The organism is Stenotrophomonas sp. BIO128-Bstrain (assembly GCF_030128875.1).
In the GTDB taxonomy this organism is placed as follows: Bacteria; Pseudomonadota; Gammaproteobacteria; order Xanthomonadales; family Xanthomonadaceae; genus Stenotrophomonas; species Stenotrophomonas bentonitica_A.
The window spans coordinates 2,290,530-2,347,392 of sequence record NZ_CP124620.1 but is presented as its reverse complement, the minus strand read 5'-3'; the positions used below and the strand labels follow the sequence as shown (position 1 = coordinate 2,347,392).

Annotated in this window: 50 protein-coding genes (1 of these 50 running past the window's edge); 25 read left to right on the top strand and 25 right to left on the bottom strand. The window is 67.0% G+C overall.

Annotation, left to right across the window (positions count from 1 at the left end):
• A protein-coding gene (rlmKL, locus tag POS15_RS10545) for a bifunctional 23S rRNA (guanine(2069)-N(7))-methyltransferase RlmK/23S rRNA (guanine(2445)-N(2))-methyltransferase RlmL (protein WP_026070194.1) crosses the window boundary here: on the top strand, positions 1 to 1,773 show its 3' portion. 372 nt of this gene lie to the left of the window's left edge; only the last 1,773 of its 2,145 coding nucleotides appear in the window; its start codon lies beyond the left edge, outside the window; the stop codon is at positions 1,771 to 1,773.
• Between the two features lie 15 nt (positions 1,774 to 1,788).
• A complete protein-coding gene (locus tag POS15_RS10540; RefSeq protein WP_284128128.1) occupies positions 1,789 to 2,325 on the top strand; it encodes a GNAT family N-acetyltransferase in 537 nt (178 codons plus the stop codon).
• A gap of 95 nt (positions 2,326 to 2,420) precedes the next feature.
• On the opposite strand, the gene POS15_RS10535 is transcribed toward POS15_RS10540, so the two are convergent.
• From POS15_RS10535 to POS15_RS10520, 4 genes are all read right to left on the bottom strand, one after another.
• Positions 2,421 to 2,756, bottom strand: coding sequence for a DUF3325 domain-containing protein (locus POS15_RS10535; protein WP_088433050.1), 336 nt, complete (start codon positions 2,754 to 2,756; stop codon positions 2,421 to 2,423).
• Positions 2,753 to 4,369, bottom strand: coding sequence for a PepSY-associated TM helix domain-containing protein (locus tag POS15_RS10530; RefSeq protein ID WP_284128127.1), 1,617 nt, complete (start codon positions 4,367 to 4,369; stop codon positions 2,753 to 2,755). Before POS15_RS10530 ends, POS15_RS10535 begins: the two co-directional genes overlap by 4 nt.
• Complete coding sequence (locus POS15_RS10525) at positions 4,366 to 4,725, bottom strand: DUF3649 domain-containing protein (RefSeq protein ID WP_235318833.1); 360 nt, start codon at positions 4,723 to 4,725, stop codon at positions 4,366 to 4,368. The genes POS15_RS10530 and POS15_RS10525 overlap by 4 nt, the downstream gene beginning before the upstream one ends.
• Positions 4,726 to 4,808: 83 nt before the next feature.
• Complete coding sequence (locus tag POS15_RS10520) at positions 4,809 to 7,040, bottom strand: TonB-dependent siderophore receptor (RefSeq protein ID WP_019185873.1); 2,232 nt, start codon at positions 7,038 to 7,040, stop codon at positions 4,809 to 4,811.
• A gap of 396 nt (positions 7,041 to 7,436) precedes the next feature.
• Here POS15_RS10520 and POS15_RS10515 point away from each other — a divergent pair, with 396 nt between their 5' ends.
• The gene (locus POS15_RS10515) at positions 7,437 to 9,797 is read left to right on the top strand and encodes a TonB-dependent receptor (RefSeq protein WP_284128126.1); all 2,361 of its coding nucleotides are present in this window, start codon (positions 7,437 to 7,439) and stop codon (positions 9,795 to 9,797) included.
• Positions 9,797 to 11,092, top strand: coding sequence for an aminotransferase class V-fold PLP-dependent enzyme (locus POS15_RS10510; protein WP_284128125.1), 1,296 nt, complete (start codon positions 9,797 to 9,799; stop codon positions 11,090 to 11,092). Before POS15_RS10515 ends, POS15_RS10510 begins: the two co-directional genes overlap by 1 nt.
• Positions 11,093 to 11,152: 60 nt before the next feature.
• Here the strand turns inward: POS15_RS10510 and POS15_RS10505 are convergent, their stop codons facing one another.
• The 3 genes from POS15_RS10505 to POS15_RS10495 all read right to left on the bottom strand — a co-directional run bounded on the left by POS15_RS10505 (position 11,153) and on the right by POS15_RS10495 (position 14,867).
• The gene (locus tag POS15_RS10505; RefSeq protein WP_284128124.1) at positions 11,153 to 12,445 is read right to left on the bottom strand and encodes a DUF445 family protein; all 1,293 of its coding nucleotides are present in this window, start codon (positions 12,443 to 12,445) and stop codon (positions 11,153 to 11,155) included.
• A gap of 114 nt (positions 12,446 to 12,559) precedes the next feature.
• Positions 12,560 to 13,435: a plasmid replication/partition related protein gene (locus tag POS15_RS10500; protein ID WP_266085987.1), complete on the bottom strand. Its 876-nt coding sequence runs from the start codon at positions 13,433 to 13,435 to the stop codon at positions 12,560 to 12,562.
• 79 nt (positions 13,436 to 13,514) lie between these two features.
• Positions 13,515 to 14,867, bottom strand: coding sequence for an aspartate aminotransferase family protein (locus tag POS15_RS10495; protein ID WP_284128123.1), 1,353 nt, complete (start codon positions 14,865 to 14,867; stop codon positions 13,515 to 13,517).
• Between the two features lie 114 nt (positions 14,868 to 14,981).
• On the opposite strand from POS15_RS10495, the gene POS15_RS10490 reads away from it, so the two are divergent.
• Positions 14,982 to 16,484 carry an aldehyde dehydrogenase gene (locus POS15_RS10490; RefSeq protein ID WP_284128122.1) on the top strand — a complete coding sequence of 501 codons (1,503 nt, stop codon included), beginning with the start codon at positions 14,982 to 14,984 and terminating at the stop codon, positions 16,482 to 16,484.
• A 6-nt stretch (positions 16,485 to 16,490) separates the two neighbouring features.
• On the opposite strand, the gene POS15_RS10485 is transcribed toward POS15_RS10490, so the two are convergent.
• Positions 16,491 to 17,117 carry a hypothetical protein gene (locus POS15_RS10485; protein WP_284128121.1) on the bottom strand — a complete coding sequence of 209 codons (627 nt, stop codon included), beginning with the start codon at positions 17,115 to 17,117 and terminating at the stop codon, positions 16,491 to 16,493.
• A gap of 172 nt (positions 17,118 to 17,289) precedes the next feature.
• On the opposite strand from POS15_RS10485, the gene POS15_RS10480 reads away from it, so the two are divergent.
• Complete coding sequence (locus POS15_RS10480) at positions 17,290 to 18,567, top strand: MFS transporter (protein WP_019185866.1); 1,278 nt, start codon at positions 17,290 to 17,292, stop codon at positions 18,565 to 18,567.
• Here POS15_RS10480 and POS15_RS10475 read toward each other — a convergent pair whose 3' ends face one another.
• The 4 genes from POS15_RS10475 to POS15_RS10460 all read right to left on the bottom strand — a co-directional run bounded on the left by POS15_RS10475 (position 18,568) and on the right by POS15_RS10460 (position 23,627).
• A complete protein-coding gene (locus POS15_RS10475) occupies positions 18,568 to 19,029 on the bottom strand; it encodes a bacteriohemerythrin (RefSeq protein ID WP_019185865.1) in 462 nt (153 codons plus the stop codon). It abuts the gene before it with no gap.
• 70 nt (positions 19,030 to 19,099) lie between these two features.
• On the bottom strand, positions 19,100 to 20,446 hold the full coding sequence (locus POS15_RS10470) for a diguanylate cyclase (RefSeq protein ID WP_019185864.1): 1,347 nt from the start codon (positions 20,444 to 20,446) through the stop codon (positions 19,100 to 19,102).
• Between the two features lie 131 nt (positions 20,447 to 20,577).
• Entirely contained in the window at positions 20,578 to 22,080 is a 1,503-nt protein-coding gene (locus tag POS15_RS10465; protein WP_284128120.1) for an MASE1 domain-containing protein, read from the bottom strand.
• A gap of 260 nt (positions 22,081 to 22,340) precedes the next feature.
• Positions 22,341 to 23,627, bottom strand: coding sequence for an FAD-binding oxidoreductase (locus POS15_RS10460; RefSeq protein ID WP_019185862.1), 1,287 nt, complete (start codon positions 23,625 to 23,627; stop codon positions 22,341 to 22,343).
• A gap of 196 nt (positions 23,628 to 23,823) precedes the next feature.
• On the opposite strand from POS15_RS10460, the gene POS15_RS10455 reads away from it, so the two are divergent.
• From POS15_RS10455 to POS15_RS10425, 7 genes are all read left to right on the top strand, one after another.
• Entirely contained in the window at positions 23,824 to 24,582 is a 759-nt protein-coding gene (locus POS15_RS10455) for a gamma-glutamyl-gamma-aminobutyrate hydrolase family protein (protein WP_284128119.1), read from the top strand.
• Complete coding sequence (locus POS15_RS10450) at positions 24,579 to 25,973, top strand: glutamine synthetase family protein (protein WP_019185860.1); 1,395 nt, start codon at positions 24,579 to 24,581, stop codon at positions 25,971 to 25,973. Before POS15_RS10455 ends, POS15_RS10450 begins: the two co-directional genes overlap by 4 nt.
• Positions 25,974 to 26,105: 132 nt before the next feature.
• The gene (locus POS15_RS10445; protein WP_046272012.1) at positions 26,106 to 27,212 is read left to right on the top strand and encodes a polyamine ABC transporter substrate-binding protein; all 1,107 of its coding nucleotides are present in this window, start codon (positions 26,106 to 26,108) and stop codon (positions 27,210 to 27,212) included.
• A 164-nt stretch (positions 27,213 to 27,376) separates the two neighbouring features.
• Positions 27,377 to 28,510 (top strand): polyamine ABC transporter ATP-binding protein, encoded by a 1,134-nt coding sequence (gene potA, locus POS15_RS10440; protein WP_284128118.1) that lies wholly within the window; start codon positions 27,377 to 27,379, stop codon positions 28,508 to 28,510.
• On the top strand, positions 28,507 to 29,418 hold the full coding sequence (locus POS15_RS10435) for an ABC transporter permease subunit (protein WP_266086007.1): 912 nt from the start codon (positions 28,507 to 28,509) through the stop codon (positions 29,416 to 29,418). Before potA ends, POS15_RS10435 begins: the two co-directional genes overlap by 4 nt.
• Entirely contained in the window at positions 29,415 to 30,260 is an 846-nt protein-coding gene (locus POS15_RS10430; protein ID WP_284128117.1) for an ABC transporter permease subunit, read from the top strand. The genes POS15_RS10435 and POS15_RS10430 overlap by 4 nt, the downstream gene beginning before the upstream one ends.
• Before the next feature lie 116 nt (positions 30,261 to 30,376).
• Positions 30,377 to 31,741, top strand: coding sequence for an NAD-dependent succinate-semialdehyde dehydrogenase (locus POS15_RS10425; RefSeq protein WP_284128116.1), 1,365 nt, complete (start codon positions 30,377 to 30,379; stop codon positions 31,739 to 31,741).
• Between the two features lie 185 nt (positions 31,742 to 31,926).
• Here the strand turns inward: POS15_RS10425 and POS15_RS10420 are convergent, their stop codons facing one another.
• The 8 genes from POS15_RS10420 to miaB form a co-directional block, all read right to left on the bottom strand.
• Positions 31,927 to 32,925 carry a magnesium and cobalt transport protein CorA gene (locus tag POS15_RS10420; RefSeq protein ID WP_019185854.1) on the bottom strand — a complete coding sequence of 333 codons (999 nt, stop codon included), beginning with the start codon at positions 32,923 to 32,925 and terminating at the stop codon, positions 31,927 to 31,929.
• Positions 32,926 to 32,940: 15 nt separating this feature from the next.
• Positions 32,941 to 34,197, bottom strand: a complete 1,257-nt coding sequence (locus POS15_RS10415) for a DUF4105 domain-containing protein (protein WP_284128115.1) — start codon at positions 34,195 to 34,197, stop codon at positions 32,941 to 32,943.
• 8 nt (positions 34,198 to 34,205) lie between these two features.
• Positions 34,206 to 35,087 carry a transporter associated domain-containing protein gene (locus POS15_RS10410; RefSeq protein ID WP_046272009.1) on the bottom strand — a complete coding sequence of 294 codons (882 nt, stop codon included), beginning with the start codon at positions 35,085 to 35,087 and terminating at the stop codon, positions 34,206 to 34,208.
• A gap of 64 nt (positions 35,088 to 35,151) precedes the next feature.
• Positions 35,152 to 35,745, bottom strand: a complete 594-nt coding sequence (locus POS15_RS10405) for a hypothetical protein (RefSeq protein ID WP_284128114.1) — start codon at positions 35,743 to 35,745, stop codon at positions 35,152 to 35,154.
• 82 nt (positions 35,746 to 35,827) lie between these two features.
• A complete protein-coding gene (locus tag POS15_RS10400; RefSeq protein WP_284128113.1) occupies positions 35,828 to 36,529 on the bottom strand; it encodes a hypothetical protein in 702 nt (233 codons plus the stop codon).
• 47 nt (positions 36,530 to 36,576) lie between these two features.
• Positions 36,577 to 37,062 (bottom strand): rRNA maturation RNase YbeY, encoded by a 486-nt coding sequence (ybeY, locus tag POS15_RS10395; protein ID WP_019185849.1) that lies wholly within the window; start codon positions 37,060 to 37,062, stop codon positions 36,577 to 36,579.
• A complete protein-coding gene (locus POS15_RS10390) occupies positions 37,059 to 38,045 on the bottom strand; it encodes a PhoH family protein (protein ID WP_070426995.1) in 987 nt (328 codons plus the stop codon). Before POS15_RS10390 ends, ybeY begins: the two co-directional genes overlap by 4 nt.
• Positions 38,046 to 38,275: 230 nt before the next feature.
• Positions 38,276 to 39,739 carry a tRNA (N6-isopentenyl adenosine(37)-C2)-methylthiotransferase MiaB gene (gene miaB, locus POS15_RS10385; RefSeq protein ID WP_284128112.1) on the bottom strand — a complete coding sequence of 488 codons (1,464 nt, stop codon included), beginning with the start codon at positions 39,737 to 39,739 and terminating at the stop codon, positions 38,276 to 38,278.
• 119 nt (positions 39,740 to 39,858) lie between these two features.
• Here miaB and POS15_RS10380 point away from each other — a divergent pair, with 119 nt between their 5' ends.
• From POS15_RS10380 to POS15_RS10355, 6 genes are all read left to right on the top strand, one after another.
• On the top strand, positions 39,859 to 40,824 hold the full coding sequence (locus POS15_RS10380) for a lytic transglycosylase domain-containing protein (protein ID WP_284128111.1): 966 nt from the start codon (positions 39,859 to 39,861) through the stop codon (positions 40,822 to 40,824).
• Between the two features lie 171 nt (positions 40,825 to 40,995).
• Positions 40,996 to 41,616 (top strand): ubiquinol-cytochrome c reductase iron-sulfur subunit, encoded by a 621-nt coding sequence (gene petA / locus POS15_RS10375; RefSeq protein WP_019186259.1) that lies wholly within the window; start codon positions 40,996 to 40,998, stop codon positions 41,614 to 41,616.
• Between the two features lie 2 nt (positions 41,617 to 41,618).
• On the top strand, positions 41,619 to 42,878 hold the full coding sequence (locus tag POS15_RS10370; RefSeq protein WP_019186260.1) for a cytochrome bc complex cytochrome b subunit: 1,260 nt from the start codon (positions 41,619 to 41,621) through the stop codon (positions 42,876 to 42,878).
• Between the two features lie 37 nt (positions 42,879 to 42,915).
• Complete coding sequence (locus tag POS15_RS10365) at positions 42,916 to 43,617, top strand: cytochrome c1 (RefSeq protein ID WP_254665228.1); 702 nt, start codon at positions 42,916 to 42,918, stop codon at positions 43,615 to 43,617.
• Between the two features lie 160 nt (positions 43,618 to 43,777).
• Positions 43,778 to 44,413 carry a glutathione S-transferase N-terminal domain-containing protein gene (locus POS15_RS10360; protein WP_019186262.1) on the top strand — a complete coding sequence of 212 codons (636 nt, stop codon included), beginning with the start codon at positions 43,778 to 43,780 and terminating at the stop codon, positions 44,411 to 44,413.
• A gap of 165 nt (positions 44,414 to 44,578) precedes the next feature.
• A complete protein-coding gene (locus tag POS15_RS10355; protein WP_019186263.1) occupies positions 44,579 to 45,022 on the top strand; it encodes a ClpXP protease specificity-enhancing factor in 444 nt (147 codons plus the stop codon).
• A gap of 178 nt (positions 45,023 to 45,200) precedes the next feature.
• Here the strand turns inward: POS15_RS10355 and POS15_RS10350 are convergent, their stop codons facing one another.
• From POS15_RS10350 to POS15_RS10335, 4 genes are all read right to left on the bottom strand, one after another.
• The gene (locus POS15_RS10350) at positions 45,201 to 45,557 is read right to left on the bottom strand and encodes a DUF3301 domain-containing protein (RefSeq protein ID WP_019186192.1); all 357 of its coding nucleotides are present in this window, start codon (positions 45,555 to 45,557) and stop codon (positions 45,201 to 45,203) included.
• A gap of 84 nt (positions 45,558 to 45,641) precedes the next feature.
• Positions 45,642 to 46,691 (bottom strand): DUF2272 domain-containing protein, encoded by a 1,050-nt coding sequence (locus POS15_RS10345; protein ID WP_019186191.1) that lies wholly within the window; start codon positions 46,689 to 46,691, stop codon positions 45,642 to 45,644.
• A gap of 95 nt (positions 46,692 to 46,786) precedes the next feature.
• Complete coding sequence (nadC, locus tag POS15_RS10340) at positions 46,787 to 47,644, bottom strand: carboxylating nicotinate-nucleotide diphosphorylase (RefSeq protein ID WP_284128110.1); 858 nt, start codon at positions 47,642 to 47,644, stop codon at positions 46,787 to 46,789.
• Entirely contained in the window at positions 47,641 to 47,910 is a 270-nt protein-coding gene (locus POS15_RS10335; protein WP_019186189.1) for a Trm112 family protein, read from the bottom strand. The genes nadC and POS15_RS10335 overlap by 4 nt, the downstream gene beginning before the upstream one ends.
• Before the next feature lie 59 nt (positions 47,911 to 47,969).
• Between POS15_RS10335 and purE the strand changes: the two genes are divergently transcribed.
• Entirely contained in the window at positions 47,970 to 48,473 is a 504-nt protein-coding gene (gene purE / locus POS15_RS10330) for a 5-(carboxyamino)imidazole ribonucleotide mutase (RefSeq protein ID WP_019186188.1), read from the top strand.
• The gene (locus POS15_RS10325) at positions 48,470 to 49,618 is read left to right on the top strand and encodes a 5-(carboxyamino)imidazole ribonucleotide synthase (protein WP_284128109.1); all 1,149 of its coding nucleotides are present in this window, start codon (positions 48,470 to 48,472) and stop codon (positions 49,616 to 49,618) included. The genes purE and POS15_RS10325 overlap by 4 nt, the downstream gene beginning before the upstream one ends.
• Positions 49,619 to 49,743: 125 nt before the next feature.
• On the opposite strand, the gene POS15_RS10320 is transcribed toward POS15_RS10325, so the two are convergent.
• Entirely contained in the window at positions 49,744 to 50,325 is a 582-nt protein-coding gene (locus POS15_RS10320) for a Fe-Mn family superoxide dismutase (protein ID WP_019186186.1), read from the bottom strand.
• 162 nt (positions 50,326 to 50,487) lie between these two features.
• On the opposite strand from POS15_RS10320, the gene grxD reads away from it, so the two are divergent.
• From grxD to ppnN, 4 genes are all read left to right on the top strand, one after another.
• On the top strand, positions 50,488 to 50,808 hold the full coding sequence (gene grxD / locus POS15_RS10315) for a Grx4 family monothiol glutaredoxin (RefSeq protein WP_019186185.1): 321 nt from the start codon (positions 50,488 to 50,490) through the stop codon (positions 50,806 to 50,808).
• Entirely contained in the window at positions 50,805 to 51,545 is a 741-nt protein-coding gene (locus POS15_RS10310) for an SDR family NAD(P)-dependent oxidoreductase (protein WP_019186184.1), read from the top strand. Before grxD ends, POS15_RS10310 begins: the two co-directional genes overlap by 4 nt.
• A 432-nt stretch (positions 51,546 to 51,977) precedes the next feature.
• A complete protein-coding gene (locus POS15_RS10305; RefSeq protein WP_037554124.1) occupies positions 51,978 to 55,136 on the top strand; it encodes a TonB-dependent receptor in 3,159 nt (1,052 codons plus the stop codon).
• A gap of 298 nt (positions 55,137 to 55,434) precedes the next feature.
• Positions 55,435 to 56,823, top strand: coding sequence for a nucleotide 5'-monophosphate nucleosidase PpnN (ppnN, locus tag POS15_RS10300; protein ID WP_026070247.1), 1,389 nt, complete (start codon positions 55,435 to 55,437; stop codon positions 56,821 to 56,823).
• The last annotated feature ends 40 nt before the right edge of the window (positions 56,824 to 56,863 follow it).

The window sequence follows — 56,863 nt, the reverse complement described above, 5'->3', positions numbered from 1 at the left end:
GAACGGCCGTCGGTGAACGTGGAGTTCCCGGATGTGCGCATCAACCTGTCGCTGCGCAAGGGCCGCGCCACGATCTCGATCGATCTGGGCGGTGGCCCGATGCACCGTCGTGGCTGGCGCATGGCGCAGAACGAGGCGCCGCTGAAGGAAAACCTGGCCGCTGCGGTATTGCTGCGCGCCAACTGGCCGAAGATCCACAGCGAAGGCGGTGGCCTGCTGGACCCGATGTGCGGCAGCGGCACGCTGCTGATCGAAGGCGCGCTGATGGCCGCCGACGTCGCCCCGGGCCTGCAGCGACACGGCAGCATCCCGCCGAGCCGCTGGCTGGGCTTCGACCGCGAGAGCTGGAACACCCTGATGGCCGAAGCGCGTACGCGCGAGGAAGCCGGCCGCGGTGCGCTCAAGCAGGTCATCCACGGCAGCGATATCGACCCGCATGCGATCCGCGCGGCCAAGGAAAATGCCGAGACCGCTGGCGTCTCGCACGCGATCTGGTTCGGCGTTCGCGACGTGGCCGATGTGCAGGTGCCGCCGCAGGAAACCGGCTGCGTGGTCTGCAATCCGCCCTATGACGAGCGCCTGGCCGCCGATGCGCTGCTGTACCGCCGCCTCGGCGACGCGCTCAAGCGCGCGGTGCCGCAGTGGCGTGCCAGCCTGCTGTGCGGCAGTGCGGACCTGGCGTTTGCCACCGGCCTGCGCGCCAACAAGAAGTACCAGCTGTTCAACGGCGCCATCGAGTGCGCGCTGATCGTCTGCGACCCGATCGCCGTGCCGCAGCGTGAGAACACCGGCCAACCGCGCGAGCTCAGCGAAGGCGCGCAGATGGTGGCCAACCGCCTGCGCAAGAACATCAAGAAATTCAAGACCTGGCGGGCGCGCGAGAGCATCACCTGCTACCGCGTCTACGATGCCGATCTGCCCGAATACGCCGCCGCCATCGACGTCTACGAAGAAGACGGCGGTGCCCGTCGCACCTTCCTGCATGTGCAGGAATACGCGGCCCCGGCGACCATTCCCGATGTCGATGTGCGTCGCCGCCGCAACGAGCTGCTGTCGGCTGCCCGCGAGGTGTTCCAGGTGCCGGCCGAGCAGGTCGCACTGAAGTCGCGCGAACGCGGCAAGGGCGGCAGCAAGTACGGCCGCTTCGAGCAGCGCGGCGAGTTCGTGCTGGTTCGCGAGAACGACGCGCTGCTGCGCGTGAACCTGTTCGATTACCTGGACACCGGCCTGTTCCTGGACCACCGCCCGCTGCGCTGGCACATGGCGCAGGAAGCCCAGGGCAAGCGCTTCCTCAACCTGTTCTGCTACACCGGTGTGGCCAGCGTGCAGGCGGCGGTGGCGGGTGCGGCATCGACCACCAGCGTGGACCTGTCCGGCACCTACCTGCAGTGGTGTGCCGACAACCTGGCCTTGAACGGCAAGGGCGGCAGCCAGCACCAGCTGATCCAGGCCGATGCACTGGCGTGGCTGGAGGCCGAGCGCCACCGCTTCGACGTGATCTTCTGCGATCCGCCGACCTTCTCCAACTCCGCCCGCGCCGATGACTTCGACATCCAGCGCGAACACGTGCGCCTGCTGCGCGCGGCCGTGGCCCGCCTGAGCCCGGAAGGCGTTCTGTACTTCTCCAACAACTTCCGCCGCTTCAAGCTGGACGACGAAGCGATCAAGGAATTCGCGGAATGCAAGGAGATTTCGCCCGAGACCATCGGGGCGGACTTCGAACGCAACCCGCGCATCCACCGCGCGTGGGAACTGCGCCGCTATGGCGCCTGACCGATGGCGGCTGGCATGGACGACAGCCCGCTCACCGCCGACGGACTGCTGCTGCGTCCGTTCCAGGATGCCGACGCCGCCCCGTTTGTGGCGGCGGTGCGTGAATCGGCCGAGGGCATGCAGCGCTGGATGCCGTGGAGCTCGGCCGACTACAGCGTCGCGCAGGCGCTGCAGTGGTTCCAGGCCTGCCGCGACGGCTGGGCGGCAGGCTCGGCCTGCGAGTACGGGATATTCGAGCAGGACACGGCGGCGTTTGTCGGCGGCGCGGGACTGAACAAGATCCAGCACGATCCCCGGTTCTGCAACCTGGGCTACTGGGTACGGCAGTCGTGCCGTGGCCAGGGCGTGGCGCCCCGCGTTGTCCGGGCACTGGCTGCCCAGGCGTTCGGGCCGCTGGGCCTGCAACGGGTGGAGATCGTGGTGGCGGTGGGCAACCTCGCCAGCGAACGGGTGGCGGAGAAGGCCGGCGCGCTTCGCGAGGGCGTGGCACGCAACCGGCTGGTCATCGACGGCCGTCCCGCCGACGCGCACATGTTTTCACTGGTGCCCTGACCGGCGATCGCGATGCGGCGACGCCCGCGAGGGTGCGGCGGGTGCACCGCAGGGATCGATCTGGAGGTAGAGCCACGCCATGCGTGGCTGCTCCCTCAACGCGCGACCAGCGCCACCGCCAGCCCCACCACCGGCAACACCCAGGCCAGCGGCGCAATCCAGCGCGGGCGGTACGGATACAGCCCGAACGCGATCAGCAACCCGCTGATCGTCAGCGCGCCCAGCCACAGCACCGGGCCGATCGCCCAGCCGTGATCCAGCACGCACAATGCGAAGGCGACGGTCAGCAACGTCCAGCCCACCCAGCGCCACACCCGCATGCGCGATGCGCTGGCGCCGGCTTTGCCGTGCAGGTCCAGCTGGTGCTTGTCCATGGCCAGCGACAGCGCCGTGAACGCGGAGAAGGTCAGTGTGATCGCGAGCAGCATCATGCCGTCGCCTCCGCAGCAGCGGCCTGCTGGCGGCGCTTCTTCTCAGCCGCGCTCAGCGGTGGCTGCCAACGCTGCATGCGATGGCCGCAGTAGGCCAGCATCGCGCCGAAGGCGAGCATGGTCAGATCGAACCCGGCCAGCACCCAGTCACCGGTGCGCAGGGTGACGCCCAGATGCGCCTGCGTGGTGAAGGCGTTGACCACCGGAATCAGGGCGAACAGCACGCCCCCCAGGTACAGCTGCCAGGTCCACATCATCCGCTTGGGCCAGATGAAACCGGCCAGCAATGCGGCGGCCCAGGCATAGAAGAACGCATTGACCTCGGCGTTGGAGCGCTCGGCCATCTGCACCGGCAGCAGGCGATTGGCCAGGAAATAGGTGGCGAACGCGATCGGCAGGCCAGCCACCGCACCGATGTTGAGCGCGTCGACCAGGCGCAGGCCGAACCCGGTCTTGCCGGACTTGGCGTGCTTGGGCCGCTCCTTGACCGCCCACAGCACCACGCCGCTGGCGACCATCAGGCAGCCGATCAGGCCGGACAGGAAGAACAGCGCACGCAGGCCCCAATCGGCGAAGCGCGCCAGGTGCAGCCCGTACATCACGCCGCGGGTCTGGGTCGCACCACCGGAGGCCGGACTGGCCTCGAGCAATTGCCCGGTGACGGCGTTGAAGCGCAGCGACGGGGTATCCACCGACAGGCGCTTCCCATCGCGCTGGGTGATATCCACGATCGCATTCGCTGCGCCCGGGTGGTACAGGGTGAAGCCGGCGACATCCGCCCCCTTCCATTCGGCGCGGGCGCTGTCCAGCAGCTGCTGGATCGGCAGCGGCTTGGCGCGTCCTTCGGCCGGGGTCTCGATCTCGGCCAGGCGCGCGAAGGCCTCGCTGAAGAACGCCTCCTCATCCTTGGGGTAGGCCACGCTCACGCCCCACGGCAGGTACATGAACATCAAGGTGACGATGCCGGTATAGGTGATCATCGCGTGGTACGGCAGCGCCATCACCGCGCTGACGTTATGGAAATCCAGCCACGAACGCAGGCCCTTCTCCGGGCGGAAGGTGAAGAAGTCCTTGAAGATCTTCTTGTGCGTGATCACGCCGGTGATGATCGCCACCAGCATGAACATCGCGCAGAAGCCGACCAGGTAACGCGCCCAGTACACCGGGATGTAGTGCAGGTCGAAATGCAGGCGGTAGAAGAAGTCGCCACCGCGGGTTTCGCGCGCGGCGATTTCCTCGCCGGTGTTCGGATCCACGGTGGCATCGCCGAAACGGCCACCGCCGCGCCGGCGCCGCTCGCCTTCCACCGGCGGCTTGACCATTGATTCGGGGTTGCGCCAGAACATGCGCATCGCCGGGTTGCGCGGGTCAGGCAGGGTGACGTTCCAGCTCTCGGCCTGTGGCGCCTTGTGCTGCAGGAAGGTCAGCGCACGCTCGGCGGCCACATCGGCGGTGACGCTGCTGCGCGGCAGTTCCGGGCGCATCCAGCGGCTGATTTCCTCACGGTAGTAGCTGGCCGTGCCGGCCATGAAAATCAGCAGCAGCAGCCAGCCGACCAGCAGGCCGGTCCAGGTGTGCAGCCACGCCATCGACTGGCGGAATCCGTTCTTCATGCGGCCCCCTGCAGCAGGCGGGTGCCCACCCAGAACAGCACGGTGGGTATCAGGATGCCGACCCAGGCGCGCAGGGCGGTGCGGGTAGCGAACGCCCACAGCGCCGCGCAGGCGCACAGCACGATCGCCACCATCATGCCGGTCAGCACGGCCTGCCCGCGCGCGATCGGCAGGGCGACCGCGAAGAACATCGAGCAGGTCGCGGCCAGCGCGTAGCCGCCGAAGATCGCGGCGAGCGAACGTGACAACACACCCAGCCAGGGGCGGGTGAAGAAGGAACCAAGACGGTTGAACCTGGCGCTGGCGTGCGGCGTGCTGTCCACGGAAACCTGCTGATCGATCGGGGAAACGGGCATCACCGGCCGCAGCCGGTGATGAAGGATAGTGGCCATCCGTGGCCGTGTTCACTGCGCGTCGCAGTGGTCCCTTGGAGCCGGTGTCAGAGCTTCCAGCGCAGGTTCAACATCACGTTGCGCGGTTCGCCCCAGTACACGCCGTTGTAGAAACCGACGTTGCTGAAGTACTTCTTGTCGAGCAGGTTGTTGACGTTGAGCTGCGCGGAGAAGTTGTCGTTGAAGCGGTAGCCGGCGAACACATTCACCAGGTAGAACGCGTCCTGGGTGATGAACGCCGATTCGGTACGGCCGCTGGTCGCGTAATCCGCGCGCGGCTTGGTGCTGGTGCGGTAGATCCGGCTCTGCCAGGTCACGCCACCGCCCAGCGACAGGCGGTTCCACTCACCGCTCGGGCGCCAGCTGGTGTTGAGGCGGAAGGTGTCCACCGGGTTGGTGGTGTTCTGCGCCACGCCGGCCTGGTTGCGGATGGTGGTGTGCGCGAAACCGGCCGAGAGGTTCCAGTTCGCGGTCAGGCTGCCCTGGGCTTCCAGTTCCCAGCCCTTGACCTTGTTGCCCTTGCCGGTGGAACGGTAGGCGCTGCTGCCATCGGGCAGCGAGGCGGCCGGCACCGAGTCATCGAGCTCGGCGACATTGTCCTTCTCGCCCTTGAACACCGCGGCGGAGGTGTTCAGGCGTCCACCGAAGAATTCACCCTTCAGGCCAGCCTCCCACATGTCGCCGACCACCGGCTCCAGGTAGTCGTTGTTCTTGTCGCGGTAGTCCTGCGGCTGGAAGATGTCGGTGTAGCTGGCGTAGGCGCTGAACTGCCTGCTGAAATCGTAGACCAGGCCGAAGTACGGGGTCAGCGAATCGTCGGGCTTGTAGCCGCCGCGGGTGGTGCCGGTGCGGTTGCCGGCAGCATCGTGGGTGTAGCGCCAGCTGCGGGTTTCCCAGCTGCCGTAGCGCGCGCCGAGCACGGCCAGCAACGGATCGGCCAGCTGCAGGCGGGCGGCCACGTAGGCGGCCTTCTGCGTCAGCTCGTTCTCCGAGGCCAGCCAGTCATGCCGGGTGAGCGGCAACGGGGCGACATCCCCGGTCCAGTGGCGCCAGTCCGGCACGACGTCATAGCCCGGCGGCTGCGTGAACGCCGAGGCAGGCGATTCGCCCTTGCGCACGGATTGGCCGACGCCCGCCACCAGCTCGTGTTCACGGCCGAACAGCTGGAACGGGCCGCTGGCGTTGAGGTCGAACACGTTCATTTCGCTGCGCTCGGCGAAATGCGAGAGATAGGCGCGCACCCCGGTGCCGTCCGGTGCCGGATACCCCTGCGCGCCATACCAGACGTCGCCATCGGTGTTGCGCTTGGCGCGGGTCGCGCTGGCCTTCAGCGACCAGCCGTTGCCGAGTTGCTGCTCCAGGCGCACGAAGGTGGTCTTCTCCACGATCGGCCAGCTGCTCCAGCGTGCCGAGAGGTTGGTCGAGCGGGGTAGGTTGGCCGGCTTGCCGTCCGGGCCCCAGTACGGCACCACGCCCCAGGTCACGCCCTTGGTTTCCGGCGACTGGTAGTCATAGCCGACTTCGAACAGGGTGCTGTCGGTCAAGTCGGCCTGCACGATGCCGTAGAACACGTCCTTGTCCAGACGGTACACATCGCGGAAGGAATCGCTCTGCTGCTTGGCGGCCACGAAGCGCGCACGCACGCGGCCATCCAGCGCGATCGGGCCGCCGATGTCCGCTTCCAGACGCTGGTTGCCCCAGCGGCCCAGGGTCAGCCCGGCGCTCATCGCCATCTCCTGGGTCGGTCGCTTGCGGACCATGTTGATCGTGCCCGACGGATCACCGGCGCCGGTGGTCAGGCCGGTGGCACCGCGGACCACTTCGATGCGCTCGTAGATCGCGCTGTCGGTGTTGGTCTTGAGCGAGCCACCGAACGTGTTGAGCATCCCGTCGATCTGGAAATTGGTGATGCTGTAGCCACGCGAGATGTAGTTGATGCGCTCCGAATCGGTGACCGACACATGCACGCCGGTGACCTGGCCCATCACATCGGACAGGGCGTACAGGCCCATGTCGTCCAGACGCTGGCGGGTCAGCACGGTGACCGACTGGGGGGTGTGGCGCAGCGACAGGTTCAACTTGGTGGCGGTGCTGGCCTGCTTGACCGTGTAGGAATTCGGGATCTCGCCATCGGCGGTCACCTTGACCGTGTCCAGCGTGGTTGCCTCATTCGGCCCGGCCTCGGCAAAGGCGGGCAGCGCCGGCCCGGCGAGGGCAGCAACAAGCGCGAGGGTCAACAACGATGGCCGGGACAACGGTGACGCGGACGAACGGGTCATGGCAACACTTCCAATGTGGGAAAACGGCCGCACGCGCAGTGACGCTGCCGGGGGCAGCAGGGCAGCAGGGCAGGCGAGGCAGCGGATCAGGAGGTGTACACGGGGCGTTGCGCGGGGAAGGCGTGAGGCATCCGGGCGCCGGTTGGCTAGGCGTACAGCCGATCAGTGAATGATAGTCATTATCATTTCGTTAGACAAGCGTCATGGCGGTGTCGAAACCAGGAAAACGCCGTGCGCGGGCGTATGCGCGGGGGCGGCAACGACGGTCGTCTGCGTGTCACTGCCGGGCAATATCGCGTCAACACACTGTGAGGATGTCGTGACAAGCCGTCACGGCGAACCCCCACCTGTTCTTACGCGGAGTCGTCAGTGAATCGTTGTGTGCTTGCTGTAGCGGTGTCGTCCGTCCTTACCTTCGCCCTGGCCGCCGATGCGCGTGCCGAGGCCGCCCCGGCAGGGAATGCCGCGGCCCCCGCCACCCTGGACACGATGATCGTCACCGGCACGCGCGGCAGCAACCGCACGCAGTTCGACACGCTGGCCCCGGTGGACGTGTTCTCGCAGGAAGAAATCCAGGCGATCGAATCCTCCGACCTCAACGATGTGCTGGCCCAGCTGGTGCCGTCGTTCGTGGTCCAGCGCATGCCGATGAATGATGGCCTGGTGTTCGTGCGGCCGGCCACGCTGCGCGGCCTCTCGCCGGACCAGACCCTGGTGCTGGTCAATGGTCGCCGCTTCCACCGCTCGGCGCTGCTGGGCGCACGTGGCGCGCAGGGGCCGGACCTGGCCCAGATTCCGGTGCATGCGATCCAGCGCATCGAAGTGCTGCGCGACGGCGCGTCCGCGCAGTACGGCTCGGACGCGATCGCCGGCGTCATCAACATCATCCTGGATGACCGGGTCGGCGGTGAGCTGTCGCTGGGGGTCTCCGAGTACAGCGAGGGCGATGGCCTGGGCCGCAAGATCGGGGGCCGCCACGGCTTCGCGCTGGGCGACAAGGGCAGCCTGTCGCTGTTCGCCGACTGGGACAAATCCGATGCGACCTCGCGCAGCCGTCAGCGCGCCGATGCGATCGCCTTCCAGAACGCCCACCCGGAGCTGGCCGTGTCCGATCCGGTGCAGCGCTGGGGCCAGCCGGACCTGGAAAACCGGCATTTCGGCTTCAACCTCAACCTGGCCTTGAACGACAGCGTCGACCTGTACGGCTTCGGTCTGTACGGCCACAGCGAGGGTGTCAGCGATTTCAACTGGCGCAATCCCGACGGCACCGCCTCGGTCTACAACCGCAGCCGCGTATTCCCTGGCTGGGACGCACGCAGCCTGTACCCGACCGGCTTCAGCCCGAAGTACGGCAACGAGCAGGACGATCTGCAGGGCGTGCTCGGTCTGCGCGGTTACTGGGGCGAGCGCTGGCGCTGGGATGTGAGCGGCTCTTACGGGCGCAACCGCATCGACTACACGCTGGGCAACTCGATCAATGCCTCGCTCGGCCCGGACAGCCCCACCGCCTTCTACCTCGGCCGCCTCTCGCAGGAAGAGAAGAACCTCAACGCGGATATCGTCTACTCGCTGCCGGTCAGCGCGCTGGCCGCGCCGATCAACATCGCCTTCGGTGCGGAGACGCGCGAGGAAACCTACGGCGTGGATGCCGGTGATCCGGCGTCCTATGCGATCGGCCCGGGCGCGGTGACCGGCCTGGCCGGGGGCGCCAACGGTGCGCCGGGGTTCAGCGCGGCCAATGCCGGGCGCTGGAGCCAGCGCAGCCGCGCGGCCTACATCGATGTCGAAGCGCCGTTGACCGCCCGCTGGACCGTGGGCGCGGCGACCCGATACGAACACTTCTCCGCGTTCGGTGAGAGCGTGGACGGCAAGCTCTCCAGCCGCTTCGAGTTCACCCCGGACCTGGCGCTGCGCGGCTCGGTCTCCACCGGCTTCCGTGCGCCCACGCCTGGCCAGCTCTACACCCAGAGCACCCAGCAGGGCCTGGATACCGTGACCTTGCAGGTGTTCACCACCGGCCGCCTGTCGCCCAGCGATCCGCTGGCGATCCAGCTGGGGGCCAAACCGCTCAAGCCGGAGCAATCGCGCACCGCCTCGCTCGGTCTGACCTGGAAGAATGAGCTGGGCTTCTCCGGCTCGGTGGACCTGTACGACATCAAGGTCACCGATCGCTTCAGCCAGTCGGCCTCGTTCGCGGTGCCGGCCGGGGTACCCAACCCGCTGGCGTACACCTCGGTGAGCTTCTACACCAACGATTTCGATACCACCACGCGCGGTGTCGACGTGGTGGCCAGCCACACCACCGCACTCGGCGCGGGCCGCCTGAGCACCACGCTGGGCTACAACTACAACCAGACCCAGGTGGACAGTGGTGCCACCGGCGTGGCCACCAACGAAAGCCAGCGCCGCATCTTCGAAGAGCGCCTGCCGCGGCAGAAGGCCACGCTCAGCAGTACCTATGCGTGGGGCCGCTTCAGCGTGCTCGGCAAGCTGCGATACTACGGGGCATGGACAGACTCTTCGGGCAATGCCACCGGCGACATCTTCCAGCGCTTCGGGGCGATGAGCTTCGTCGATCTGGCGGTGAGCTGGAACGTCACCGAGCAGCAGACGCTGCGGATCGGCGCGGACAACCTCTTCAACCGCTACCCGGACGAGGCCAGCTTCCAGGCCAGCCGTGGCCTGATCTACTCGCGGAACGCGCCGTATGACACCGACGGCCGCAACCTCTACGCCGAATACCGGATCCGCTACTGATGGACCGGCAACGACGACATCTGCTGCGTGGCGCGCTGGCCCTGCCACTCGCCACGGCGCTGTCCGGTGCGACCGCCATGGGCACTGAGCCGATGCCGCTGCCGGCGGTGGGCACACGCACGCCGGCCGAGCTGGCCGGTGATGAAGGCTGGTGGGACCAGGTCCGCGCACTGTATGACCTCACCGACGAGGTCGTGATGCTGGACAACGGCTACTGGGGCGCAATGGCGCGCCCGGTACTGCAGGCGTACCAGCAGGCTACCGCCACGGTGAATGCCGGCAACGCCTGGTTCGGGCGGCTGGCGTTTCCACCGCTGTTCGAACAGGCCCGCGTACGCCTGGCACAGGTGCTGGGCGTGGAGACCGACGAGATCGTGCTCACCCGTGGCGCCACCGAGGCGATGCAGGTACTGATCGGCAGCTACCGCGGGCTGTCGCCAGGCGATGCAGTGATGTATGCCGATACCGACTACGACAGCATGATCAGCGCGATGCAGTGGCTGCAGGCGCGGCGCGGCGTGCAGCCGGTGGCGATCACGCTGCCCGAGCCGTTCGACCACGACAGCATTGTGGAGACCTACCGCCGCGCGCTGGCCGCCAACCCGCGCGTGCGCCTGCTGTTGCTGACCCACGTCAACCACCGCAACGGCATGCTGCTGCCAGTGGCCGAGATCGCCGCGCTGGCCAGGGCGGCCGGCGTGGAGGTGGTGCTCGACGCGGCGCACGGCATCGGCCAGGTGGATACCCCGCTGCGCGCGCTGGGGGTGGATTTCATCGGGATCAACCTGCACAAGTGGATCGGCGCGCCGGTCGGCGTCGGGGCGGTGTATGTCCGCCGCGGGCGTGTCCGCGATCTGGATCCGTACATGGGCGAGCAGGATCACGACGACATCCGCACCCGCGTGCACACCGGTACGGTCAATTTCGCGGCGTACATGGCGCTGCCGGTCGCACTGGACCTGCACGAGCGCATCGGTGTCGCCAACAAGCGTGCGCGCCTGCTGCGCCTGCGCGCTCAGTGGATGGACGCATTGCGCGGCGATGCGCGCATCCAGTTGCTGGGGTCGGACGACCCGCGCCTGTCCAGTGCGATCACCTCGTTCCGGCTGCGCGGGCAGACCACGATGCGCGACAACACCGCCACCTCGCAGCGGATGGTGAAGCAGTCGGGGGTGTTCGTGGTGCCACGCGAAGGGCTGGCCTCCGGCGCCTGCCTGCGGGTGACGCCGGGCATCTTCAGCACGCCGGCGCAGATGGACGCGCTGGTGGCGGCGGTACGGGCGGTCGCTGGCTGAGTCATCCCACGACGCTGGCAGCGATCCTGCCAGCGTCGCAGGGCGCGGATGCTTCCGGTGTTACCAGTGGAACCAGACGGTCAGCGCGTGCAGGATCACGCCGATCAGGCCGCCCACCAGGGTGCCATTGAAACGGATGAACTGCAGGTCGCGGCCAACGCTCAATTCCAGCTGCTCGACCAGGTGGCGTTCGTCCCACCCTTTGACGGTCTGCGCGATGTGCTCGGTCACGCCGCTGCGCAGGCGCGTGGTGAGGCGTTCGGCACCGTCCATCAGGTGCTGGTTGAGTGCTTCGCGCAGCGACGGGTCGGCCTGCAGCGCCTCACCCACCGAGGCCAGGCTGCGGCGCAGATGGCCGGCCAGCGCGGAGTCCTCGCTGGCCAGGTCGGCACGCAGCCTGGCGTGGATCCGCGCCCACAGGCCCTGCACGTACTCCTGCACGGCCGGGTGGTCGATCACCTGCTGTTTGAGCTGCTCGACCTTCTCGGCCAGGGCCGGGTCCTCGCGCAGCCGCTGGATGTAGTCGCTCAGCCAGGTTTCGTAATCGCGCCGCAGCGGGTGTTCGGGCTGGGCCAGGATCTGCTGCAGTTCTTCCAGCACCGCGTGCGCCAGGCGCTCGGCAAGGGTGTCACCGATCTCGTCGATCGGCTTGACCCAGTTGACCGTACTGGCCAGCTTGGGCCACTCGCGCTGGATGTAGCCCACGATCAGGGTGGAGGCGCGGTCCTTGACTTTCTCGTTGCCCAGCCATTCGCTGATGCGGGTCAGGCCTTCATCCAGCACGCGCTGGTGGCGGTTGTCGGCGGTGAGCAGGCTTAGCAGCTCACCCGCCGTGGCGGCTGCGTTCCATTGCCGCAGCTGCTGGATCACAAAGCCCTGGATGCTGCGCCGGACCGCCGCTTCATCAAGGAAATCCAGCGCCTGCAGGGCCCAGCCGCGGGCCATGTCGGCCAGCATGCGGGCCCGCGCCGGCTCGGCCAGCCAGCTGCCCAGGCGGCTGGCCGGATCGAACACCTGCAGCCGGGCCAGCAGCGCCTGGGGTTCCAGGAACTGGTCGCGGACGAACAGCGCCAGGCTGTCGGCGATGCGGTCCTTGCTGCGCGGGATGATCGCGGTATGCGGGATCGGCAGCCCCAGCGGACGCCGGAACAGCGCGACCACCGCGAACCAGTCGGCCAGCGCGCCGACGGCAGCGGCTTCGCAGAAGGCCGAGACCCAAGCCCAGATGCCGCGTTCGCCGTGCCAGTGGCTGACCGCGAAGCCGGCCAGCATCGCCACCAGCATGGCCAGGGCGATCAGTTTGAGCCGTCGCAGCTGGGCACGGCGGGGGTCGGGAGGGGAGAGGAGCGTCATCCCGGCAGTCTAACGACCCCGGCATGAGCAACAGGTAGTGCCGGCCGCTGGCCGGCAACCAAGCCCCCCCACCCGAAGGTCAATCGCGTTGCCGGCCAGCGGCCAGCACTACCCTCAGAGGTCCGCCACCTGCTTGCGCAGCGCGGCCAGCTGCTGGCGCAGGGTGTCGTTCTCCAGGGTCAGCGCGATAATCCGCTGGCGCAGCTCGGCCGGGCCTTCGCCCAGTGCGTTGAGCGCATCGGCGATCTCGGCGGCGCGGCTGGGGTCGACCTCGGCGTCGCCATCAGCGCTGTGCAGCACTTCCTGGGCCGGCTTGCGCGGCTTGCGCTTGGACTCGCGCACACGCTTGGCGGCCTGCTTGAGCTCGTCCTTGCCGGCAGCGGCTGCGGCACGCTGTTCGTCTTCCGGCAGGTCGGCCACGGCGGCCGCGGCGCTGATCGAGATCACCCCGGTCTTGACCGCTTCCACCAGTTCCGGCGCGGCCTGCTTGTGGATGCGCTCGATCATCGTCACCTGGCTGCTGCTCAGGCGCGCTTCGCGGGCCATGTCCGCGCGGCTGACCTTCGGTGCGGCGGCCCACGGCGGGCTGTCTTCGTCAGCGGCCTCGGTCGGCCCGCTGATCTCGCCATCGCTTTCCTTCTGCAGCTGGGCCTGATCGGCGCGATGGCGCTCGGCCAGGATGTCGCGCTTGCGCAGCGCCAGCACGCCACGCTGGAAATCGGAGACGCTGCGGCGGCCCAGGTGCTGCTCGATCATCCACAGATGGACGTCGTCCATCGACTGGAATCGCGTGTTCTGGATCGTCTGGAACGGCAGGCCGTGCTTCTGGCAGATGCCGTAGCGGTTGTGGCCATCCACCAGCACCTCGCCCCACAGCACCAGCGCGTCGCGGCAGCCTTCGGCGAGGATGCTGCGCTCCAGGGCGTCGTGCTCGTCCGGGGTCAGCGGGTCGATATAGGCCTTGAGTTCTTCTTTGACGACAATGTCCATGCAATCCGGTACGCGAGCGAAACGTGGCCGACCATTGTAAGGATCGCGGCGGCCGGCGTCGTCGCCGACGGATTCAGGCTCAGCCGGTGGCGCGGATCATCTCGCCCAGCACCTCCACGATGCGGTCGATGTGGCTGCGCTCCAGGATCAGCGGGGGCGACAGCGCGATCACATCGCCGGTGCAGCGCACCAGCAACTCACCATCGCGGAAGCAGCGCTCGAATACTTCATAGCCGCGCGCGCCGGGGGCGTCCTTGCGCGGCATCAGCTCGACTGCGCCGATCAACCCGAAGTTGCGGATGTCCACCACATGCGGCAGCCCGCGCAGGCTGTGCAGTCGCTCCTGCCAGTAATCACCCAGTTCCAGGGCGCGCTCGAACAGATGCTCCTCGGCGTAGGTATCCAGCGCGGCCAGCGCAGCCGCACACGCCAGCGGGTGACCGGAATAGGTATAGCCGTGGAAAAATTCGATGGCGGCCGCCGGGCCCTGCATGAAGGCGCCGTGGATCGCATCGCTGGCCAGCACCGCGCCCATCGGCACCGCGCCGTTCGTCAGGCCCTTGGCCAGGGTCAGAAGGTCCGGGGTGACCCCGAAGCGCTGGGCGGCGAAGGCGTGGCCGACCCGGCCGAAACCGGTGATCACCTCGTCGAACACCAGCAGAATGCCGTGCTGGTCGCAGATCTCGCGCAGGCGCTGCAGATAGCCCGGCGCGGGCAGGATCACCCCGGCCGAACCGGCGATCGGCTCGACGAACACCGCGGCGATGGTGGAGGCATCGTGCAGCGCGATCAGGCGCTCCAGATCCTCGGCCAGTTCGGCCCCGTGGCGGGGCAGGCCAGGGCTGAAGGCATTGCGCTCCAGATCGAGCGTATGGCGCAGGAAATCGCTACCGGGCAACAACGGCCCGAACGTCTTGCGGTTGTTGGGCAGGCCACCGATCGACATGCCGCCGAAGCCGACGCCGTGATACGCCTTCTCCCGCCCGATGAAGCGGGTGCGGTGGCCCTCGCCGCGCAGGCGATGGTAGGCCAGCGCGATCTTCATCGCGGTATCCACCGCCTCGGAGCCGGAGTTGGTGAAGAACACATGGTTCAGGCTGGCCGGTGCCAGTGCGGCCAGCCGCTGCGCCAGCACGAACGGCAACGGCGAGCCCATCTGGAACGGTGGCGCGAAATCCATCGTGGCCGCCTGCTGCTGGATCGCCTGGACGATCCGCGGCCGCGCATGCCCCGCGTTGCAGCACCACAGGCCGGCCGCGCCATCCAGGATCGGGCGGTCGTCGACGTCGTGGTAGTACATGCCCTCAGCGCGTACCAGTAGGCGCGGCGCAGCCTTGAACTGGCAGTTGGCGGTGAATGGCATCCAGTAGGCGTCCAGCTCTGCTGGCGCTTGTCCGGCCAAGGTGGACAACGACAACTCGGGACGAGGCATGGGGCACTCCGCAGGGTCGCGACGGTCACGACTTTATCGCACCTGCATCACGTCACTCCGTGATGGCCGCGGGTATAACCGCTTTACCCGACTCACTGAACGAGGACGACGCCGATGACCGCCGCACGCACCCGTGAGGACTGGCAGCGCCAGGCCGATGCACTGACCTTCCAGGGCCAGGCCTTCATCGATGGGCGCTACGTGGACGCCGCCAGTGGCGCGCGCTATGACTGCATCAGCCCGATCGATGGCCGCGTGCTGGTGCAGGTGGCCGACGCCGACACGACAGACGTTGATCGTGCGGTCGCCGCGGCGCGTCGCAGTTTCGATGCGGGCGACTGGTCGCGGGCGGCACCCTCGCACCGCAAACAGGTGCTGCTGCGGCTGGCCGATCTGGTCGAGCAGCACGCCGATGCGCTCGCGTTGCTGGAAACCCTGGACATGGGCAAGCCGGTCCGCGACGCACGCGAAGGCGATCTGGCCGGCGTCGTGCGGTGCCTGCGCTGGACCGCCGAGGCGGTGGACAAGGTATATGGCGAAGTCGCCCCCACAGCGCTCGACACGCTGGGCCTGATCACCCGCGAGCCGGTCGGCGTTGTCGCGGTGATCGTGCCGTGGAATTTCCCGCTGTTGATGGCGTCGTGGAAGATCGCCCCGGCGCTGGCGGCAGGCAATTCCGTGGTCCTCAAACCCTCCGAACGCTCGCCGTTGAGCGCGATCCGCCTGGCCGCACTGGTGGCCGAGGCCGGTGTGCCCGATGGCGTGTTCAACGTGCTGCCTGGCCACGGCGAGCGCACCGGTGAGCCGTTGGCGTTGCACATGGACGTGGATACGCTGGCCTTCACCGGTTCCACCGCGGTGGGCCGCCGGTTGCTGCAATGCGCGGGCAGATCGAATCTCAAGCGCACCTGGCTGGAGTGCGGTGGCAAGAGCCCGAACCTGGTGTTCGCCGATGCGCCCGATCTGGACAAGGCCGCTCAGGCCGCCGCCACGGCGATCTTCTACAACCAGGGCGAGGTGTGCACCGCCGGCTCGCGCCTGCTGGTCCAGCGCTCGATCAAGGATGCCTTCGTGGCCCGGGTCCTGGCGCATGGGCGGCACATGCAGCCACAGCACCCGTTCGAGCCGGAGGCGGCGATGGGCGCGCTGGTCGACGACGCGCACGCCGGCCGCGTGCTGGACTACGTGGCCCGCGGCGAGGCCGAGGGCGCGCGCCTGCTGCTGGGTGGCAAGCGCTTGGAGGTGGTGCCGGGTGGCAGCTATGTCGAGCCGACCGTGTTCGATGAGGTCGATCCGCAGCACACGATCGCCCGCGAGGAGATCTTCGGGCCGGTCCTCTCGGTGCTCACCTTCGATCACGAGGCGGACGCGCTGCGCATGGCCAATGATTCGATCTACGGGCTGGCCGCTGGCGTATGGACGCGCGACCTGGGCCGCGCGCACCGGGTGGCACGCGGCCTGCGTGCCGGCAGCGTCTGGGTCAACCAGTGGGATGGCGGCGACATGACCGCCCCGTTCGGTGGCTACAAGCAGTCCGGCATCGGCCGCGACAAATCCCTGCACGCCTTCGACAAGTACACCGAACTCAAGGCGACCTGGATCCACCTGGGCGGCTGACCTCGCTCAGCAGTCCTGGCTGTGGCGGACCAGCGACTCGCGCAGCAGGTCGCGATCCCGTTCATCCACCGCGTTGCGCAGGTAGTCGATCTGCTGCCGGGTCAGGCGGCACTGGTCCACCGTGTAGCCGGGGGGCCAGGCACCGATGAGCTGGAACATGCCCTGCACGATCTGCTCCGGCGACATTCCGGCCTTCATCCGGAAGCGCTCGCGCCGCGGTTGGAAGGCCGCGTGCACGTCACGGGCGCCCAGCACGCGCGGGGCCAGTGAGGCCGCTTCGATGCCGCTGCCGGTCAGCGACGATGGCACGCTCAGATCAAGCGGGGCGGTCACTTCCGGCAGAGCCGGCGCGGCGTCGGCTGCGGCGACCGGCACGACCGCGGCCGGCGCAGGCAGGCGCTGCGATGCGGCGGCCTGCCGTGTGCGGGGCGTCGTGGCACTGGGCGGTGGCGAGACCGGTACCGGCAACGGGCGAGGCAGCCAGTACACCTGCAGGCGCTCATCCGGAAAGGCATCGCCCGGGCCGGGTGAACGCAGCAGCACGCCCAGCATCAGCCCGTGTACGGCCATCACCACCGCGATGGCGCTGGGCTGGGTCCAGCGCGAGCGGGCACGCTTCCTTGGGCCTGACATCCGGAACCTTCCTGGCGGGTGACCGCGGTCAGACCCGGTGAGGGGGTGGAAGTTCCTGGCTGGCACGCAGCCTGTGGACCCGGTCACTGGCTGACAGTCTCGTCTGCAACCATCGCGGCAGGCGCGGGAAGGCCGTGGCAGAATCCGGCAGCTGCCCTTTTCTGCGTACCCGATGTCCACACCTGCTGTCGCACCCGTCGTGAACTCCCCCCGCCGCATCCTGCTGGCGAGCCTGATCGGCACCACCATCGAGTTCTTCGATTTCTACATCTACGCCACCGCGGCGGTGCTGGTGTTTCCGCACCTGTTCTTCCCCGAGAGCAGCGATGGCGCGGCGATGCTGCAGTCGCTGGCGACCTTCGCCGTGGCCTTCATCGCGCGGCCGGTGGGCTCGGCGGTGTTCGGTCACTACGGCGACCGCATCGGGCGCAAGGCCACGCTGGTGGCGGCATTGCTGACGATGGGGGTTTCCACGGTGGCCATCGGCCTGCTGCCCACGCATGCCAGCATCGGCCTGGTCGCACCGGCACTGCTGGCGTTGTGCCGTTTCGGGCAAGGCCTGGGGCTGGGGGGAGAGTGGGGTGGTGCAGTGCTGCTGGCCACCGAGAATGCACCGCCCGGCAAGCGCGCCTGGTACGGCATGTTCCCGCAGCTGGGTGCTCCGCTGGGCTTCCTGCTCTCGGCCGGTATCTTCCTGCTGCTCGGCCGCGCGATGAGCGAGGCTGATTTCCTGCAATGGGGGTGGCGCGTGCCCTTCCTGGCCAGTTCGCTGCTGGTCGGCATCGGCCTGTGGGTGCGCTTGAACATCCACGAGACCCCGCAGTTCCAGGCCGCGCTGGACCGCAACGAGCGGGTCAGGCTGCCGATGTGGACGGTGCTGCGCGAACATCCGCTGACGCTGGTACTGGGCACGCTGGGAGCGTTCGCCACCTTCGTGCTGTTCTACCTGATGACGGTGTTCACCCTCGGCCATGGCACCACCGTGCTGGGCTACTCGCGCGAGCAGTTCCTGCTGCTGCAGATGGTCGGCATCCTGTTCTTCGCGGCGGGCATTCCCATTTCCGCGCTGTACGGCGACCGCTGGGGCACACGCCGCACGATGATCGTGGCCAGCGGCCTGATCCTCGCCTTCGGCGTGGCGTTCGCGCCGCTGTTCCAGGCCGGCAGCCCGTGGCTGGTGCTGGGGTTCCTGGCGCTGGGCCTGTTCCTGATGGGCCTGACCTACGGCCCGTGCGGCACCTTCCTGGCCGAGATCTATCCGGTCCAGGTGCGCTACACCGGCGCCTCGCTTTCGTTCAACCTGGCCGGCATTCTCGGTGCGGCCCCGGCGCCGTACGTGGCCACCTGGCTGGCCGAACGCTATGGCCTGGTCGCAGTGGGCTATTACCTGTGCGTCACCGCATTGATCACCATCGTCGCCCTGCTGGCGATGGGCCGGCGCGGGCGCTGATCAGCGGAAGAAGCGCTTGAGCGTGCGGCCCAGCCAGCTGCCCTGCTGGTGCTCGCGCGCGAACTGGTTGAGGTGTTGTTTGACCTGCGGCGCGTACGCCTTGTCATCGCCCCGGATGTGATTGAACAGCCAGCGCGAGAGCATCGTGCGCAGCTCTTCGGTGATGTCCTCACCGGCCTGGAAACGCAGCCGGTACTCGCCCACGCGCTTGCCGAAGATCTCATGCACGCGCTTGTGCGCCGAACAGAACGGATAGCCGGCTTCCTCCATCAGCTCTTCTTCGAAGGCGAAATGGGACATCGTGTAATCCACCAGCTCGTCGATCACCTCGGCCACGGCCAGCCGCTCCAGGCTCTTCTGGGCGACATGCAGGTGGTTGAGCATCTCCACGATGCGCATGTGCTGGTGATCGATGACATCGATACCGATGTTCAGATCGTCCTGCCAGACCAGAAGTGCCATGGTGCGTTCCCCGCGCTGTTCAACTGGGGGCGACTCTAGGCAGTCGCGGCCGGGGCCGCGTTGATCTCGATCAAGGCACCAGGGCAGGCTCGCGCTGGCGTGGGCCGGTGGCCACGGTGGCGCAGTGGACCCGGTTGCGGCCGCCGGCCTTGGCCAGGTACAGCTGGCGGTCGGCCTCGGAAATCAGCCGGTGCAGCGAGTCGCGCTGCGGGCGCAGGCAGCACAGCCCGATACTCACCGTCATGCGCAGCGTGGTGTGGCCCAGGTCGACCTCCAGCGCGGCGATGGCCTGGCGCAGTTCGTCGAAGTAGTGCACGGCCTGCTCTTCATCCATGCCGGGCACCAGCAGGCAGAACTCCTCGCCACCGAAGCGCGCGATCAGGTCTTCCTGGCGCGCGTGCTGGGCGACCGCCGCGGCCACCGCGCGCAGCGCGTCATCGCCGGCCTCATGGCCGTGGGTATCGTTGATGTGCTTGAAGTGGTCGATGTCGATCATCGCCACCGCCACCTGCTCGCCATCCAGATGCAGCTGCGGCAGCTGGCGCTGGCTCTGTTCCAGGAAGCAGCGGCGATTGGGCAGGCCGGTCAGGAAATCGCGGGTGGCCAGGTCCTGCAGGGTGCCGATCAGCTCCAGCTGGTCCACGTTCTGCGAGACGCGGCAGAAGAACTCCTCGCGCGAGAAGGGCTTGCGCAGGAAATCGTTGGCGCCGTTCTTGAGGAAGCGCGGGATCAGCGACGGGTCGGTATTGCCGGAGATCCCGATCACCGCCAGCTTGTCGCGTGAGCGCATCGTGCGCAGGCGGCGGGTGAACTCCACCCCCTCCATGCCCGGCATCTCCTGGTCGACCACGGCCAGCCGGATCGCGGGGTGCGCTTCGATCGCCTTCAGCCCTTCGGCACCGTCGGCCGCCTCGTAGACATCATGCCCGTACATGCGCAGCAGCGAGGCGGCGTACATCCGTGCCGACATCGAATCATCCACCACCACCGCGGCGATCCGCCGGTTGCGTTCCAGCCGCTGTACCAGCCACACCAGGTAATCGATGCTGCCCGGCGTGTTCTTCAGCACGTAATCGATGATCTGCTGCTGCAGCACCCGTTTGCGCAGGTCTTCGTCGTAGACGCCGCTGACCACCACCGTGGGCAACCCGCGTGAGAGGAAGTAGTCCACCACGGTATCGCGGTCACCATCGGCCAGCACCAGGCCGGTCAGGACCAGGAACCAACCCTGTTCCTCATCCAGCAACCGCCCGGCCTCGGCCAGGCTGGTCGCGACCGACACCGGCAGCTCCAGCCGCTGCTCGATCGCCTCGCGCAGCATGCTGGTGAACGTGCGCGAGTTTTCCACCAGCAGGATCCGCTGGGGCAGGGCATCACCGGGGTCGCTGAGGACAGCGCCCTGCAACAGTGCCGGCATGAGGCGTACGCTCGGTTCCGAGTGGGTCGGGACTGGTAGCGGCGGTTTCACGCGTAACTTTAGGGGTGGTCGACACGTTCCGTCCGTGTTCGCCGAAGGCCTGGACATTCCGTCGCCCGCTCGGGCAGCCGCTATGCGAACCCCGTGCGCAGCAGCGTTTCACTCCGTTGCGGGACGGGGAGGGCGGTCTCCCTCAGCAGAATCCTGATGCGATTGTGGCGGCAATGCACTCTCCCGCCGTGGGCAAGCACGCGTGCCGTCAGCTGCTCACGCGCCAGATCCGTCGTTGCCCACGAGAGCGCGCGGCCTCTGTCCAGCAACGCCACCACCATGACGATTCCGCGCTGCTCCCGCACGCGGCCGCAGCGTGTCTGGATACTGAGCTGACCGGTTTCCTGCCCCAGCAGAAGAGACACAGCATCACTCAACGTGCGATAGGCCGCCAATTGCAGTTCCACACTCAAATGACAGGGATTGCCGGCGAGGCGTGGACGGGTTACGCGATGCGTTTCTTCCCAGGTCTGGCGAAGACCGCCAGTCTGCATGGTCAGATAAAGGCCGAGCTGCTCAAGCGAGGTTGGATAGAGGAGGCTGGTCTGTTCGCGGAACTGTCGTGCGTGCTTCGCCGATGCACGTAGCAGGTCAATGGCGGTGTCGTGGTGACCGTGCGACTGAAGCCATGTCATCACCTGGCTGAGTGAAGCATCGATTCCATCGCCGATTTCCCTCAGATGAAGAGCGCGCTCTTTGAGGTGCATTTCCGTGGAGATCTGAGACGTTCTGGCTAGCGCCCGGGCCGCTTCTTCGGCCAGCGCGCGGGCCCTGTACTGCTGGCGGTAATAGCTGATGCTCGAGCCCAGTGCCAGGAGCGCGATGCTGAGCACTGCCATGCTCTGCTGCGTGGCGAAGGTCTCCGCATCGAAGGATTCCGGATGGCCGGAACTGGGCGTCGTCATGTGGATGATCAGGTTCAGCAGCGGAACGCCGATGGCGGCTCCGCGCCATCCATGCATGCACGTGAGCGCAATCGCAGGCAGGGCCATCAACAGCAGCACGCTGGCCTTGGCACCAGCGGTTTCCGGTGCCATCACGGTGGCCGACAGTCCGAGCAGAAGGGTCAGCCCGATGGCGCCCAGGGTGGGCACCATGAAGCGCCTCGACCACTCTGGCTCGCTCCGCCGGCGTGTCCAGAGCAGCGCAGGCAACGCGACGGTCAAGATGGCAATGAAATCGCCCAGAAACATGCGGGCTGCGCTGCTCAGCGGCGGAATGGAGGGGGGTATCGGCCATAGCAGGTGCGATGCTGTGATATTGATCGTGGTGGCTGCAGCGGCGGAAGCGATCGCGACGGACACCAGCCAGATGTCGGTAGTACCTGCCATCATCCTGCGGTGTAGACGAACGATCATCGCCACGGCGGGCATGAGGAACGCCGAACCAAGGACGACCCATAGCCAGCCATACTTACCGATCATCGGAACGCGCATCTGCGCAAAGTAGGCGTACTCCCCAAGGAGGAGGTAAGGCCACAGTCGCGGTGGGCAGATCAGCAGTGCGGCAACGCGCACGCCGGCCGGCAGGTAAAACTGGTCGAGGGATATTTTCCGAGCGCCCCAGCAGGCCACGGCGTACACCACCGCAAGGATCCATCCGGCCGGTTAGATACGCAGATTCAGATGAAGACCTTCGTTCGACCACTGCAGTCCCACGACCCCCTCCCATCTCGCCGGTGGAAAATCCCAAGGCGAGTGCCGATTCCGCACGAGCATCCGTTCCATGCTGACGGTATCGACAGAAGGCCGATCGTGCAATTGCGGGATCGCGGCCGGATCTCAGGCACCGGTTCGCGCCAGTTCAGTTTCTGTAACACGCAGGATGCCGGCCCCTTGAACCCTCACCACAACGCATCGCGCAGCTTGTACCAGGACATCGCCGCCACCAGCAGCGGCGTCCGCAGCAGGCGCCCGCCGGGGAAAGGGCGGTGCGGGATGCGCTCGAACACGTCCAGCCGCTCCGCCTGCCCGGCAATCGCCTCGGCCAGCACCTGGCCCGCCAGGCCCGCAGCGGCAACACCGTGGCCGGAAAAGCCCTGCGCGAAATAGACATTCGGGGTCAGCCGGCCCCAGTGCGGGGCACGGTTGCGGGTGATGTCGACATAGCCGCCCCACACGTACTCCAGCTCCACGTCGCCCAGCTGCGGGAACACCGCGCGCATGCGCCGGGTCATCACCCCGCGCAGGCCGGGCGGGGGCAGGGCGGAGTAGCTGGCCTGGCCGCCGAACAGCAGGCGGTGGTCGCGGCTCAGTCGGAAATAGTCCAGCGCCCAGCTGACATCGGCCACGGCCATGTCGTTGCGGATCAATGATTGCGCCCGCGCCTGCCCGAGGACCGCGCTGGCGCCGATGTAGGTGCCGACCGGCATGATCCGCGATTCCAGCTCGGGCGCGATGCCCTCCAGCCAGGCGTTGCCGGCGATCACCACGTGATCGGCGCTGACCGTGCCGTGTGCGGTACGCAGTTGCGGCCGGGCCCCCCGGATCAACTGCAGTACCGGCGACTGCTCGTGGATCACCGCCCCGGCTGCCTCGGCGGCACGGGCCAGGCCCTGTGCGTAGGCCAACGGATGCAGGTGGCCGCTGTGAGGATCGAACATGGCCCCGCGATAGCGCGGACTGTCCAGTTGCCCGCGCAGCTGGGCGCGGTCCCACCACTCCAGGGGATAGTCGTAGCGCTGGGCCAGATCGATCAGCCCGGCGCGCAGCATGCGCTCCTGGCGGGGCTTGATCGGCACGCTGGCGTGGCCGTCGCGCCAGTCGCAGTCGATCTGGTGGCGGGCGATGCGGTCGCGCAGCAGGCGCATGCCGTCGCGCGAGAACTCGAACAGCGCCCGCGCATCTTCGGCGCCGACCAGATGCTCGAGCGTGTCCACCTCGCAGCCGTAGCCGACGATGGCCTGGCCGCCGTTGCGCCCTGAGGCCCCCCAGCCGACCCGGTGGGCCTCCAGCAGCACCACGCGATACCCGCGTTCGGCGAGGGTGAGCGCGGCGGAGAGGCCGGTGTAACCGGCGCCGAGCACGCAGACGTCGGCGTTCAGATCGCCGGCCAGTGGCTCACGCAGCGGGGCATCAGCCACGCTGTCGGCGTACCAGCTGGGTGCGTGCGCCTCGCCGGCGGTGGTCATGCCGGGCTCCGGCGGGCGATGGACAGGTCAGGAATCATGGACAAAGGATGCCAGCAACCGAGGCGCGTGACAGCGGGCAGTCTGTCGCAGCGTCTGCGCCCGGCGTGTGAGGGGGCGCGCGCCGGCGAGGCGGCGCTGAGTTGCGCGGGATCTGCGCGCAGGGGTAACGTGGTTGCAGGTCATCCGAGCATGACGCATGGTCTCGCCCCTTTGGGTCGGCCTGCCCACCGACAGCACGATGTTGGGCCATCACCGCTTCGCGGCGGCCGGTGAAAAGTACATCCGCGCGCTGGTCGAGGCGGCCGGCGTCACCCCGGTGCTGTTGCCCAGCCTGCAACCGCCGCTGCCGGCCGCGCCTTGGCTGGACCGGCTGCAGGGCCTGCTGCTGACCGGCGCGGTAAGCAACATCGAGCCGCATCTGTATGCGGGGCCGCCGAGCTGGCCGGGCAATCGGCATGACCCGGCGCGCGATGCGAACGCGCTGTCCTTGTTGTATGAAGCGCTGGCCCGCGATCTGCCGGTGCTGGCGATCTGTCGCGGTTTCCAGGAATTGAACGTGGCGCTCGGCGGCAGCCTGCATCCGCGCGTGCACGAGGTGCCGGGGCTGGGCGATCATCGCGAAGACCCGCAGGCGGCGGTCCAGGTGCAGTATGGTCCTGCACATGCGGTGCAGCTGTCCGAAGGCGGTTGGCTGGCCAGCTGGGCCGGGGCGCCCACGGCAACGGTCAATTCCGTGCACGGGCAGGGCATCGACCGGTTGGCCGACGGGCTGCGGGTCGAGGCCATCGCCGCGGATGGGCTGATCGAAGCGGCGCGCAGTACCGCGCACCGTTTCGTGCTCGGGGTGCAGTGGCATCCTGAGTGGCGGGTGGCTGACAATCGGTTCTATCACAGCATTTTTCACGCTTTCGGCGATGCTTGTCGCCGCAACTCTCTTACAGCAGACCGGTCATGACCACCCGAACGCGTTCGCGCAAAGCCGCCCCCAAGCCTGTTCCGCAGGAGAGCACGCTGCTGCGCTGGCTCAAGGACCGGCGCATCACGGAGGTGGAGTGCCTGGTGCCGGACATCACCGGCAACGCGCGCGGCAAGATCATTCCGGCCGACAAGTTCTCGCACGATTACGGCACGCGCCTGCCGGAGGGCATCTTCGCCACCACCGTCACTGGCGAATTCCCGGACGATTATTACGAGCTGACCTCGCCCTCGGACTCGGACATGATCCTGCGCCCGGATGCCGACACCGTCCGCATGGTGCCATGGGCAACCGATCCCACCGCGCAGGTCATCCATGACTGTTTCACCAAGACCGGCGAGCCGCACGAGCTGGCCCCACGCAACGTGCTGCGCCGGGTGCTCAACGCCTATGCCGAGCTCGGCCTGCGCCCGGTGGTGGCCCCGGAGCTGGAGTTCTTCCTGGTCCAGAAGAACACCGACCCGGATTTCCCACTCTTGCCGCCGGCCGGCCGTTCCGGTCGCCCGGAGACGGCGCGCCAGTCGTACTCGATCGACGCGGTCAACGAGTTCGATCCGATCCTCGATCTGATGTACGACTACTGCGACGCGATGAAGCTGGACGTGGACACGCTCATCCACGAATCCGGCGCCGCGCAGCTGGAGGTCAACTTCACCCACGCCAATGCGATGGACCTGGCCGACCAGGTGTTCCTGTTCAAGCGCACCATGCGCGAGTCGGCGATGCGCCACGGCATCTATGCCACCTTCCTGGCCAAGCCGATGGAGAATGAGCCGGGCAGTGCGATGCACATCCACCAGAGCCTGCTGCGGATCAGCGATGGCAGCAATGTGTTCAGTGGTGAGCACGGTGGTGAGGATTTCAGTCCGCTGTTCGGCCATTACCTGGCCGGCCTGCAGAAGTACGTGCCGGCGGCGATGGCGTTCTTCGCGCCGAACGTGAACTCCTACCGCCGACTGATGTTCGGCGAGGTCTCCCCGAGCAACGTGCACTGGGGCTTCGACAACCGCACCTGCGGGCTGCGGGTGCCGCTGGATACGCCGGAGAACATGCGGGTGGAAAGCCGGTTCGCCGGTTCGGACGCCAACCCTTACCTGGCCATCGCCGCGACCCTGGCCGCCGGGCTGCTGGGCATCCGCGAGCAGGGCTCGCCCACCGCCCCGATCAGCGGCAGCGCCAAGGAGCTGGGCTACGACCTGCCACGCTCGCTGGGCGAGGCGCTGGACGGGCTGGAAGGCTGCCCGGCGCTGCGCGAGATGCTCGGCGAGCGCTTCTGCCGTGCCTATGTGTCGGTCAAGCGCAAGGAATACGAGACCTTCTTCCGTGTCATCAGCTCCTGGGAGCGCGAGTTCCTGCTGCTCAACGTCTGACCCCACGCACCACATCCGGCATGGCCGTGAGGGCCGTGTGCTGGGAAAATGGGGGCATGCCCGGTAGGCTGGCACCCGTTGCGCCGGTCCGGCCGGTTCCCCCCAACTCGCACCTGACCTGTGGAGAGTCCGATGAAGCTGCGAATCCTCACCCTCGGCATTGCCGTATCCGTGCTGACCGCCTGTGGCGGCGGTGACAAGCAGGACGACGCCAAGGTGCTGAACGTCTACAACTACAGCGACTACATCGCGGAAGACACCATCCCGAACTTCGAGAAGGCCACCGGCACCAAGGTGACCTATGACGTGTTCGACAGCGATGAGATGGTCGAAACCAAGCTGCTGGCCGGCAACAGCGGCTACGACGTGGTCGTGCCGACGCTGAATTTCTTCGGCCGCCAGATCAAGGCCGGCGTGTTCCTGCCGCTGGACAAGAGCAAGATCCCGAACCTGGCCAATCTCGACCCGAGTGTGATGAAGCGCATCGCGCAGCAGGACCCGGGCAACGAATACGGCGTGCCGTACATGATCGGCACCACCGGCATCGGCTACAACGTGGAACTGCTCAAGCAGCGCTTCGGCGGCAGCACCGAGATCGCCAACAGCTGGGACCTGATCTTCAAGCCCGAAAACATCGCCAAGATGAAGGACTGCGGTATCACGATCCTGGATACGCCGTCGGACATGATCCCCATCGCGCTGCATTACCTGGGCGAGGATCCGCACAGCCAGGACCCGGCCACGCTGGAGAAGGCCGCCGCGCTGCTCAAGACGATCCGCCCGTACGTGCAGAACTTCCACTCCTCGCAGTACGTGGGCTCGCTGGCCAACGGCGGTACCTGCCTGGTGGTGGGCTGGTCCGGTGACATCATCCAGGCCCGCGACCGCGCGGCCGAGGCGTCCAACGGCGTGACCGTGGCCTACTCGATCCCGCGCGAAGGCGCCCCGCAGTGGTTCGACATGCTGGCCATCCCCAAGGATGCCAAGCACCCGGAGGCCGCCTACGCCTTCATCAACTACCTGCTCGAGCCCAAGGTCGCCGCGGCCAACACCAACTTCATCCATTACGCCAACCCGGTGACCACGGCCACGCCGCTGGTGGACGAGGCGATCCGCACCGATCCGACCATCTACCCGCCGGCCGATGTGGCGGCCAAGATGTTCACCTACTCGATCAACACGCCGGAGGTGGACAAACTCTACACCCGGCTGTGGACCGAGGTGAAAACCGGGCGCTGAGTGCCCCCTGCGACGCCGGCCCCGCGCCGGCGTCGTCGTTTCGGGGGCCGCGTGCGTCCGGGGCCGGCAACGCGGGCCGCCCCGCCGGGTAGCACATGACGCGGCCACCACCGGTAAAATGGGATGCTCCCCCCGTCCTGCCGCCGCTCTTGGAGCCGCCCCCCATGCCATTTGAAGCCAAGCCGGAAGGCGCGGTCCTCCCGGTCCTGGAACCGGGTTACCTGTCCATCCGCGCGCTGCGCAAGGAGTTCGACGGCTTCGTCGCGCTCGACGACGTCACCCTGGACGTGCGCAAGGGCGAGATCTTCGCGCTGCTGGGTGGCTCGGGCAGCGGCAAATCGACGCTGCTGCGCTGCCTGGGCGGCTTCGAGACCCCCACCCAGGGCACCATCGACCTGGACGGCCAGCGCATCAACGCGCTGCCGCCGTACCAGCGCCCGATCAACATGATGTTCCAGTCCTATGCGCTGTTCCCGCACATGACGGTGGAGCAGAACATCGCCTTCGGCCTGAAGCAGGACGGCATGGCCCGCGATGCGATCAATCGCCGTGTCGGCGAGATGCTGGAGCTGGTGCAGTTGACCAAGCTGGCCAAGCGCAAACCGCACCAGCTCTCCGGTGGCCAGCAGCAGCGCGTGGCGCTGGCGCGGTCGCTGGCCAAGGGCCCGAAGCTGCTGTTGCTGGATGAGCCGATGGGCGCGCTGGACAAGAAGCTGCGCTCGCAGATGCAGCTGGAGCTGGTCAACATCATCGAGACCACCGGGGTGACCTGCGTGATGGTCACCCACGATCAGGAAGAAGCCATGACCATGGCCACCCGGATCGCGGTGATGGATGCCGGCTGGATCCAGCAGGTCGGCAAGCCGGATGAAATCTACGAACAGCCGGCCAACCGGTTCGTGGCCGAGTTCATCGGTTCGGTGAACCTGTTCGACGGGGTGCTCGATGAGGACCTGCCCGAATACGTCACGGTGCGCACGCCGCTGTTCCCTGCGCCGATCTACGTCGCCCACGGCATCACCGGCTACGAAGGCCAGCCGGTAGCCTTCGCGCTGCGCCCGGAGAAGGTGATGATCGGCAAGGACGAACCGGCCGGCGACACCAACAAGGCGCAGGGCGTGATCGAGGAGACCGCCTACTTCGGCAGCCACTCGGTGTTCCATGTGCGCCTGCCGAGCGGGGCCAAGGTGCTGTCCAACTTCGCCAACTCGCAGCGCTGGGCCAGCGATGGCCTGACCTGGGGCGACACCGTCTGGGTGCACTGGCGCGACAACGACGGCGTGGTGCTGACCTCATGAGCGCGACCGGCTGGAAGCGCTGGCTCCCGGGCACGCGCGCCGGCGTGATCGCCGCGCCGTACCTGTGGCTGCTGCTGTTCTTCGCGGTGCCGTTCGTGATCATCCTGATGATCTCCTTCGCGCGCACCCAGGTCGGCTCGCCGCCGTACACCTGGCTGCTGGAGTACGTGGACGGCGCCTTCTCGCTCAAGCTCAACCTGGGCAGCTATGCGGCCCTGGTCAAGGACAACCAGTACCTGCTGGCCTACCTGAGCTCGATCAAGATCGCGGTCATCTCGACCCTGCTCACGCTGTTGATCGGCTACCCGATGGCGTATGTGATCTCGCGGATGAGCCCGGCCGCACGCAACGTGGCGATGATGCTGGTGGTGCTGCCCTCGTGGACCTCGTTCCTGATCCGCGTGTATGCGTGGATCGGCATCCTGGACCGCAACGGCCTGCTCAACCAGCTGCTGCTCAAGCTGGGCCTGATCGATGCACCGCTGCAGATCCTGTATACCCCGACCGCAGCCTACATCGGCATCGTGTACTGCTACCTGCCGTTCATGGTGCTGCCGCTGTACGCCAACCTGGTGAAGCTGGACAACCGCCTGCTCGAGGCCGCCTACGACCTCGGCGCCAAGCCGTGGCAGGCCTTCATGCGGATCACGCTGCCGCTCTCGCGCACCGGCATCATCGCCGGCTGCATGCTGGTGATGATCCCGGCCGTGGGTGAATTCGTGATTCCGGAAATGCTGGGCGGGCCGGACACGCTGATGATCGGTCGCGTGCTGTGGGGCGAGTTCTTCAACAACCGCGACTGGCCGACGGCCTCGGCGGTGGCGATCGTGATGCTGGCCCTGCTGCTGGTGCCGATCCTGCTGTTCAACCGCATGCAGCAGCGCGAGCTGGAAGGAAAGCTGGCATGAGCATGGTGCGCAGCAACCGCTGGTTGGGCTGGAGCCTGCTCGGGCTGGGCTTCGCCTTCCTGTACCTGCCGATCCTGTTGTTGATGGTGTATTCCTTCAACGCCTCCAAGCTGGCCACGGTGTGGTCGGGCTTCTCCACGCGCTGGTACGGTGAGCTGTTCAACAACCGCCAGATCCTGGACGCGCTGTGGATCAGCCTGAAGGTCGCATTCTGGACCGCCTGCGCGGCCACCGTGCTCGGCACGATGGCCGCGATGGTGATGACCCGCATGCGCCGCTTCCCGGGCAAGACCCTGTTCGGGGCGTTGATCACCGCACCGCTGGTGATGCCCGAAGTGATCCTGGGCTTCTCGCTGATGACCCTGCTGGTGGCGATGGGCGGCATCCCCGGCTTTCCCAGCCGCGGCGTGACCAGCATCTGGATCGCGCACGTCACCTTCACTCTGTCCTTCGTGACCGTGGTGGTGTCTTCGCGGCTGCAGGAGCTGGACCGCTCGCTGGAAGAGGCCGCCATGGATCTTGGCGCGAGCCGGCTCAAGGTGTTCTTCCAGATCACCCTGCCGATCATCGCCCCGGCGCTGGTGGCCGGCTGGCTGCTGGCCTTCACGCTCTCCCTTGATGACGTGGTGATCGCCAGCTTCGTGGCCGGTCCCAACTCCACCACGCTGCCGATGAAGGTGTTCTCCTCGGTGCGGATGGGCATCAAGCCCGAGATCAACGCGCTGGCCACCTTGATGGTGTTGGCGGTGTCGATCGCGGCCGTGGTGGGCTGGTACATCACGGCCCGGGCCGAGAAGCGCCGCCAGCGTGACATGCAGATGGCACTGCAGGACCCCATCTGAACGGTGCCGGGGCAGGGCGCTGCTGCGACGCTGTGTCGCGGCGTTCACCCTGATCCGGCAACATCCGGCTCACGAGGCCGGGCGCACAATGCGGGTCTGACTTTCGGAGACCCGTGATGACCGCTGACATCATCAATCCCGCGACCGGCCAGGTCACGTATCGCCATGAACTGCTCACCGCCAAGGAGGTCGAGCAGCGCCTGGCGGCAGCTGCCGGGGCGTTCCCGGCCTGGGCGGCGCGTTCGCTGCAGGAGCGCGGGGCGATCCTGCGCGCGATTGCCGCCCAGCTGCGCCAACGCAAGGGCGACATCCAGCACGCGATGACCACCGAGATGGGCAAGCTCAAGGTGGAGGCGCTGGGTGAGATCGAGAAATGCGCCGAGGCCTGCGAGTTCTACGCCGACCATGCGGCTGACTACCTCAAGCCGCAGCTGATCGATACCGAAGCCCAGCGCAGCTACGTGCGCTATGAGCCGATCGGCTGCGTGTTCGCGGTGATGCCCTGGAACTTCCCGATCTGGCAGGTGTTCCGCTTCCTCGCGCCGGCGTTTATGGCCGGCAACGTGGCCCTGCTCAAGCACGCCAGCAACGTGCCGCAGTGCGCCGACCTGATCCTGGCGGTGTGCCGCGACGGCGGCCTGCCCGAAGGCGTGTTCGATGTGCTGCACATCGACAACGACCAGGCCGCCGAAGTGCTGCGCGACAAGCGGGTCAAGGCGGTGACGCTGACCGGCAGCGAGCGCGCCGGGCGCTCCATCGCGGCCAACGCCGGCGACCAGCTCAAGAAGTGCGTGATGGAACTGGGCGGCAGCGATGCCTTCGTGGTGCTGGACGATGCCGATCTTGAAAAGACGGTGGCTGCAGCAGTGAAGTCACGCTTCGACAACAGCGGGCAGACCTGCATCGCGGCCAAGCGGTTCATCGTGGTCGATGCGATCGCCGATGCGTTCGTGGAGAAGTTCGTCGCCGCTGCAGGCAAGCGCGTCTACGGGGATCCGCAGGACGAGAACACCACGCTGGCCCCGATGGCACGCGCGGACCTGCGCGACGAACTGCACAAGCAGGTGCAGGACAGCATCGCCAAGGGCGCCAAGCTGCTGCTGGGCGGCGAGCCGGTGGCCGGTTCGCATGCCGGTTATCCAGCGACCATCCTGGACAACGTCACCCCCGGCATGCCGGCCTACGACGAAGAACTGTTCGGTCCGGCCGCGGCGATCCTGCGGGTCGGCGATGACGCCGAAGCACTGCGCGTGGCCAATGACACCACCTTCGGCCTGGGCGGCAGCGTGTGGACCACCGATGCGGCCCGTGGCGAAGCCATCGCCCAACAGCTGGAATGTGGTGCCGCCTTCGTCAACGCCATCGTCAAGAGCGACGTGCGCCTCCCCTTCGGCGGCAGCAAACGTTCCGGCTTCGGCCGCGAACTCGCCGAGCATGGCATCCATGAGTTCATGAACATCAAGACCGTCTACGTCGCCTGACGCCATGAACCGGGTAGTGCCGGCCGCTGGCCGGCTCACGCCCATGCCCCGGACGGCCGCGAACATCAGATGAGGGTCATGCCACCGGAGGAGCCGGCCAGCGGCCGGCACTACCCACCGTCGTGGCCAGCCGTCGCCCGCCGTAGCGAGCAACGGTCACCAACGTAGCGACCAACGGTCGCTGCCTACAGCCAGCGCGCGCGCTTGAACAACCGGTACAGGCCCACGCACACCGCACCCACGCCGATGATCATCGCCGGGTAGGCCCAGGGCTTGTCGAGCTCGGGCATGTGCGTGAAGTTCATGCCATACCAGCTGGTGATCAGGGTCGGGGCGGCCAGCAGCGCCGCCCACGCACCCAGGCGCTTGACCGTCTCGCCCTGGGCCAGGGTAACCAGCGAGAGATTCACGCTCAGCGCGGTGCCCAGCATTTCGCGCAGGGTGTCGATCACATCGCTGATCCGTACCGCGTGGTCGTGCACGTCGCGCAGGTACAGCTTCACTTCGTCCGGCACCAGGTCACCCTGGTAGCGCTTGATCTGCGAGAGCATGTCCTGCAGCGGCGCCACGGCCATGCGCATCTTGTTGAGCTCGCGCTTGAGCTCGTACAGGCGCACCACGGTGTGGCGTTTGTAGTTGTCGGAGAAGATGTCCTTCTCCAGCAGTTCCAGCGTGTCGCGGTAGCGCTGGGTGATCGGCAGGTAGTTGTCGACCACGAAATCCAGCACCGCGTACAGGCAGTACGAGGGCCCCATGGTGCGCAGCAGCTCCGGCTCGCGCTCCACGCGGGCGCGCGGGGCGGCATAGGAGAGCGACGCGCCGTGCCGCACCGTGACCAGGAAGCGCGGGCCGAGGAAGGCGTGCGTTTCGCCGTAACGGATCCGCTCGTCCACCATCTGCGCGGTGGTCACCACCACGAACAGCGAATTGCCGTAGGCCTCGACCTTGGGCCGCTGGTGCGCGTTGCGGGCGTCCTCGATGGCCAGCGAATGCAGGCCGAATTCTTCCTGCAGTTTCAGCAGCACGCTGTCATCGGGCTCGTACAGGCCGACCCAGACGAAGCCGTTGTCGCTGGCGATCACATCGCTGATCGCATCCAGGCTGATGTCGTGGCGTTTGCCCTGGTCATCGTAGTGAACGCAGTTGATGACGCAGGCGGGGTTATCGGGTGTGACGGTATCCATGGCGGGCATCGTGCGTCAGCGGCCCGTGACGGGCAGGTCACGGCGGCCCAGCGTCCACGCCAGCGCCACGTGGATCGGCAGCAGCAACACGATCCACTGCAGGTTGTACTGCGCCTGCAGGGTCAGCCAGTGCAGCACCAGCCCCAGCAGGGACAGCCCGGCCACCGCCCACAGCACGATCCGGAACCACGCGCGCGGCACGCGGCCGCGCAGCAGGGTGACCGCGGCGGGGACAAGCAGCAGGCACAGCGGCGAGAGCTGCAGCAGGTTGCGGTTGGCCCAGGCGGCCTGGTGCGCGCTGAAGCCCCACAGGTAGGTCAGCAGTGCGCCGCCAATACCGCAGAACAGCCAGAACGGCAGCGCGAGGCCACCAAGCAGACGACGCCGGCGCCGCAGTGCGACCACGCCTGCGGCAGCGATCAGGCCGCACAGCAGCCACGGCCACCAGCGGCGGGGAGACTCGCTCGGTTCCGGCGCGATCCGGTGCGGCAGCAGTTCCTGCTCGGCCTGCACCAGCGGGCGCCCTTCGCTGTTGCGGACCTGGCGCAGCGCATCGGCCAGGCGCATCGGGACGAACGCTTCCTGCCAGCGCGACAGTGGCTGGTCGGCAAACGGGCCCAGGCCGATATCGAAGCCCAGCCACATCCACGGCGAGGGCGAGGCCAGGCGTACCGATTCACTGCGGTAGGTGTTGCCGCGCGAGCGCCCCGACAGCTGCGAATGCAGGCCGCCACCGAGGGCACCATCGATCGCATCGCGGACCATGGTGGCGCAGTTGGCGGTGTAGTAATCGTAGTGGTAACGCGCGTTTTCCGGCTTGGCGCGCTCGGCCAGCGATTCGGCCAGGGTGCGCGCCTGCACGGGCGTCAGGTCCAGCCACTGCACGCTCGCGCCGCGGCCGCTCTCCTGGTAGTAGGAAAGATCCTGCCCGAGCGGCAGCGCGACCAGGTAGTACATCATGTCGCCGCGCACGAAGTTGCCGATGAAATCGGACTCGCTCGGGTCGAAGTAACCGAAGTTGTAGGAGGTCGCTTCGCCAGTGACCGGATCGACCACCACCAGCGCGTCATGCCCGAAGCGTTCGAAGAAGATCTCGCCCGGCTGCATGGTGACCACGCCGATGCGCGGCGCCTCGCCGGCAGGTGCCGCGGTGGCGGGCGCGGGCGCGGCATCCTGCGCGGCCAGCGCCCCGAAGGGCAGGCTGGCCATCGCAAGCAGCGACAACACGAACAACAGGCGGCACAGCGACCACCGATTCAAAGGGGGCCGCATGGCGTGGGTCAATCCTCGTTGTGGGTGTCGGGCGGCAGCACGGTCACGTGGAACGCCTGCACGCGGCGGGCATCGGCACGCGCCACCCGGAACACGAAGCGATCCAGGGTGAGCTCATCGCCGGTTTCGGGCAGGTGCCCGATCGCCTCGGTGACCAGGCCACCGATGGTGTCGTAGTCATCGTCGGGGAAGGTGGCACCGAAGCGCTCGTTGAAATCCTCGATCGCGGTCAACGCGTCGACCACGTACTGGCCATCGGCCTGGATCGCGATCTGAGAGGTGTGGTCCTCGGCCTCGTCATGCTCGTCGTCGATCTCGCCGACGATCTGCTCCAGCACGTCCTCGATGGTGACCAGCCCGGCAACACCGCCGTACTCGTCCACCACGATGGCCATGTGGTTGCGCGAGAGCCGGAACTCCTTCAGCAGCACGTTGAGCTTCTTGGCCTCGGGGATCAGCACCGCCGGGCGCAGCAGCTCGCGGATGTTGGCCGGCCCGTTGTCGGCGACCACGCCGCGCAGCAGGTCCTTGGCCAGCAGGATGCCGAGGATGTCGTCCTTGTTGTCGCCGTGCACCGGGAAGCGCGAATGGCCGGATTCGACCACCTGCTTCATCAGTTCAAGGAAGGGGGCTTCGACCGGCAGGGAGACCATCTGCGAGCGCGAGATCATCACGTCGCCAACGGTGAGCTCGGCCACCGAAATGGCGCCCTCCATCATCCGCAGCGTGTCCGCGGCGATCAGGCCGTCTTCGTGCGCGGTGTGCAGTACCGCCACCAGCTCGTCGCGGGTGTGGGGTTCGCCGGAGAAGGCAGAGGTCAGGCGTTCGAGCCAGCTGCGCTTCTTTTCATTGTGCTCCTGCGCGGAGCTACTACTGTCGTCTTCAGACATCTCTGGAAAAAAGGCACCCGGCAGGCCGGGCGTTGGATTTAGTCTATCAGGATGCGAGGGCCTGTCAGCGCCTCGCCGCCGCCGGGTTCACGCCCGGCGAGGGGGCCGCGGTGGGGCTGGCCGGCGGTGTTTCCTCCTCCGGCGGCAGGTCCAGGCTGTAGGTGCAGCCGGCCAGGGTCTTGCCCGGGTGGGAGTTGACCGTGGACAGGCTCAGGATCACCGATTCGATCAGGGCCTCGCCGGTCCGCGGGTCGGTCACGTCGCGGCTGACCAGCTCGCGCCCGGCCATGAATTTCCGGGGGGTGTCCACGCCGTCTTCCAGGGCCAGGCGCTTGGCCAGCGGGCGCGGGTCGGCCAGGTCCAGGATGGCCATGATGCTGGCCCCGGCGACGGCGATGTACTCGGCGCGCTCGCCGAACACCGTGATCGGCGCGGCCAGGCGGAATTCGGTCATGAACTGGTTGGTCTGCGGCAGCGGCTGCAGGCCGTTGGCGACTGCCTTGAGCGGGTCGGCCACGACCGGGGCGACCGCCTCGTAGTCGCTCACGCGCTGGCGGCATTCGATCAGGGCGGGCAGGTCCAGCGGTGGCGCTTCGGCGAAGGCCGGGGCGGAAAGCGCGGCCAGCAGGGCCAGGCAGGCAGGTCGCAACGAGGTCATCGGAACAGGTCCATCAACAAAGGCGTGCAGCGCACGGACGCGGCGTCGATCATAGCGGGGGGCGGCCCGCCATGGCAGGTCGTCAGCGACGGCGCAGCAGCCAGCGCACGGTGGCGGTGAAGGTGACCACCGCGATCCCCGCCGCACACAGCAGCAGCACCACCGCACCCAGGTGGATCAGCGCGGGGGCGCCGGCGGTGGAGGCGACCAGTCCGCGCCCGAATACCAGTGCGAAGGCGGCGGCAAGCACGAACAGCAGGGCGACCTGCACCGGCCGGGCACGGAAGGTCGCCGATTGGGCCGGTCGGGCACCATCGCGCCGCGACCAGGCATACAGCGTCCGCCACCCCCGGGGAGCGGCCAGCGCGGCCGCCAGGCCTGACCAGGCCACCACGCTGAAGCCGGTGGCGGTGAGCGTTGCCCCGCCCGGGTCGGCCAGCAGATGGGGCAGGATCAGGCCCGCGAACAGGCACGTGAGGGTGCCACCGATGAACACGGCCGCTGACAGCGCCGCCAGCCGGCGGGTCCAGCTCGCGGACAACGGCGCGCGCCGCTGCCGGGCCGCCCACCAGCTGCGTGACGGCGCCAATGACAGCAAAGCGATCACCGCCGACAGCGCCAGCATGCCCATCCGGATGGCGCCGGGATCACGCCCCGCCGGGGCCAGCGCGGTCAGGCCTGGCGCGCCCAGGGCGGAATACACCCCCGCCAGCAGGGACAGGGCGAGCAGTGCAGGGCCCAGGGCCCAGGGCGGAGCGTCGATCAGGCATCGGCATGGCGGCATACATCCTTGTATGGCGAAGACATCAGCAAGCGCAGCGCAGGGGGGACTCAGCGCTCGCCGGCATACGGATCGGCGATGCCGAGTTCGGCCAGGATGTCGCGCTCGAGCTGTTCCATGGCATCGGCTTCCTTCTCGTCCTCATGGTCCCAGCCGAGCAGGTGCAGCACGCCGTGCACGGTCAGGTGCGCGTAATGGGCGTTGAGCGCCTTGCCCTGTTCGTCGGCCTCGCGGGCAACCACCGGGGCGCAGATCACCAGGTCGCCCAGCAGCGGGAACTTCACGCCCTTGGGCAGGCCCTCCGGCAATTCAGCGGGGAAGCTGAGCACGTTGGTCGCGTAATCCTTGCCGCGGTAATGCCGGTTCAGGGACTGACCTTCCTTGGCATCGACCAGGCGGATGGCCAGATCGGCCTCGCGGATGCGGCCTTTCAGGGCCGCGGCCACCCATTTGCGGAAGCTCACCGCCGAGGGCAGACCCGCGCGGGGCAGGGCGTAATTGATGGCGACGTCCAGGCGTACGGGACCACGGGTCATGGGTTCGCTCCGGGTTGGACCTGTTGCAGATCGCGGCGATCGTAAGCGCTGACGATGCGCGCCACCAGCGGATGACGGACCACGTCGCGCGCTTCGAAGAAGGTGAAGCTCACGCCCTCGACATCGCGCAGGACCTCGATGGCATCGCGCAGGCCGGATTTCACGTGCTTGGGCAGATCGGTCTGGGTGAGATCGCCGGTGACCACCGCAGTGGAGCCGAAGCCCAGGCGGGTCAGGAACATCTTCATCTGTTCAACCGTGGTGTTCTGCGCTTCATCCAGGATCACGTACGCATCGTTGAGGGTGCGCCCGCGCATGTAGGCCAGCGGCGCGATCTCGATGACGTTCTTCTCCAGCAGTTTGATCACTTTTTCCACGCCGAGCATTTCATACAGCGCGTCGTATAGCGGGCGCAGGTACGGGTCCACCTTCTGGCTCAGGTCGCCGGGCAGGAAGCCGAGCTTTTCGCCGGCCTCCACCGCCGGGCGGACCAGGATCAGGCGCTGCACGCGCGCTTCGTTGAGCGCTTCCACCGCACTGGCCACGGCCAGGAAGGTCTTGCCGGTACCGGCCGGGCCGATGCCGAAGTTGATGTCATGGGTGGTGATCTGGTGCAGGTAGCGGGCCTGGTTGGCGCCCCGGCCGCGCACGGTGCCGCGCTTGACCTTGATCGCCACCTCCTGGGCCTCGTAGGCGCGTTCTGCCACCTGCTCCACGTTGGCCTGGTTCAGGCGCAGGTGGATGGCATGGCTGTCGAACACCACGTCGCCGGCTTCGGCGTACAGCGCTTCGATCAGGGCCTGCGCATCGGCGACGACGGCCTTGGGGCCGGTCACGCGGAACACGTGCCCACGGTTGGCGATTTCCACGCCGAGTTTGAGTTCCACCTGGCGGAGATGTTCGTCGAACGGGCCGGCCATGTTGGCCAGGCGCTCGTTGTCTTCCGGGGTGAGGGTGAAGTCGCGTTGTGCGAGTGCGGTCATTGCGTCCGGCGGCCGCCGGTCCAGCCGACCGGGCCGCAAGCTGGGAAAGGGAGAACAGGGTAGCGCGGGTGTCGGGCCGCCGCTACTTTTCCACATCGCCTGTGCAGTGCCGGTGCAGCAAGCTGTGGATAGCTGCGCGCAGCCCTAGTGCGGCAACGGGTCTGATGGCGTGATCAAAAAAGCGTCACGCCGGGGGCGCGCGCCGTGGTCCGGCGCGCGCGATGCCTTGCTCAGTCCGCCGTCACCATCCGCGCGCGCAGCGAATTGCTGTACGCCTCGGTGATCACCACATCGACGAACTGGCCGATCAGGCGCGGGTGACCCGGGAAGTTCACCGAGCGCATGTTCTCGCTCTTGCCGGTCAGCTCGTTCGGGTTGCGCTTGGAGGGGCCTTCCACCAGCACGGTCTGCACGGTGCCGACCATCTTTTCGGAGATGGCCGCGGCCTGCTCGTTGATCCGGGCCTGCAGGCGCGACAGGCGCGCGTGCTTTTCCGCATCCGTGGTGGTGTCTTCCAGGTCGGCAGCCGGCGTACCCGGGCGGCGCGAATAGATGAAGGAGAAACTCTGGTCGAAGCCCACGTCTTCGATCAGCTTCATGGTCTTTTCGAATTCGGCATCGGTCTCGCCCGGGAAGCCGACGATGAAGTCCGAGCTGATCGAGATGTCCGGGCGCACCGCGCGCAGCTTGCGGATCTTGGATTTGAATTCCAGCGCGGTGTAGCCGCGCTTCATCGCCGAGAGCACGCGGTCGCTGCCGGCCTGCACCGGCAGGTGCAGGAAGTTGGCCAGCTGCGGCACATCGCGGTAGGCATCGATCAGCGAGTCGCTGAACTCCAGCGGGTGCGAGGTGGTGAAGCGGATCCGGCCGACCCCGTCGATCTCGGCGATGGTGCGGATCAGCAGCCCGAGGTCGGCGAACTCGCCGTCGCCATACGGGCCACGGTAGGCGTTGACGTTCTGGCCGAGCAGGTTGATTTCCAGCACGCCCTGCGCGGCCAGCTGCGCCACTTCCACCACTACGTCCTCGAACGGGCGGCTGACCTCGGTGCCGCGGGTGTAGGGCACCACGCAGAACGAGCAGTACTTCGAGCAGCCTTCCATGATCGACACGAATGCGGAGGCCCCCTCGGCACGCGGCTCGGGCAGGGCGTCGAACTTCTCGATCTCCGGGAAGCTGATGTCCACCTGCGACCGGCCCGATTCCCGGCGCTGGCGGATCAGCTCCGGCAGGCGGTGCAGGGTCTGCGGGCCGAACACCAGGTCAACGTGCGGGGCACGCTTGATGATCGCTTCGCCTTCCTGCGAGGCCACGCAGCCGCCGACGCCGATGATCACGCCACGGCCGTTGTTCTTCAGCGCCTTCCAGTAACCGAGCTGGCTGAACACCTTCTCCTGGGCCTTCTCGCGGATGGAGCAGGTGTTCATCAACAACACGTCGGCCTCGGCCGGGTCGTCGGTGAGTTCCAGCCCTTCGGCGGCGGCGAGCACGTCGGCCATCTTGGTCGAGTCGTACTCGTTCATCTGGCAACCGTGGGTCTTGATGTACAGCTTGCCGCGCACCGGACCGTTCACCTGCGGCTTGGCGCCGGGCAGGGGGAGCAGGTCGGGGCGGGGGGCGGAGCTGGGCGGAGCGGAGGCAGGCAAGGCAGAACCGGCCGAAGTCGGCGCGGTCGAAGCTGGCGTCCCGGTCATGGCGCTTATTCCAGTCGGGTGGGCGGGCAGGCAGCCGGTTAGCTGCGGTGAGCACGCCATTGTAGCCGGGTCGGCCGCCCCCCTTGGCAATCCCCGGGGAATTGGGGACACTCCCGCTCATGAAGGGGATGTTGGGGATCGCTGCGCTGGCCTTGGCTGCGCTGACCGCTATGCCGGCCAGTGCGGGCACCCTGTACAAGTGTGTTGGCAGCGACGGCATTCCCAGCTATGTGAGCAAGCGCGTGGCCGGGGCCAGCTGCAGTGTGATCAGCAGCTACCGGCCCGACCGCGGCGCGGCGCCTCGCCGGGCCGTGGCAGCGCCGCCCGCGCCGGCCCCGGCGGCCCCGGCGGCCCCGATCGCCCGCGCGGCGCCAGCGCCGGCCCGGGCCGATACCGCCACCGCGGCGACCGCGATCAACCCGGCCCCGGCACCGTCCCCCGTCCCGGCCACGGTGCTGACCGCGCCCTCCGCCCCGGCGGCGGCTGGCAACAAGGCTGGAAAGGTCCGCAGTGGCCAGCTGTACGCCTATATGAAAGACGGCGTGCGCCATTACACCAGCGCACGCCCGAGTGGGGTCGCCAGCCTTGGCCAGGTCCGCACCATCCACTACAGCTTCATCGAGCGCTGCTACGCCTGTGGCGCCAACCCGGCGGTCAACTTCGGCTCGGTACGGCTCAACACCACGGCCTACCAGAGCGAGATCGCCGCTGCGGCCCGCGAGTTCGGGGTGGAAGAGGCGGTGGTCCGCGCGATCATCCATGCCGAATCGGCCTACAACCCGACCGCGCTCAGCCGGGCCGGCGCGCAGGGGCTGATGCAGCTGATGCCGCCAACCGCGCGCCGCTTCGGGGTCAGCGATTCCTTCGATGCCTCGCAGAACATCCGCGGCGGCGTGCAGTACCTGTCCTGGCTGCTCAAGCGCTTCAACGGCGATCTCACCCTGGCCGCGGCGGGCTACAACGCCGGCGAGGGCGCGGTCGACCGCCATGGTGGCGTGCCGCCTTACAGCGAGACCCAGTATTACGTGAAGCGGGTGGCTCTGTTGGCCGACCGCTACCGCGGCGCCGTGGCCAGCCATCAATGACCCATGGCGCCGGTGGTGCCTGATGCCGTACTGTCGGGGTAATGTCGTTCCGTAGGACCGCGTTGTGTGGCCGACTTCGGTTCAGCTACACTCGCGGCTGATTCAATGTGGACTGGCCCCCACCGGTCTGCTGGCAGCCTCAAGCTACCTAAATCAATATCGGAGTGCCGGATGGCCAACGATGGGGTAAACGATCCAGTCAATACTGGACGTCGGCGGTTTCTCTCAGCAACCACTGCGGTGGTCGGAGCGGTCGGCGTCGGATTTGCAGCGGTACCGTTCATCAAGTCCTGGAATCCCAGCGCCCGCGCCAAACTGGCCGGTGCCCCGGTGATTGCCGACATCAGTGCGCTCCAGGAAGGCCAGCGTCTGGTCATGGAGTGGCGTGGACAGCCGATCTGGATCGTCAAGCGCTCCAAGGCCATCCTCGACGCGCTGCACGGGCTGGACGGCCGCCTGAAGGATCCCGAGTCGGGCGAGAAAGAACAGCAGCCCGAGTACGTGCTCAAGCAGAATCCCGAATTCCGCTCGATCAAGGCCGAGGTCTCGGTGCTGGTCGGGCTGTGCACCCATCTGGGCTGTTCGCCGGAAATGGTCGCCGAGATCCGCCCCGAGCCCTACGACCCCCAGTGGAAGGGAGGCTACTTCTGCCCCTGCCACAAGTCGCGCTTCGACATGTCCGGTCGCGTGTTCAAGGATGTTCCGGCACCGATCAACCTGCTGGTGCCGCCGCACCATTACCAGGACGACAACACCATCATCATCGGCGTTGATCCGCAGGGGGCGGCTTGATCATGGCCAATATCCTTTCCCGCACCGCCACCGGCGTCGCCGACTGGGTCAACGCACGCGCGCCGGGCCTGATGCCGGTCTACCGCAAGCACGTCACCGAGTACTACGCGCCGAAGAACTTCAACATCTGGTACTACTTCGGCTCGCTCGCGCTGCTGATCCTGGTCAACCAGATCGTCACCGGCATCTTCCTGACGATGCACTACAAGACGAACGCGGCCGAAGCGTTCGCCTCCATCGAATACATCATGCGGGACGTGGAGTGGGGCTGGCTGATCCGCTACATGCACTCCACCGGTGCCTCGCTGTTCTTCATCGTGGTCTACCTGCACATGTTCCGCGGGCTGCTCTACGGCAGTTACCAGAAGCCGCGCGAACTGGTCTGGATCCTCGGCATGCTGATCTACCTGGTGCTGATGGCCGAAGCCTTCATGGGCTACGTGCTGCCATGGGGCCAGATGTCGTTCTGGGGCGCGAAGGTGATCATCTCGCTGTTCGGCGCGATCCCGGTGATCGGCACCGGCCTGACCGAATGGATCATGGGTGATTACCTCCCCAGCGACGCCACCCTCAACCGCTTCTTCGCCCTGCACGTGATCGCCCTGCCGCTGGTGCTGTTGCTGCTGGTGGTGCTGCACCTGGGCGCGCTGCACGAGGTGGGCTCCAACAACCCGGACGGCGTGGAGATCAAGAAGGGGCCGAAGGGCAACCGCTGGTCGGCCATCGCGCCTACCGACGGCATTCCCTTCCACCCGTACTACACGCTCAAGGATGCGGTCGGCGCCGGCTTCCTGCTGATCATCGCCGCCTTCATCATCTTCTTCGCGCCGGCCTTCGGCGGCCTGTTCCTGGAACATGACAACTTCACCGAGGCCAACCGCCTGGTGACACCCGAGCACATCAAGCCGGTCTGGTACTACACCCCGTACTACGCGATGTTGCGCGTGGTGCCCAACAAGCTCGGCGGCGTGATCGTGATGTTCTCGGCGATCGCCATCCTGTTCCTGGTGCCGTGGCTGGATCGCGCGCGGGTGAAGTCCTACCGCTACCGCGGCCTGCTCTCGCGCGGTCTGCTGGGCATGTTCGCGGTGTGCTTCGTGTGGCTGGGCGTGATCGGCTCCGGCCCGGGTACGGATGCGCACGAGACCTACATCGGACGCGTGCTGACCTTCCTGTACTTCGCCTTCTTCATCACCATGCCGCTATGGACCAAGCTGGACAGGACCAAGCCGGTACCGGACCGGGTGACCACGCATGACTGACCACTGGATTGTCCGGCTGGCCTGCGCAGCGGCCCTGATGTTTGGCGTAGCGGTGGCCGATGCCGCCGAAGGTGCCAAGACCCTGCAGGCCGGAAATGATCTGAGCGATCGTGCATCGCTGCAGCGTGGCGCACAGCTCTACATGAACTACTGCTCGGGCTGCCACGCGCTCAAATACCTGCGGTACTCGCGCATGGCCGCCGATCTCGGGCTGAGCGAAGAAGAGGTCATGAACAACCTCAACTTCACCGGTACACCGGTCGGTGAGCCGATCCCGGTGACGATGCCCAAGGCGCAGGCGGAAAAGTGGTTCGGCAAGATGCCGCCGGACCTGAGCCTGATCTCGCGGGTGCGGGGCAGTGACTGGGTCTACACCTACCTCAAGTCGTTCTACCTCGATCCCACGCGTCCGCTGGGGTGGAACAACACCGTGTTCCCGAATGCCTCCATGCCCAACCCGCTGTGGGAAATGCAGGGGCTCCAGCACGCCGTGCACGGCAAGCCGGAGAATCCCGGCGAAGACCCGCCGGTGGTCGGCCTGAAGATCGAACAGCCCGGCAACATCGATGCTGGCCAATACGACCAGGCGGTGCGCGACATCACCAATTTCCTGGAGTATGCCGGTGAGCCGGCCGCCCTGAAGCGGCAGAAGCTGGGGGTATGGGTGATCCTGTTCCTGGCGCTGCTGACCTTCCTGGCCTATCTGCTCAAGAAGGAATACTGGAAGGACGTCCACTGAGCGGTCCGGCGCCTTCCCGCGGCGATCGTTCCCCACGTGGGACGATCGACCTATTGGCTTTTGTGATGTGCGGTTGCACACTCGGGTACTGTGACGACCGTCAGCAATGGGCTGGCGGCGCCGATACGACCGGCGGTTACCGGACGTTGGAGAGCCTTTGATGGCGGCGAGCGTACGCATGCGGAATACCCTGACGCTGTTTTCCTCGAACGACGATGTCCTGTGCCATCGCGTACGGCTGGTACTGGCGGCCAAGGGCGTCACTTATGACTCCGTGCCGGTCGACCCGCAGAACCCGCCCGAAGATCTCATCGATCTCAATCCGTATCACTCCGTGCCCACCCTGGTGGAACGCGAGCTGGTGCTGTACGCGGCCTCGGTGGTCAGCGAGTACCTGGACGAGCGCTATCCGCACCCGCCGCTGATGCCGGTCGATCCGCTCTCGCGGGCCCGCATCCGCCTGGCGATGCTGCGCATCGAACACGACTGGGTGCCGCAGGTGCAGGCCATCCAGCTGGGCAACAAGACCCAGGCCGAGGCCGGGCGCAAACGTCTCAAGGAACTGCTGACCAGCGCGGTGCCGCTGTTCAAGGCCAGCAAGTTCTTCCTCAATCCGGAAATGAGCCTGGCCGACTGCGCGATGGCGCCGATCATCTGGCGGCTGCAGGCGCTGGACGTGCCGTTGCCGAAGGATGGAAAATCGATCGAAGACTACGGCAACCGCATTTTCCGGCACCCGGGCTTCATCCGCAGCCTGACCGATCAGGAAAAGAAGCTGCGCGATCTGCCGGTCTGATCTGCCGGTCTGATCGGCAGGGGCGAGTGCTGCGTGCGGCACGGCTGTACTGAACGAAATCGCGGTGCCGGTACGCGCCATGGCTGACCTGCGGGTGGGCGGGCGCGTACACTTGCATCAGGCAATCCGGATCAAGAGCAGCCGAGCACGGCTCGGCTCTACCACATGACAGAAGACACTTTTCGCATGACCAGCCACCGCCCGTACCTGTTGCGGGCCCTGGTGGAATGGATCAATGACAACGACCTGACGCCGCACATCCTGGTCGACGCCGGCATGCCCGGCGTGCAGGTTCCGCAGAGCGCGGTCAAGGACGGTCGCGTCGTGCTGAACATCGCCGAGCGCGCCGTGGTACGCCTGCATATCGACAATGAGAGCGTGAGCTTCTCGGCCCGTTTCTCCGGCACCAGTTACCCCGTGCAGGTGCCGATCTCGGCCGTGCTGGCGGTGTACGCCCGCGAGACCGGGCAGGGCATGGCGCTGCCCGATGACATCCCTGGCCATGAGCCGGGCCCGGACGACGAGCTGCCGCCGGACGATTCACCGACCCCGCCGGACGACGCACCGCCCAAGCCCAGCGGTCGCCCGCATCTGCGGGTGGTCAAATAAGACAGACGATGGCCGCCGCAAGGCGGCCATTTTCATGGGTAGAGCCGACCGTTGGTCGGCTGCTCTCCGCGCCCATCAACGGCAACGACCCGGTAGAGCCGACCGTTGGTCGGCTGCTCTCCACGCCCATTGACGGCCACGGCCAACCGCAGCCGACCAACGGTCGGCTCTACCGGGGTCAGACGTCTTCGGCGTCGCGGGTATCGATATCGCGCCGGATCTCGCTGATCCGCGCCGCCGACGGCCCCACGAAGGTGATCAGCTGATCGCCGCGCAGCACCATGCGCCCGCTGTGGCGGTCCACGCCATCGTGCGAGTACTCGAACTTGAAGGTGCGCTCCCAGCCCAGCCAGCCATTGTCCTTGCGGCATACGCGCAGGCCGGTGGCATGCACGCTCTGGTCCAGCCACTGCACGTCGGCTGCGCGGCAGGCGTTGCGCCCGAGCACGCCGGCGCGTTCGGCGGCGGCACGCGAGGAATTCCAGAAGGCGTAGGCGAACGCGCCGGCAATCATCAACAGGATCAAACTGGGCATCGGTGACTCGGCGCGGTCAGGGAGGTCGGTGACTCCAAGATGGCGACGAACGCGGCGCGGATCAAGCCATGCGCCTGATCATGATCAGGGTGTGCGGGGTGGCGGGACCGGCGGGCGGGGCGGCACCACGGTGGGGGCCCGCATCGGTGCCTGGGAAGCCGGCGATGCCATCGGCGGTGCCGTGGCACCAGTACCGGCAGCGGGCGGGGTCACCGGGTCCGGGGTGACCGTCGGCATCGGCGCGGGCGCGGTGGCCACCAGTTTCAGCAGGGCGGCCCAATCCTGGCGATTGAAGCTGCACTCCTCTTCGCGGCCGGGCGTGCAGCCCAGGTCCATGCCGTCGCTCGCCGTGGCTTTCGCCGGCGGCAGCTCGATCCGGCCACTGCGGTCCAGCGAGAGCTTGCGCATCGCCACGGTGTTCATGACGTTGCCGCCGATCAGATACAGCGTGCGGTCACCGCCCATGTTGGCCGCGATGACCACTTCGCAGTGCGATTTCCAGTGCGTGACCGAGCCGTTGGACAGCGACTGGACCAGGCCGCTGTAGCTCAGCGTTTCACGCCGGTCGCGGAGGTAGCACAGCAGGTCGCCGGGTGCAGGCTTCTCCTGCGCGGGATCGGCCATGCGGTACGGACCACTGTTCTGGAAGGCGGCCCGGATATAGTCGATGTGTCGGGGCGAACGGGTAAAGCCGGGTACCGAGGCGCGGGTCATCACCCATGAGATGAAGGCCGCCGACCATGGGTTGTCGATCAGGAAAGCACGGCAATCGGTATCGGTATAGCGCGTACCCGGCGGGGCCATGCAGCTCGATGCGCCGGGTTGGCTCCCCATCGGCGACAACGTGCCGCTCTGCCGCCAGTAGCCGACCACGCGCTGCCAGGCGACCAGGCCGTTGTCGGCCAGGTGGACGTCCTCGGCTTCGGTGACGCTCAGGCTGGCCGCGCGTCCATCGCGGTCGATGAAGGGCCGATACCAGAGGCGATGTTCAGTGCAGGCAGTTCGGACGATGTTGATCGCCACCGGGCTGAGCCCGAAGCGCGGTGGCACATCGCAGACCTCGGCTGCGGATGCCTGGAGCGGCAGCAGCGCGAGCAGGGGAGACAGGCAGGCGAGAAGCGGCAGGCAGCGCATGCGTGCATTCCAGATGGGGGCAGACGCAGCCTCGCAGACCGCATCTGCCCATACCGTGAAAGCGGGGAGGCATCGCCCGTGGATCCGCACGCGCTTCAGCTGGGGGGCGGGCCCAGTTTCAACGACAGGTCGATCGCCTGCACGTGCTTGGTCAGCCCACCGATGGAGATGCAGTCCACGCCGTCTTCGGCAATCGCGCGCAGCCCGTCCAGGCCGACGCTGCCGGAGACTTCCAGCGGAATCCGCCCGGCCGCGATGCGCACGGCCTCGCGCCGGGTGGCGGCATCGAAGTCATCGATCAGGATGCGGGTGCAGCCCACCTCCAGCGCCTCGCGCAGCTGGTCCAGGTCTTCAACCTCGACCACCAGCGGCAACGCCGGCCACTGCACGCGCGCAGCCTGCACCGCCGCGGTCAGCGAGCCCGCGGCGCGGATGTGGTTTTCCTTGAGCATGACCGTGTCGAACAGGCCCAGGCGGTGGTTGTCACCGCCGCCACAGCGCACCGCGTACTTCTGCGCGACGCGCAGCCCGGGCAGCGTCTTGCGGGTGTCCAGGATCCGCGCGCCGGTGCCGGCCACCGCCGCGACGTACTGCGCGGTGGTGGTCGCCGTGCCCGACAGGGTCTGCAGGAAATTCAGCGAAGTGCGTTCGGCGCTCACCAGGCTGCGGTTGCGGCCCTGCAGGAGGGCCAGCACGGTGCCGGCGGCGACACGGTCGCCCTCGGCCACGCGCCAGTCGATCCGCACCTGCGGATCCAGCGCCTTGTGGGTCGCATCGAACCAGGGGCGGCCGGCGATCACCGCGTCCTGCTTGCACAGCAGGTAAGCAGTATCGGGGCGGTCCGGGAGCAGGGCGGCGGTGACATCACCGCTGCCGATGTCCTCGGCCAGTGCACGGGCCACATCGGCGGCCACCAGGGCGGCCTCGGGGGCCGGCACGGGGAGGTGGCTCATTTTTCCGGGAAATCGGCGATCTGGGCGGTGGCAATGGCCTCTTCGGCCAGTAGCACCGGGATGCCATCGTCCACGCGGAACACCTGCTTGCGGTCGCGGGTCAGCAGGGCCTCGCGCAGCGTCTGCGCCTGCGGGCTGCCATCGGCCTTGAGCACGGCGCCGCTGCCGATCGCGCGGTTGAGCGCGTCCAGGCCGGTGGCATCGAGCAGGGACAGGGGCTGGCGCGTATCGGGCGAGCACAGGAGGTCGAGCAGCTTGCGATCCATGGATTCTTCGTCTTGCGTGGAAGACGGCTAGAATACGTCTTTAAGGCAGGTGACGGCCAATGACCCTCAACCAAACCGCGCCGCTCGTCGGCATCGTCATGGGTTCCCGCTCGGATTGGGAAACCATGCAGCACGCCGCCCAGAAGCTGGATTCGCTGGGTGTTCCCTATGAAGTGAAAGTGGTCTCGGCGCACCGCACGCCGGACGTGCTGTTCACCTACGCCGAGCAGGCGGGCCAGCGTGGCCTGCGCGCGATCATCGCCGGTGCCGGCGGGGCCGCGCACCTGCCGGGCATGATCGCCGCCAAGACCGCCGTGCCGGTGCTGGGCGTGCCGGTGCAGTCCAAGGCCCTGAACGGCATGGATTCGCTGCTCTCGATCGTACAGATGCCGGCCGGCATCCCGGTCGCCACCTTCGCCATCGGCAACGCCGGGGCCTCCAACGCGGCGCTGTTCGCCGCGGCGATGCTGGCCTCGGACCAGCCGGCGATCGGCGAGGCGCTGGAGGCCTTCCGCGCCCGCCAGACCGAAGACGTCATGGCCCACGACGACCCGCGTCAATGAGCGTCAGGACCGTTGGCATTCTGGGCGGCGGTCAGCTCGCCCGCATGATGGTCTTGGCCGGTGCGCCGATGGGGCTGCGCTTTGAGCTGTTCGATCCGGCCGCCGATGCCTGTGGTGTTCAGGTGGCACCGCTGCAGGTGGCCGCGTTCGACGATGAGGCCGCTCTGGCTGCGTTCGCCGCCCGCGTGGACGTGGTGACTTTCGATTTCGAGAACGTGCCGGCGCGCAGCGCCAAGTTCCTGGCCGAGCGCGTGCCCGTGCATCCCCGTCCGGATGCGCTGGCCGTGGCCCAGGATCGGCTCAGCGAGAAGACCCTGTTCCAGTCGCTGGGCATCCCGCTGCCAGCCTTCGCCGATATCCGCAGCCGTGACGAACTGGCCGCCAAGGTCGCCGAGTTCGGCATGCCCTGCATCATCAAGACCCGCCGCCTGGGCTATGACGGCAAGGGCCAGTTCCGGATCCGCAGCGCCGCCGATATCGACGCGGCCTGGGACACCCTCGGCAGCCAGGTCGAAAAGACCGGCCTGATCCTGGAGGGTTTCGTCGCCTTCGATCGCGAGGTCAGCGTGGTGGCGGTACGGGCGCAGGACGGCGAGTTCCGCGCCTGGCCGATCACCGGCAACTGGCACGTCAACGGCGTGCTCTCGGCCAGCCTGGCCCCGGCGCAGCTTTCAGCGGCGCAGCACGAGGCGGCCATCGGCTACGCGCGCACCCTGGCCGAGCGGCTGGACTATGTCGGCGTGTTCGCGCTGGAGCTGTTCTGCCGTGGCGATGAGCTGCTGGCCAACGAGATGGCCCCGCGCGTGCACAACTCCGGCCACTGGACCATCGAAGGCAGCGAGACCTCGCAGTTCGAAAACCACCTGCGCGCCGTGCTGGGCCTGCCGCTGGGCGATACGCGCATGCTGGGTCATGCCTGCATGCTCAACTGGATCGGGCAGATGCCGGAGGCCAACGCCGTGCTCGCCCAGGCCAGCGGCCATTGGCACGATTACGGCAAGCAGTCCCGGGACGGGCGCAAGGTTGGCCATGCCACGCTGCGTGATGACGATGCGGCGGTGCTGGCCGATGCATTGGAACGCGTCGGTGGGCAGCTTGATCGCGGCGAGCAGGTCGCGCCGGTGATCGAGATCCTTCGCGGTTAGAGGTCCGGTAGTGCCGGCCGCTGGCCGGCGCTGGCGGTGCAAGGTACAAGGGGAGCCGGCCAGCGGCCGGCACTACCTGCCAGGGTGACCGGGACGCACGACCAACGGCCGTGCGCTGCCGGGCATCAGTCGCGCAGCTGCGCGGTAACGAAGTCCCAGTTCACCAGTTTCCAGAACGCCTCCAGATAGCGCGCGCGCTCATTCTGGTAGTCGGTGTAATACGCGTGCTCCCACACATCGCAGGCCAGCAGCGGGGTGCTCTCGCCGGTCAGCGGCGTGCCCGCATTGCGCGTCACCTGGATCGCCAGCGCGCCGTTGGGATGCTGTACCAGCCACACCCAGCCCGAGCCGAACAGGCTCAATGCCGCCCGGTCGAACGCCTCGCGCAGCCGTTTGGCATCGCCGAAATGACGGGTCACCAGTTCGCCCAGCCGACCCTGCGGCTCGCCACCGGCGCGCGGGTGCAGGCAGTGGAAATAGAACTGGTGGTTCCAGGCCTGGGCCGCGGCATCGAACAGGCTGCCCTGGCTCTGGCGGACGATGTCCTCCAGCGGGAGCTCGGCCAGTTCCGTGCCTTCGATACGTGCGTTGACCGTGTCCAGATAGCCGCGCAGGTGCCGCCCGTGATGCAGGTCCAGCGTCTGCGCCGACAGGTGGGGTTGCAGGGCGGTGCGGTCGTAGGGGAGGCGAGGCAGTTCGAGGGGCATGGGCACGACAGATTGGGAAGGGAAAGCGCCGCGCGATCACGGATCGGCATCAGTGTGGCCGATGGCAGGGTGCCCACCACGCGAAGGTAGGGCATACAATGGCGGCCAGGGAAGTCTATCCGACCGGTGAGGCCGGGTTGTCCCATTGGAGGGAGAGTCGTTGTGGCGGTGATGCAGCAGATCCAGTCCGAAGTCGAACGTTACCCCCTCGTGTTGTTCATGAAGGGCACTCCGCAATATCCCATGTGCGGCTTTTCCAGCCGTGCCATCCAGGCATTGATGGCCGCCGGCGCGATCGCGCTGCGCACGGTCAACGTGCTGGAAGAACCCGAGATCCGCGCCAACCTGCCGCGCTTCTCCAACCTGCCGACCTTCCCGCAGCTGTTCATCCACGGCGAGCTGATCGGTGGCTGCGACATCGTGCTGGAGCTGTTCGAATCCGGCGAGCTCAAGCGGATCGTCGAAGAGGCCTCCCAGCCGTGAGCGCGGTCCCGTCCGTGGTGGTCGGGACCGGATCGCTCGCCGATCGCGTCATTCTCATCGCCGGGGCCGGGGGAGGCTTTGGCAGCGCCGTGGCCGTGGCCTGCGCGCAGGCCGGGGCAACCGTGGTCCTGCTGGGGCGCAAACCGCGCCGCCTGGATCGCGTCTATGCCGCCGTCGAGGCGGCCGGTCCCGAGCCGCTGCTGTATCCGCTGGATCTGGAAGGGGCTACCCCCGACGATTACGCGACCCTGGCCGAACGCCTGCAATCCGAACTTGGCCACCTGGATGGGGTGCTCTACTGTGCGGCCGATTTCGCCGGGCTGACCCCGTTCGAGCTGGCTGACCCGGCCGCCTTCGCCCGCGCCGTGCACGTGAACCTGACCGCGCCGGCCTGGCTGGCCCAGGCCTGCCTGCCGCTGCTGCGCCAGAGCGACGATGCCGCGCTGGTGTTCACCGTGGACGACCCGGCACGGGTGGGGCAGGCCTATTGGGGGGGCTATGGCGCCGCCCAGCACGGCCTGCGTGGGCTGATCGCATCGCTGCATGACGAACTCGGCCGCAGCCCGGTCCGGGTCAGTGGCCTGCAGCCGGGCCCGATGCGCACGGCCCTGCGCGCGCGTGCGTTCTCGCTGGATGAGGACCGCACCGCCCGTGACCCGGCCGAGTGTGCCGCCGCCGCGGTCCTGCTGTTGTCCGCTGCCGGCGCGGCGTATCGCGGCCAGATTCTCGACGCCTGAGCGCGGCAAAGGCGTGGCCGCTGGCGCGAACCTGCCCAGAGCCTCCTGAATGTGCCCCGGGCCTCCTAAACGTTGCCCCGGGCTCCTTATGGGTAGTGCCGGACGCTGGCCGGCTCCCCAGCCAACCCGCAGAACGCCAACCGGACACCGCTGAGGCCCTCAGTAGCCCGCATTCAGCCGGTCACAATCAAATGTGAAGATGGCGTCATGATCCCGTTGTGATGGCGTGTGTTTTGTCGCCAAACCGTCACAATCCGAGGCTATCGTGTTAATCTAGTGTTAACCGTTGCGGCTGAAACCAGCTCGCGGCTAGGGAACCCAGATAAAAGTCCAGTCAGCCGCCAGCAAGGCTGCTTGGGCGCGTTTTTTTCTCCGCCATCGCCAATCTCGCATCGAGGCTACTCCCCAATGACCCACTCCCGTTGTCTCCGGATGTCCAAGCTCACGCTTGGTCTCGTGGCTGCACTTGCCGCCGCTCCCGCCTTCGCCCAGAGCACCTCTTCCGGTGTGGGCGGTCAGGTCACGTCGGCTGCAGGCGCGCCTGTCGTCGGTGCAGAAGTCACCATCACGCACACCGAGTCGGGCACCGTCAGCCGCGCCACGACCGATGCATCGGGTCGTTACAACGCGCGCGGCCTGCGCGTGGGTGGTCCGTACACCATCACCATCAACAAGCCGGGTGAAGGCACCAAGACGGAAGAGGGTGTGTACCTCGGCGTCAACCAGATCGGTACCGTCAATGCGGCACTGACCGGCGACCTCGCTGCAACGAACCTCGATGCCGTGCAGGTCACCGCCGTGGCCGCAGGCTCGGAAGTGTTCAGCGCCACCAAGATGGGCTCGGGCACGTCGATCAGCCAGGAAACGATCGAAGCCATGCCGTCCGTCGGCGGCAACATCCAGGACATGATGCGCCTGGACCCGCGCGTCGCTTTCGTTGACCGGGCTTCGGGCAGCATCAGCGCCGGCGGCCAGAACCCGCGCTACAACGCCGTCCGTATCGATGGCGTGTCCGCCAGCGACACCTTTGGCCTGGAAGGCAACAGCTTCCCGACCCGTCGCCAGCCGGTTTCGATGGAAGCCATCGAAGCCATCAACGTCGACCTGTCCAGCTACGACATCACCATCACCGGCGCCACCGGCGCTGTGGTTGATGCCGTGACCAAGTCGGGTACCAATGAGTTCCACGGCTCGGTCTACGGCTACATGCGTGACGGCAGCTGGTTCGGTGACAACCCGGGTGGCGGCAAGTTCAACGGTTTCGAAGACGAGAAGACCTACGGCTTCACGCTGGGTGGCCCGCTGGTGAAGGACAAGCTGTTCTTCTTCGCCAACTATGAGAAGTTCGAGCAGTCCGCCCCGGGCGCCGACATCGCCGGCAGCGCCATCGGCGCCGGTACCATCACCGATGCCCAGATCGCGCAGGCCCAGCAGATCTTCCAGGAGCGCTATGGCGTGTCGGCGGGCAGCTACGACGCCGCTTCGGACACCAACCTCGAAGAGTACGCGCTGAAGCTGGACTGGAACATCACCGACAATCAGCGTGCGAGCTTCCGCTACAGCAAGCTGGAGCAGGACAAGCTGCGCATCAACGGCTACGGCCAGACCACCGGTGCCTCGATCAGCTCGTACTGGTACCAGCACGACAAGAAGATCGAGTCCTACGTCGGCCAGCTGTTCAGCGACTGGAGCGACAACTTCTCGACCGAAATCAAGGCCAGCTACCGCGATTACTCGGCCATCCGCAATCCGTCGGCTCCGGGTACTCCGGCGATCCTGATCGGTTTCGGCGGTCTGAACTCGAACCGCGAGTCGGTCGCCAACCCGACCCTGTACCTGGGTACCGAAGCCAACACCCAGTACAACGAGCTGTACACCAAGACCTGGAACTACTTCGCCTCCGGCACGCTCACCCTGGGCGACCATGACGTGAAGTTCGGTGCGGATTACAGCAAGAACGAAATCTACAACCTGTACGCACCGAACATTGACGGTTACCTGGTCTACAACGGCATCGAAGGCTTCCGTAACAACACGCCGGTGGTCAGTACCTGGCGCAACCCGGTGGACGGTGGCGTGGAGAGCCTTGCGGCCGACTACGACTACACCACCCTGGGCCTGTTCGTGCAGGACACGTGGTACGTCAACAACAACCTGACCCTGACCCTGGGCGTGCGTGCGGACAAGTACGACACCAACAAGGACACGGCCTACAACCAGCGCGCCAGCGAGTTCTTCGGTTACGACAACCGTTCGATCGGCGACAACGGCTTCCTGGTGCAGCCGCGCGTGGGCTTCAACTACACCTTCGACAGCGATCGCCCGACGCAGCTGCGCGGTGGCGTTGGCCTCTTCCGTGGTGAAGCGCCGCAGGTGTGGCTGGGCAACATCTACGCCAACAACGGCGTGAACTTCACCCAGGGCACCGATTACCCGTACAACAACCGCAACCGTCCGGCACAGCAGGTCGTGAACTTCGTCTCCGACGATTTCCGCACCCCGTCCGTGTACAAGGCCAATCTGGCGTTCGATCACGAACTGCCGTGGAACGGTCTGGTCGCATCGGCCGAGCTGCTGGTGACCAAGGTCAAGGATGGTCTGTACTTCAAGCGCCTGGAACTGATGCAGCCGAGCTACACCGGCGGTCCGGACGGTCGCAACTTCTACTGGGGCAACGTTGCCAACGCCTCGACCTCCAAGTCGACCACCCCGAGCTGGGTGAGCGATGCCGTGCTGCTGGACAACACCGACAAGGGCCGCACCGCGCAGTTCACCGTGTCCCTGGCCAAGCCGTTCAGCCCGGACAGTGACTGGGCCTGGAACCTGGGCTACACCTATACCGATGCGAAGGAAGTTGCCAGCAACACCTCCTCGGTGGCGACCTCGAACTGGAACAACAACTACATCTTCCAGGCCAACGAGAACGCGCTTGCGCGCTCGCGTTACGAGATCCGCAACCGCATCTCGGGTTCGGTGAACTGGAAGCATGCGTTCTTCGGTGACTACGAGACCCAGGTCGGCATGTTCTATGAAGGCCGTACCGGTCGTCCGTACAGCTTCGTGTACTCCAACGACATGAACGGCGACGGCCGCACCTACAACGACCTGTTCTATGTGCCGAAGGGTCGTGGCGACGTGCTGTTCACCGGCGGTGCCGCGATGGAAGAAGCCTTCTTCGCATGGATGGAGAACAATGCGCAGCTGAACCGTTACGCCGGCCAGGTGACCCCGCAGAACTCGGCTCGCGCCGGTTGGGTCAACACCTTTGACGTGCGTATCACCCAGCAGTTGCCGGGCTTCATGAAGGGCCACAAGTCCGAAATCTGGCTCGATATCCAGAACGTGGGCAACCTGCTCAACAAGAAGTGGGGTCGCATCGACGACTTCGGCTTCTATGCTGACCAGGGCATCGCCAACTTCCGCGGCATCGACCCGACCACTGGCAAGTACCTGTACGAGTTCCGTGCAGAGCGCCAGGGCAACACGAGCGCCACCGTGACCGACAGCGCCTTCGCCAACGCGGACGCCGACGGTTTCAACACCGGTGTGTCGCAGTGGTCGCTGCAGCTGGGCTTCCGCTACAAGTTCTGATGCGTCGGACCTAGTGGATGATTGAAAAGCGGCCGGGGCAACCCGGTCGCTTTTTTTTGTCTGTCAGGGCGGGGGCGGCTGGAGCGCCCCGGTCTCCATCGGCCGCCCCACTGAGTGTTGTGCTGGGTAGTGCATGCCTGTATATTCAGTTGGTTGCGCGGAAATCAGCGCAATTGCGACGGTCCAGTGCCCCTGTCGCGGTCAGGACACATCCAAACGGTCGGGTTTCCCGGCCGTTTTGCTTTTTAAGGGGGCAGCGGTACAGTCGGTAACCTTGAGGAAAGCGAACAAGATGGACATGACGATCAACGAAAAGCCGGCGCGTACGCTGCCGGTGCAGGACGCGCGGATCTACCCGCGCGGTGGGCTGGATGTGTTGTCGCGTGCTGAAGTGGCACGCCTGCGCGACGCCTCCGGCGGCGGCATGCACGAGCTGCTGCGCCGCTGCGCGCTGGCCGTGCTGACCAGCGGCAGCGCCTCGGACGATCCGCGCGCGGCGCGCGATCTGTATCCCGATTTCGATATCCAGGTGGCCCAGCAGGACCGCGGCGTGCGCATCGACCTGGTCAACGCGCCGGCGATGGCCTTCGTGGATGGCGAGATCATCCGCGGTGTGGCCGAGCTGTTGTTCGCGGTGGTCCGCGATCTGGCCTACATGGCCATCGAGATGGGCCCGGCCTACGCGGCCGAGCTGGAGTCGTCCGAGGGCATCACCAACGCGGTGTTCGGGCTGCTGCGCAACGCGCGCATCCTCAACCCCGGCGACCCGAACCTGGTCGTCTGCTGGGGCGGCCACTCGATCGGTCGTGACGAGTATCTGTACACCAAGCAGGTCGGCTACGAGCTGGGCCTGCGTGGCCTGGACATCTGCACCGGCTGCGGCCCGGGTGCGATGAAGGGCCCGATGAAGGGCGCCACCATCGCCCATGCCAAGCAGCGCAAGACCACCACGCGCTACATCGGCCTGACCGAGCCGGGCATCATCGCCGCCGAGTCACCGAACCCGATCGTGAACCATCTGGTGATCATGCCGGACATCGAGAAGCGTCTGGAAGCGTTCGTGCGCATCGGCCACGGCATCATCGTGTTCGCCGGTGGCGTCGGCACCGCCGAGGAGATCCTGTACCTGCTGGGCATCCTGCTGCGCGAAGAGAACAAGGACCTTCCGTTCCCGCTGATCCTGACCGGCCCGACCGTGGCCGCGCCGTACTTCGAGCAGATCGACCGCTTCATCCGCCTCACGCTGGGTGAAGAGGCCGCCAGCCGCTACGAGATCATCATCGGCGACCCGGTCAACGTCGCCCGCAAGATGGCCCAGGGCATCAAGCGCGTGCGCGAGCACCGCCTGGCGCAGAAGGATTCGTTCTTCTTCAACTGGTCCATCGAGATTCCGTGGGAGTACCAGCAGCCGTTCGTGCCGACCCACGAGGCGATGGCGTCGCTGGACCTGCACCACGGCCGTCCGCCACATGCCCTGGCGGCCGACCTGCGCCGCGCGTTCTCCGGCATCGTGGCCGGCAACGTGAAGGAAGACGGCATGCGCCGCATCGAGCAGTTCGGCCCGTTCGAAATCCACGGCGATGCGGACATGATGCAGGCCCTGGACGAACTGCTGCGCGCCTTCGTCGAGCAGCGCCGGATGAAGATCTCCGGCGAGTACCAGCCCTGCTACAAGGTCATGGCCTGAGGGTCTGACCGGACCGGCGGCGGGCAGGGGGCCGCTGCCG

Excerpts from the sequence above, each read along its gene's own strand:
- POS15_RS10540 (WP_284128128.1), top strand. The coding sequence starts at position 1,789 with ATGGACGACAGCCCGCTCACCGCCGACGGACTGCTGCTGCGTCCGTTC.
- POS15_RS10535 (WP_088433050.1), bottom strand. The coding sequence starts at position 2,756 with ATGATGCTGCTCGCGATCACACTGACCTTCTCCGCGTTCACGGCGCTG.
- POS15_RS10530 (WP_284128127.1), bottom strand. The coding sequence starts at position 4,369 with ATGAAGAACGGATTCCGCCAGTCGATGGCGTGGCTGCACACCTGGACC.
- POS15_RS10525 (WP_235318833.1), bottom strand. The coding sequence starts at position 4,725 with ATGCCCGTTTCCCCGATCGATCAGCAGGTTTCCGTGGACAGCACGCCG.
- POS15_RS10520 (WP_019185873.1), bottom strand. The coding sequence starts at position 7,040 with ATGACCCGTTCGTCCGCGTCACCGTTGTCCCGGCCATCGTTGTTGACC.
- POS15_RS10510 (WP_284128125.1), top strand. The coding sequence starts at position 9,797 with ATGGACCGGCAACGACGACATCTGCTGCGTGGCGCGCTGGCCCTGCCA.
- POS15_RS10505 (WP_284128124.1), bottom strand. The coding sequence starts at position 12,445 with ATGACGCTCCTCTCCCCTCCCGACCCCCGCCGTGCCCAGCTGCGACGG.
- POS15_RS10500 (WP_266085987.1), bottom strand. The coding sequence starts at position 13,435 with ATGGACATTGTCGTCAAAGAAGAACTCAAGGCCTATATCGACCCGCTG.
- POS15_RS10495 (WP_284128123.1), bottom strand. The coding sequence starts at position 14,867 with ATGCCTCGTCCCGAGTTGTCGTTGTCCACCTTGGCCGGACAAGCGCCA.
- POS15_RS10490 (WP_284128122.1), top strand. The coding sequence starts at position 14,982 with ATGACCGCCGCACGCACCCGTGAGGACTGGCAGCGCCAGGCCGATGCA.
- POS15_RS10485 (WP_284128121.1), bottom strand. The coding sequence starts at position 17,117 with ATGTCAGGCCCAAGGAAGCGTGCCCGCTCGCGCTGGACCCAGCCCAGC.
- POS15_RS10480 (WP_019185866.1), top strand. The coding sequence starts at position 17,290 with ATGTCCACACCTGCTGTCGCACCCGTCGTGAACTCCCCCCGCCGCATC.
- POS15_RS10475 (WP_019185865.1), bottom strand. The coding sequence starts at position 19,029 with ATGGCACTTCTGGTCTGGCAGGACGATCTGAACATCGGTATCGATGTC.
- POS15_RS10470 (WP_019185864.1), bottom strand. The coding sequence starts at position 20,446 with ATGCCGGCACTGTTGCAGGGCGCTGTCCTCAGCGACCCCGGTGATGCC.
- POS15_RS10460 (WP_019185862.1), bottom strand. The coding sequence starts at position 23,627 with ATGACCACCGCCGGCGAGGCGCACGCACCCAGCTGGTACGCCGACAGC.
- POS15_RS10455 (WP_284128119.1), top strand. The coding sequence starts at position 23,824 with ATGGTCTCGCCCCTTTGGGTCGGCCTGCCCACCGACAGCACGATGTTG.
- POS15_RS10450 (WP_019185860.1), top strand. The coding sequence starts at position 24,579 with ATGACCACCCGAACGCGTTCGCGCAAAGCCGCCCCCAAGCCTGTTCCG.
- POS15_RS10445 (WP_046272012.1), top strand. The coding sequence starts at position 26,106 with ATGAAGCTGCGAATCCTCACCCTCGGCATTGCCGTATCCGTGCTGACC.
- potA (WP_284128118.1), top strand. The coding sequence starts at position 27,377 with ATGCCATTTGAAGCCAAGCCGGAAGGCGCGGTCCTCCCGGTCCTGGAA.
- POS15_RS10435 (WP_266086007.1), top strand. The coding sequence starts at position 28,507 with ATGAGCGCGACCGGCTGGAAGCGCTGGCTCCCGGGCACGCGCGCCGGC.
- POS15_RS10430 (WP_284128117.1), top strand. The coding sequence starts at position 29,415 with ATGAGCATGGTGCGCAGCAACCGCTGGTTGGGCTGGAGCCTGCTCGGG.
- POS15_RS10425 (WP_284128116.1), top strand. The coding sequence starts at position 30,377 with ATGACCGCTGACATCATCAATCCCGCGACCGGCCAGGTCACGTATCGC.
- POS15_RS10420 (WP_019185854.1), bottom strand. The coding sequence starts at position 32,925 with ATGGATACCGTCACACCCGATAACCCCGCCTGCGTCATCAACTGCGTT.
- POS15_RS10415 (WP_284128115.1), bottom strand. The coding sequence starts at position 34,197 with ATGCGGCCCCCTTTGAATCGGTGGTCGCTGTGCCGCCTGTTGTTCGTG.
- POS15_RS10410 (WP_046272009.1), bottom strand. The coding sequence starts at position 35,087 with ATGTCTGAAGACGACAGTAGTAGCTCCGCGCAGGAGCACAATGAAAAG.
- POS15_RS10405 (WP_284128114.1), bottom strand. The coding sequence starts at position 35,745 with ATGACCTCGTTGCGACCTGCCTGCCTGGCCCTGCTGGCCGCGCTTTCC.
- POS15_RS10400 (WP_284128113.1), bottom strand. The coding sequence starts at position 36,529 with ATGCCGCCATGCCGATGCCTGATCGACGCTCCGCCCTGGGCCCTGGGC.
- ybeY (WP_019185849.1), bottom strand. The coding sequence starts at position 37,062 with ATGACCCGTGGTCCCGTACGCCTGGACGTCGCCATCAATTACGCCCTG.
- POS15_RS10390 (WP_070426995.1), bottom strand. The coding sequence starts at position 38,045 with ATGACCGCACTCGCACAACGCGACTTCACCCTCACCCCGGAAGACAAC.
- miaB (WP_284128112.1), bottom strand. The coding sequence starts at position 39,739 with ATGACCGGGACGCCAGCTTCGACCGCGCCGACTTCGGCCGGTTCTGCC.
- POS15_RS10380 (WP_284128111.1), top strand. The coding sequence starts at position 39,859 with ATGAAGGGGATGTTGGGGATCGCTGCGCTGGCCTTGGCTGCGCTGACC.
- petA (WP_019186259.1), top strand. The coding sequence starts at position 40,996 with ATGGCCAACGATGGGGTAAACGATCCAGTCAATACTGGACGTCGGCGG.
- POS15_RS10370 (WP_019186260.1), top strand. The coding sequence starts at position 41,619 with ATGGCCAATATCCTTTCCCGCACCGCCACCGGCGTCGCCGACTGGGTC.
- POS15_RS10365 (WP_254665228.1), top strand. The coding sequence starts at position 42,916 with ATGTTTGGCGTAGCGGTGGCCGATGCCGCCGAAGGTGCCAAGACCCTG.
- POS15_RS10360 (WP_019186262.1), top strand. The coding sequence starts at position 43,778 with ATGGCGGCGAGCGTACGCATGCGGAATACCCTGACGCTGTTTTCCTCG.
- POS15_RS10355 (WP_019186263.1), top strand. The coding sequence starts at position 44,579 with ATGACAGAAGACACTTTTCGCATGACCAGCCACCGCCCGTACCTGTTG.
- POS15_RS10350 (WP_019186192.1), bottom strand. The coding sequence starts at position 45,557 with ATGCCCAGTTTGATCCTGTTGATGATTGCCGGCGCGTTCGCCTACGCC.
- POS15_RS10345 (WP_019186191.1), bottom strand. The coding sequence starts at position 46,691 with ATGCGCTGCCTGCCGCTTCTCGCCTGCCTGTCTCCCCTGCTCGCGCTG.
- nadC (WP_284128110.1), bottom strand. The coding sequence starts at position 47,644 with ATGAGCCACCTCCCCGTGCCGGCCCCCGAGGCCGCCCTGGTGGCCGCC.
- POS15_RS10335 (WP_019186189.1), bottom strand. The coding sequence starts at position 47,910 with ATGGATCGCAAGCTGCTCGACCTCCTGTGCTCGCCCGATACGCGCCAG.
- purE (WP_019186188.1), top strand. The coding sequence starts at position 47,970 with ATGACCCTCAACCAAACCGCGCCGCTCGTCGGCATCGTCATGGGTTCC.
- POS15_RS10325 (WP_284128109.1), top strand. The coding sequence starts at position 48,470 with ATGAGCGTCAGGACCGTTGGCATTCTGGGCGGCGGTCAGCTCGCCCGC.
- POS15_RS10320 (WP_019186186.1), bottom strand. The coding sequence starts at position 50,325 with ATGCCCCTCGAACTGCCTCGCCTCCCCTACGACCGCACCGCCCTGCAA.
- POS15_RS10305 (WP_037554124.1), top strand. The coding sequence starts at position 51,978 with ATGTCCAAGCTCACGCTTGGTCTCGTGGCTGCACTTGCCGCCGCTCCC.
- ppnN (WP_026070247.1), top strand. The coding sequence starts at position 55,435 with ATGACGATCAACGAAAAGCCGGCGCGTACGCTGCCGGTGCAGGACGCG.